We start from the raw sequence: 57,671 nt of genomic DNA, 5'->3' as shown, positions 1-57,671 counted from the left end.
CAGCCAACCTATGATATTGGTGCAGTAGCAATGCGGCTGCTTACAAAATATATGAATAAAGAAGAAGTGGAAGATAATAATGTTGTATTACCGCATCGACTTGAATTAAGAAACTCAACATTAGAAAAATAATGCCGATATAATTAGTAAATTAGATAGTGTTCAAAAAGTTACCAACCAATTTGAAGAGGGTAACCTTTTGAACTCTTCTTGTTTTAGTAAAGTGACATAGGGAGCTAAATAATATGAGAAAACGTGATTTCCTAACTCCAATTGGTATTACTTTAGGTTTTATTATGCTGATGTTGGCAATTATGACAAATAGTGGAACGGAAGGGGTTGCATCGTTTGCAGACATACCTTCCTTATTTATTGTAATCGGAGGCTTAGTTGCTTCCATGTTAGTCACATTCAAAATAGATCAAATTAAGTTAACAGGTAAAATGATGAAAGAAGCATTCCATAAAAATGATATGCAGTTGCCTGAACTAACTCGGTTGTTTGTACGTCTTTCGGAGCGTGCAAGAAGGGAAGGCATTCTTGCATTGGAAAGTGAGCTCGAAGATATTGAAGATCCATTTATTAAAAAGGGTGTATTGCTTGCAGTGGATGGGATAGATCCGGAGGTCATTACAGATATTATGAATGCTGAAATTACAGCTATGGAGGATCGGCATTATAAGGGGAGAGTACTCTTTGAAAAGGCCGGAGATTATGCTCCAGCATGGGGAATGATTGGAACATTAATCGGTCTTGTTTTAATGCTGAACACGTTGGAAGACCCTGGTACATTAGGGCCGAGCATGGCTGTAGCGCTTCTAACTACACTTTATGGAACTGTACTCGCCAATCTGTTTTTCCATCCCATGGCAAGCAAGCTAGGGACGAAGACAGAGGAAGAGGTATTTACGAAGCAGATTATTATTGAGGGTATTATCGGTGTTCAATCTGGGCAAAACCCACGCATTTTAGAAGAAAAGCTTAGCGCTTTCCTTTCAAATGATGCAAAAGAGCGAAAAGATGTAGAAAATAACAGCAGTTTTGCTGGGAAAAGTGTAAATGAAGCATAAAAAATTAAAATGGGAAAGCAATTCTAGAGTGTGATAATTTATCACATAATTATTTTAAGATGCTGTTGAAAGAAGCTGTCTAAGATGGACAGCTTCTTTCTTTTTGGAAAAAATCTAACATGTAACTTTTAGCGAATTGGTTTTGTATACTTTAATAGACTTTTTAACAATTGTTCATTTTTCTCTGTGATTTCCGCTTTTCTAGGAATCTTTGGAAATGCTTCTTTACCATCATGCCAGCTGGCAGGCAGCTTATCAGGAGATTCGTCTTGCCACTTTTGTAACCATTGAACAGGGAGCGCTCCTTCTGCAGATTTTCCCAGCTTCATCACATGCCATATTTGTGCCCAGGCACGAGGAACAACTCGCCACATATCATAGCCCCCGCCACCGATTGCAATCCATTTTCCATTACAGTACTTATGGGCCAAATCATGTGCCACGAATGGAATTTGTTCATAAATCGCCATTGTGCCGCAAAGATGTGTTAAGGGATCAAAGCAATGTGCATCAGCACCATTTTGTGTCACAATTACATCTGGCTTGAAGAATGCTGCGATTTCTCTTGCCGCAGTTTCATAGACGTACAAAAAGGATTCATCTTGTGTAAAGGCATCAATTGGAAGATTAAAGGAATATCCATGGCCTTCTTTAATGCCACGTTCATTCACATTTCCTGTACCAGGGAAAAGGTATCTACCAGTTTCGTGAATAGAGAAAGTGCATACATTTGGATCATCATAGAACGCCCATTGTACGCCGTCACCATGGTGTGCATCGGTATCAATATATAACACTCTCAAATTATATTTTTCCCGAATATATTTGATTGCAACAGCACTATCGTTATATATGCAAAAACCAGAAGCCTTTCGTTCAAAACCATGATGTAAACCGCCTCCAAGATTAAGTGCATGATCTTTATTCCCACTGAGCACTTCATCGACAGCAGTTAATGTACCGCCAACTAAAAAACTCGCAGCTTCGTGCATATTTGTGAAAATAGGAGTATCTTCCGTTCCTAAACCATATTCTTGTCCAGCTTTTTCGTCTAATCCACCTCGTCCAGCTCGTTTTACCGCATCGATATAATCGTAGTCATGAAATAGTGAAAGCTCCTCATCCGTTGCCATCCTTGCAGGGATAATTTCTTGATTTGTTAAAGTTCCAGTCATTTCCAATAATTCCTTTGCTAATTGTACTCGTTTGTGATTGAAAGGGTGCTCACTATGAAAATGGTAGGCTAGGTAATCATTGGAAAAGACAAAGGCAGAATTGTTATGCATTATATGAGCCCCGGCCCGTTGTTTGGCCACAGCAATTCGTAGCCAGCATTACGCAAATCCTGAATGATTGGCAATGGATTCATTGTTTGGATGCGGAAGACAAGCACTTTATAATTTAAATCATTTTTATACGGATAAACTAAGACAGAGGCAATGTTCGTTTTTCTTTTTCCAAAAATAGCTGTAACCTCAGGCAAAATACCAGGTCTGTCAGGAACTTTTACTTCGATTAATGAGCTTTGAACATGTGTGCCAGTTAGCTGTATTAAGGTATAAAGCATGTCTTTTTCTGTAACAACACCAACTAAACGATTATTAGAGACAACGGGAAGACAGGCAATTTCTTTATCATAAAAAATTGATGCAATCTCTTCTACAAAATCCATTGGGTGAATTGTAATCACAGGCAGACTCATTATAGTTTGAATTTCATTTTGCAATTCACTGTTGTCCGCATCTTTAATAAACTTCGATGGACTAGCATCACGTACATCTCGGTCAGAAACAATTCCGATTACCTCGTACGATTTATCTACAATCGTAATATGACGGATACGATGCTTTTCCAACAATTCCAATGCGTTTGCAATTGTTGCTCCGGGCTTAAGGGTTATGACATCTTTTTTCATAATCTCTTCAACATGCATATTATAGACCTTCTCTCATGTCTCGATATTTGTTCCGTGCCAAAAAGCGAAGTTTATCGAACTGTTGAATTGATTCCTCGTGGACATTTTTTCCGATTCGAACCATTAAGCAGTTTGCAGGGTGGGAAATAATTTCGGGATCGTCTGTTGGGGCAGGCAATAAACCTCCTGCTGCCATCATTTTTTCCATGATCTTACGATAATTCCAAATGCTTAATTTTGTCCCTTCAAGATCCCAGTGCCAATAATATTCTGTAGAAATAATGATATAATTTTCCATGTACCCGTCCATCATGGAAACCTTTAAAAGGTTTGAGGCAATTCTTTCTCCGCGGTACGCTGAGATCATTTCAATTGCTCCCAATTCTAATAAATCTTCCATATTAAACGTCGACCACCTTTCCAGAGGGTCTGGGTGTAAATATGTGACATAGCCAACAATTGTATCTGCTGTTCTAGCAACGAGAATTCTTCCCTCTGGGAATTCAGCAATCTCAAGCAGTGCTTCGAATTGTTTTGCTGCAGGACGAAAAGCGGTCAGCTGTTCATGGAAATCATACTGGCTTAACTCCAATGCAGATAATGGTCCTTCAATAATGATGGGGCCTTGAACGGTCTCGTAGGACATACTGTGAAAAGTCTTTATATGCTCCATTTATTCACCACCTGTATTTAATCCGCTTTCATCTTTCTATTATACAGCATTTTAATTACTATTTTTATTATTTTGTGAAATCTTATTGAAAAGCATCAGGCAGAGGCTCATTATTAATGGAGAGAAGGGGACTATATGCAAAAATAAAAGGGGGGGCTAAAAAGCCCCCCTTGAAAAATATTAAATGTTATTCGTCGTCTTTATCATCTGATTTATTTTTATCACTGCTGTCTTTCTTTTCATCAGACTTTTCGTCCTTTTTATCTTTGTTGTCTTTTGCTTTTTCAACCTTTTTATCATCGTTCTTGTTCCCTTTGGATGAATCTTTATTCTTTGGTTTGTCACCAACAGTAACTTCATTTGATGCTTTGGATTCATTTCCAAAGTAGTCAACAGCTTTTACTATATAAACTGCATTTTCATTACCGATATTATATTCGGTTTGACTGGAATTGCCGATTAGCTTAAAGTCGCCTCCAGATGAACCGGCACGATATATTCGGTAACCAACAACATCGTTATCTCCAGGCTTACTCCATGTCAGCTTATGCCCTGACTTTTTGACAGATGGTGCCCCAGGAGCTTTTCCATCATCTTCAAGGGAGCTTCCAGCAGATCCGCTGGGAATACCAATCTTTTTCCACTTCTCAGCATCCTCACCTCTTGTAGGATAGATAACAGAAAGGTCACTGAGTTTATCAAAACCGTTTCTTTTTAGCCATTCAGGATTAAAGGTGATCCCATTGCCGTCCGCAAATTCACTAGGTGTATTGGAACCAGCTTTTACTGCTTTACCATCGACAAGAACCTGGTTTCCAGAAATGAGACTGTCGTCCGTTTTAGTTGGTACATATTTTTCATTAAATAAATCGGTTTTAACTAAACCAGCTTTTTCACATAATTCCGATGGCAGCATGCCAGAAATGGAACAATAGCTGCGCTCCACTATTCCACCAGGGCGTTCGAATTTTTCTTTCGGCGCAACAAGCTCAGGTTTGATATCGGATGCTGCGTTCATAAATTCAGACCAAAGTTTTATATTGCGCTGGCTATAGCTAAGTGGATAGCTTGGATCATAAATGGAAGCGGGCGTTTTATACCCAATCCACGTACCAAAGGTGACATTAGGATTAATTGCAACAAACCAGGCATCCTTATAATCGTTTGATGTACCGGTTTTACCTGCCCAATCGACACCGCCATGTTTTAATTGTGAGTTTAGATACGACCCGGTACCAGATGAAATGACATCACGCATCATATCAAGTGTTAAATAATTCGTTTGAGGTGAAAATACTTCAACCGGCTTTGATTCATGTTCATACAGGACGTCTCCATCTTTTGAAACAATCTTTTCAATCATATAACCATCAGAAAACTTACCATTGTTACCGAACGTGCTGAATGCATTGATATTCTCTTCCACAGTTACACCACGATCCATTGCACCTAGGGAAAGGGATGGCTGTGTATGATCGCCAGCTGTTAAGGTTGTAATTCCCATTTTATCTAAATATTCTTTAGCAGGGTTATCCTGAATAATTTTCATGTAGGTATCAACCGCTGGGATGTTATAAGAATTAGCCAATGCTGTTCTAGCAGAGACCATACCGTAATTTCCGCCGCCATAATTGCCCACTTTATAAGGTGATCCTCCCGGGTTTGGGAAGGTTCTTGGATAATCTGCAATAGGTGTTCCTGGCTGTACAACGCCTTTTTCTAGTGCTGGTGCATAGTCCAGCAGTGGCTTAATTGTACTTCCGTTAGAACGAACGGCTCGAGTCGCATAATTATAATGATTATCAATGCTTGCCTCCCGATTTCCAAAGAAGCTTATAATTCTTCCTGTTTTGTTTTCAATTAGCATACCGGCAGCTTGTATTTCTTCTGTCCAGCTCGTTGTTTCACCTGTTTCATCATCTTTTACAGTAAATGTATGGTCACGGCCATAGTGTTGATAATCTTTACCAATTTCCTGGAAAGCATCATAAATTTCTTTATCAATCGTTGAATGAATTTCATATCCATTGTTTCTTAAAGCTCGTGATGCAAGTTCTTCGTATTCCTTGTTTAAAGCTTCATTTTTATTAAGATCCTCTGATGTATATCCGTCCTCTTCAGCGAGAACTTTTTTGATGATTTTCGTCGCTCTTTCCTCGATTTCAAAGGTTAATACCGGATAAGTTTCCCTTGAAGATGGTTGTTTCTTAGTGAAATCGGCTGCAATATCATACTTTAATGCTTCCTCATATTCTTCTTTTGTAATGTATTCCATATCATACATGCGATAGAGTACGGTTTTCATTCTGTTTATCCCTGGTTGAATACCTGATTCATCCTTTAGACCACCACTATTGACAAATGGGGTATACGCAGAAGGACTTTGAGGCAGTCCAGCGAGATATGCTGCTTGAGGAAGATTAACTTCATTTGCATCAATGCCAAAAATCCCCTTTGCAGCCGTTTGAACTCCTGCGATATTCCTGCCAGAAGCGTCTCGGCCATAAGGAACAATATTTAAATAGGCTTCTAGAATCTCATCCTTTTCAAAAAACCTTTCTAAACGAAGTGCAAGCAGCATTTCAACTGCCTTTCTTTCAAAAGAAACTTCATCGGTAAGTATTTGGTTTTTAATCAATTGCTGCGTTAATGTACTACCGCCAGTTTGAACAGAGGAATTGGTAACTTCCTGAACCATTGCACGAAAAATTGCTTTTGGCACAATTCCTTTATGCTCATTAAAATATTCATCTTCTGTAGCAATAACTGCTTGTGTTAAAATTGGTGAGATATTTTCCAGTGTTGTTTCTTCCCGATGAATCTCGGAGTTGATATCACCAAAGTAAACCTCATCAGCAAAGTAAAGCTTCGATGTTTCTGAATAGTCATAAATATCCTGAGCCATCGTCTCATAGCTTCGAATAGGTTCGTCCTTTACAAGCGATGCGAAATACCCTGCTCCAACAGCTCCTGCAAATATAAATCCAATAAAACCTATTACAAGAATGAACAGGATAACATTCCATACCACATCATATGTAACCCGTGAGGAATGCTGGATCTTCCCAGTTTTCCATAGGGTCGACAGCTTTTTCCTGTATTCGAGCATTTTTTCTTTAAATTCCATTTGTGAACCCCCTAAATTTCATATATATTATAGCATATGAGCGATTTTTGTTGTATGATATTTAGAAATTTAATATTGCAATTGGATTACAAATATGTTATGAATGTATATAATAACTTTTATGTGTTCAATAATGTGGTTATAATGGATATTTATTGTCCTATTAAGCAAATAAATTGATAAGATGTGATGAAAGATCGCAGTAGCTTAGCAAATCCCTATCAAAGCGAGCTGGCGGAAGGTGCAAGCCAGTATACATTTGCAGGTGAATTACAATCTGGAGCATTTCTTTCTGTCGATATGGAAAGAACGGTGGCGACATCGTTAACAATCCCAAGTGGCTAATTATTTAGCAACAAGGGTGGTACCGCGTGTTTAACTCGTCCCTTTTTTTGAGGGGGCGAGTTTTTTGATTTGCAGATAAGAAAGTGTAATACTTCCTTATTTGCATAAATGCAAATAAGGCATTTGCCAAAAGACTTACAAATGCCAAGTTTTCTAATAAAAAAGTAATGGAGTGTAGAAAATGGATATTTTACAAGATCTTGAAAACCGAGGGCTGGTCCACCAAGTAACGGATCGGGAAGGGCTAGAAAAGCATTTGAAAGAAAATCAAATTACATTATACTGTGGCTTTGACCCAACAGCAGATAGTCTGCATATTGGACATTTAGTGCCATTAACAATGTTAAAAAGATTCCAGCAAGCCGGGCATAAACCAATTGCACTTGTAGGCGGTGGAACGGGAATGATTGGCGACCCAAGTGGAAGATCCAGTGAACGTTCTCTAAATACAAGTGAGGTTGTTCACGGATTTACAGAGAAAATCAGAGAACAAATTAGCAAACTGGTTGATATTGATCAAGGTGATAATCCAGTGCAATCAAGAAATAATCATGATTGGCTTGGCAATATGACAATAATTGATTTTCTGCGAGATGCTGGAAAACATTTTGGGATTAACTACATGCTTGCAAAGGAATCTGTTTCAGCTCGGATTGAACAAGGGATTACTTTTACCGAATTTAGCTATATGATTTTGCAGTCGCTTGATTACCTTAAATTGTACGAGCAAGAAAATTGTACCTTGCAAATTGGCGGAAGTGACCAGTGGGGAAATATCACTGCAGGAATGGAGCTTATTCGCCGTTCCAGAGAAGATGAGGACGAGCAAATCAAAGTATTCGGACTTACAGTACCACTTATTACGAAAGCAGATGGTACGAAATTCGGGAAAACAGCTGGAAATGCAGTATGGTTAGATCCGGAAAAAACAACCCCATATGAATTTTACCAGTTCTGGATTAATACAGATGACCGTGATGTGGCTAAATTCCTGCGTTACTTCACATTCTTATCGGAAGAAGAAATTGCAAAGCTTGAACAAGAAGTAGAACAACACCCAGAAAATCGCGTTGCCCAAAAACGTCTAGCAGAAGAAATGACGAGATCCATTCATGGGGAAGCGGCACTAGAACAAGCAACTAAGATTTCTGCAGCATTATTTAGCGGTGATTTGAAAGAGCTCTCTGCACATGATATTGAGCAAGGCTTTAAGGATGTGCCAACATACACATCAGAAAAAGAAAACATTGGCTTGGTAGACTTATTAGTGCAAGCTTCTATTTCTTCATCTAAACGCCAAGCAAGAGAAGATATTGGTAATGGTGCGGTATATATTAATGGCGAAAGAAAACAAGATGTGAATTATATTGTATCAGCAGATGATCGAATTGAAGACCAGTTTATAATCATCCGCCGCGGGAAGAAAAAATATTTTCTTGTACAATTTTAAAGCGAAACACCTGGCATGAATGGTTTGACATTCGTGCCTTGCTTTCATTATAGTTCTTTATTTTTCGAAAAATTCCTTTATAATGAGTAAAACGAATGGAGGGATTTGATGAACAGGGAAGGCACTTGCAATGCTTTACCAACAATTGAAACAGAACGCCTCATACTTAGAAAAGTAACAAAGCAAGATGCAAAAGATATGTATGCATACTGTTCAGATCCAGCAGTAACAAAATTTGTTACATGGGACACACATCGATCACTTTCTGATACAGAAGCATTTGTCGAATTTATATTAACGAATTATAAAAAGAAAGACATAGCACCATGGGGGATGGAGCATAAAAAAACAGGCAAGGTAATTGGAACAATCGATCTTGCTTCGTGGAAACCACAGCATCAAAGTGCGGAGATTGCATATTGTATCCATCAGGATTTTTGGGGGGAAGGGCTGACAACGGAAGCAGCTAAGGCTATTTTAGCGTTTGGATTCACTAACATGGATTTAGTACGTATTCAAGCAAGGTGTTTAGTAGCTAACATCGGTTCTGAACGGGTGATGGAGAAGATCGGAATGAGCTTTGAGGGAATTATTCGTAAAGGCATGCTCGTAAAAGGCAGACATGAGGATTTGAAGTTATATTCGATTTTGAAAGAAGAATTTACAGCGATAAAATGCGGTAGATTAGTTTGAAACGATTTATAAGGAGGGAATTCATTTGAGTATTCGATTTCAAGTTCAGCGAACCATTCATGCCCCGAAGGAAAGAGTATATGAAAGTTTAATTGATTTAGATGCGGCAAGAGAATGGATGCAGGGCTTTGAAGGGCTTGAGCGCCAAGATGATGGACCGGTAAAAGAAGGTTCGCAGTGGCTGGAGACAAGAAAAATGTTCGGACAAAAAGCAACGGAGCATTTTGAAGTTGTCAGTCTTTCTCATCCAGAGCGAATCGTTCTGCGCTGTGATGGAACGAAAGGAACAACGGGAAAGGGAGAGTTCATTTTTACGTACATTCTCTCTTCAAAAAACGATCAGTTAACAGCTGTTACATTAGATGGAGAAATTAATAAATTAACTGGTATGGCGAAATTTTTCGGGAAGATAATGGCAGGTACGTTTAAAAAGGCCTGCGCAAAAGATTTGGACGCATTAAAGCAACATATCGAAAATAAAGCAGATGCATGAAAAAATTTTATAGAATAAAGAACGGTAATAGAATAACCTCAAATTCCTGATACGAATTTGAGGTTTTTTACTGTGCGAAAATATAAATTGAATGTTTAATACTCTGTAAAATTAATATAACTACTTAATTATTTTTAAAGTAATACGATATAGATTATGAAGGCTATATATTGAATTTGTTGATTTTGGAAATGTAAGGGGAGTTTATTAATGACAATACGCAAAACGTGATTTGCGGATATTGCAGTTTATTTCATCATGTATTGATTACAGCATTGAATTTTAAAGGAATACCAGATCAACAGAGGAAAAGCTATAGACTACTATTTATATAGAATGGAGTATCAGCATGAAGAAGTTTTCAAATGTATTACACTTTAAAAGTTTACGAGCTAAGATCTTATTTTGCTTTTTTATTGTTATTATATTAACGATTGTTTTAAGTGGCTTTACAATTTATTCAATTAATAATATGAATAGTGATATAGAAGAAATGATTGATACTGAGCTTGAGCTGCTAATTGTAGACGAAGAGCTGGCATATGATATGGTCGAACGAGAGAGCTTGATTCGTGGTTATCTATTATTTGAAAGCCAGTTATATAAAGATGATTTTCAAAATGGAATTGAAGCAAGCATTGCTTTAGAGAATCGTGCGTTGCAGCTAAGTGATTCAGATGAATTACAAGCGTTAATTGAAAAAAAAATAGAGTGGGGCACTTTTACTGATGAGGTTTTTTCTGAATTCGAAAATGGAAACGAACAAAGCGCGATAGGCATCATGGAAAATTCTGTACAACCACTCGGTAATGAATTAATTGCTGGTTTTAGTGAGTTGGCGACTGAAAGAGAAGCTCTTATACAAGAATTAGGAGATACTGTAAAAGCAAATGGAGATTTCATCATGATTCTAGGGATGGTTATTTCCGCGTTAGTTATTGTCATAGGTATTATTATTGCTATCGCTACAGCGGCTTCCATTACCAGGCCTATTCGGATGGTTATGGATCACATGCAATTAGTTGCTGATGGTAATTTGAATCAAGAACCGCTTCAGGCAAAAACGAATGATGAGATTGGTCAGCTTGTCACAGTTGCTAATGATATGAATGAAAGTATGCGAAACATTATGGTTAAGATCAACGACGTATCTGCTACAGTGACTGCTCATAGCGAGGAGCTCACACAATCAGCGAATGAGGTCCGCTCAGGTACAGAGCAAATTTCCACAACAATGGAAGAGTTGTCATCCGGTGCTGAGACACAAGCAAACCAGTCAGGTGAATTATCTGGTATGATGGCAACCTATACAAAGCAGCTGGATGAGGTTAATGAGAATGCGGAGCACGTACAAGAGGAATCCAATCATGTATTTGAAATGACGAGTGAAGGATCTGCATTAATGGACTCTTCTATGAATCAAATGGAAAATATTGATTTCATTGTACAAGATGCAGTAAGAAAAGTACAAGGTTTGGATGTTCAATCACAGGGCATTTCGAAGCTAGTAGTTGTAATTCGGGATATTGCCGATCAAACAAATTTATTAGCTTTAAATGCTGCTATCGAAGCGGCAAGAGCTGGTGAACGAGGGCGGGGCTTCGCTGTTGTTGCGGATGAGGTCAGAAAGCTTGCAGAACAGGTTGCACATTCCGTAACAGATATCTCCGGTATCGTGGATACGATTCAAAATGAATTTAGTATCGTTACGAATTCGCTGAATAGTGGGTATGAAGAGGTTAAACATGGAACACAGCAGATTCGATTAACGGGGGAAAAATTTACTGGTATTAAAAATTCGGTAAGCGAAATGGTGGATAACATAACTAACATTACTGCGAATGTTTCTGAAATAACAACAAGCAGTCAGAAAATGAATCATGCTATTCAAGAAATCGCCGCTGTTTCTGAAGAATCCGCAGCAGGTATTGAACAAATATCAGCATCTTCACAGCAAACTAGCAGTTCAATGGAAGAAGTTGCAGGAAGTGCAGATGAATTAGCAAGGTTAGCTGAGGAATTAAATGGATTGGTAGCGCAGTTTAAACTATAAATGTTTGGTTGTGAGCAGGGTAGTTTGGTTATAGCTACCCTGTTTAATCGACTATATTTATAAATGAAAAATGATTACAATGATCATTCGCCTTTGTCATTATAGTTTATTTCGAAGTGAAGAAAGCCATGGGAAATAATCTAATATTTACATGTTGCAATAGGCGCTGTCTTAATTACATTAGGTAAGATTGTAAGACTGCTTGAAAATATAAGGGATAACAGCAGAAAATCATCATAAGCATCTAAAGTAGTCTGCAATTTTAATGGATTCAGCAAGAGAAAAAAATATTGGGCACCTTGAAGTAAATTTAAATCAATTAGATTTATGGACTTTTATCATTAAATTGAAGCGAGAACGTACTTTTTTGCCGAATATATAAAGGAGGGAATGTTATGAATTCCGGATGGACAAATAAAGATTGGAAATGGCTAACAAGTATTCTTGTTGGAGTTATTATACTATCTTTTTCTTTTTGGCTAAGTGATTACAGTCTTAATTTTAATATAATCTCCAGTTCTGTGTCTATAGCTTTAGCTATAATTGCTATATCAATGTCTATGCAACAGAGTAAAGATAATCAGCGCACCTTAACATCCGTAACTAATATGAGAAATGAAGTTATAAATCATATAAAAGATGTAGGTATAAAAGTAGATAAAATATCGATGACCGATATAACAGATTTGGTACAAATTCTGGACGAGAAAAAGCAAGATGAAAGTGGTAAGGAAAAACAAGACGAACAAGGTAAAGAAAAAAACGCAGCACAAGGAGAAAAAGTAAAAACATCAAAAGAGGAAGAGGAGAAAATAAAATTATATAATAAGTTTCTAGAATTTAGTACATTAGGGGAAAGTAACCGCAAGTATAAATATCAATTTACAGTTCGAGTAGAAAATAGCGAAGAAACAATGGAGTTTATAAGTAAAATTATTGCTAAACATTTCAAAGGGGAAAACATCTTGTACAACAAACTGGGAAAATATGAATATGAATTTGTTTTTGTTTCAGATATTCCAGAATTATATTTGCAAGGCGACTGGATAAATACAGTATTACAATATCAAAGTGCTGAAGTATTAGGCATTTTTCAAATAGGATAGTTTAAGAAACCTTATATTTATCTGTGGCTCCTTGATAATCTTTTCCGTTCTCCAAACAGTAAACAGCTATCTCGATTCTTTCTTCCCAAGTGGTTTTTCTCCGTTTAGTCATAGAACGTGTTCTCCCTTTTCCCGTATCTTTAAATTCTCTATGACCATTATGATTTATCCATCTATTGAGTACAGAATCACTTGAAATATGATGCCTTCGGACAACTTCTTTATAAGAATAGTCTCCTGACAAATAATCAGATATAGCTGCTTCTTTTACTTCCTTAGAATATTTTTTCCAGGTTCTTGATTCCTTTAATCCACTTATTCCTTCCTTTTCAAATGTCTCAATCCATCTAGAAAGAGTTGTATTATTTATTTGATATTTTGAACATAATTCCTTCCACTCTTTCCCCTTGCTTTCTGAAATTTTGGCGGTCAAGGCATGTCCCAAAACCGATCATACCTGAAAACGAGAATTTAATAAATCGGCTTGCTTTTGCTATTTTCCCCCAAAAAAACACCAGAGCAATGGTTTATAATAATGCCTTTTATAATATTTAATTACGCATTGCGGAGGGTGCCAACAAATCATTATTTTAATTAATCTGTTATCATAGGAGAGTTTTACACAGTTGCTCACGATAGGTGGTTTCCACTTAATAAAAGAGTTAGCAATGGATAGAGGAAAATTTGGTTACATAGCGAATAGGTATCTTAGAAGAATTACTCGATAAGAGCATATACAAACTACTTCCTGGAGTAGAAGATTCAATTTTTACTAAAGTAGATTATTAAAGGTTTAAGGCATTTATAAAAATTTTTGATAAAGGGTGTGTAATTATTAAAGCGATTATTTTTGATTTTGATGGTACTCTTGCTGATACTTTGCCAATTTGTTTTTATGCGTTTCAAGCTGTATTTAAGGAATTTGACAACATTGAGGTTACTTCAGATGAGATTAAGTTGATGTTCGGTCCATCTGAGACTGGTATCATCAGAGAAAACCTTATCGATTCAAACCATGATCAAGCAATCGAATTATATTATGACAAATATAGTGAAAAGCACAGAGAACTTGTTTTGGATAATGAGAAAATTAACGGCTTACTTCTGCAATTAAAAAGGGAAGGTTATAAATTAGGAATTGTAACAGGGAAAGCAAGGAGAAGTTTGCTTATTTCTTTAGAATGTCTAAATATGAGGGACATATTTGATGTAATCATTACTGGTGATGATGTAGATACACCAAAGCCTCATCCAGAGGGAGTAAATAAGGCATTGGAACATCTTAACATAAAAAACACCGAGGCTGTTTTCCTTGGAGATAGTGAAGCCGATATTCTAGCTGGTAAACAAGCCAAAGTACATACAATCGGGGTCCAATGGCTGACAAATTACCAGACACTAGAGTTCAGTGTTCAACCAGACCAAATGTTTAGTAGTGTAGACGAATTTATACAACATTTAAAACTATAGGTATGAACAGCTGTGAAAGCATGTAACATTATCACCATCTTCTCACAGTAACTGGTGCGTTAATTCAAGGAGGATTAACGCTATTTCACGTAGAAGTTATTGTACGAAAGGAGCAGTTTAGTTAAATCAATTCTCTATGTTATACTTTGTCTATATAATTAGGGAGGGAAAAGAAATGGGAATAAGATTAGCAACTAAAAATGAACTCCAATGGGTAAATGAACAATATCAGAAAATAGGCTTTGTGCCGAGTAATTTAGAAAGTGAAACAATTGCAATAGTTACATTTGAGGATAAATTTGCAGGCGTTGGAAGGATTGCTTATCTTAATGAAGAAGTGGCTGAAATTGGCGGTATATATATTGGATGAGTTCAGAGGACTATCGCTTGCAAATGAGTTAGTTGATTACTTGGTAAAGGAAACTAAAAAAGGTAATTTAAAAGAAGTGTACTGTCTACCATTTGAAGAGTTAAAGCATTTTTATGGAAAATTTGGTTTTGAAGAATTTGAATATGAGGGCAAACAAATTAACAATCATATATTAAAGAAGTTTCAATGGTGTTTAGATAACTATGAAAAAAATGTTTTATTACTTAAATTATAATACTTCTTCTTCAAGTAACGGATGCTTTAGCTAATTAAACCATAGTATTTTGAATAATCTCATTTAGGGGTTATTTTTTCCCATATTGTTGAGATTGATAATAAACAGGCCCTGCGAATCAATATAATAAATAAAGAAATATAAAGAGTTATCATCTGTTATATTTAATCAGTTTAACCATAAACCTACACTAATATTGTACTCATTATCAGAAATACGTAGAAATAAATTACAAGAAGCTTGAAAAAGTCAATATGCAATTGATAAAAAGAGAGGTTAAAAAACCTCTCTAAAACATCTACCCGCAATTTTTATTTTATTCCCAATTTAGCCCCAAATAGAATTGTTTTCTTGCATTACCCTGCAAATTTGAATAAAAATAAAAAGCCCCGAATCCTTGATTTAGCAAGGTTTCTAAGGCTTTGAATACTACAATATACAATTCAGTCCTATTAACGAGAGTAGAACTCAACGATAAGTTGTTCGTTAATTTCAGCTGGAAGTTCAGAACGCTCAGGTAAACGAGAGAAAGTTCCTTCCATTTTCTCAGCGTCAAATGTAGTGTACTCAGGTACGAAGTTATTCACTTCAATCGCTTCTTTAACGATATCAAGCTTTTGTGATTTCTCACGTAAGCTGATTGCTTGACCTGGTTTTACAGCGTATGACGGAATGTCTACGCGGCTACCATCAACTAACACGTGACCGTGGTTAACTAGCTGACGTGCTTGTCTGCGTGTACGAGCAAGTCCAAGACGGTAAACTAAGTTATCTAGGCGAGACTCAAGTAAGATCATGAAGTTTTCACCATGGATACCTTTCATTTTACCAGCTTTGTTGAATAGGTTACGGAATTGACGTTCGTTTAATCCGTACATGAAGCGAAGTTTTTGCTTCTCTTGCATTTGCATACCATATTCAGAGATTTTTTTGCGTTGAGTTGGTCCGTGTTGACCAGGTGCGTAAGGGCGTTTATCTAATTCCTTACCAGTTCCAGTTAATGAAATGCCAAGACGACGTGATTTTTTCCAGAGTGATCCAGTATAACGTGACATAGGACATTTCCTCCTTTATGTTTTATTTGCATAAAATAAAACGAGCGTGTCCGGTTCGTTGTTCATTTTGTTTTCATGTACCATCGCTCCAGCAGCAGAGAGTTACACGATACACCTTAGGGCTATTGCCACGCGAAGGAACAAAATGAGTGCAAGCGTCGGTTCACTTAGGCTACCTAATTATTTTACACAAACGATAGTATATAATTTTTGAAGATGAAAGTCAAGAGAAATTACGGTTTATTTCATAGTGTATAAAAAAGGTGGGGGCAGATCTGATTTTACAAGAGATAAATTTCTTGAAGAAGAATGCTGGATTATGAATGCTCTAAGTATACAATTAATGATATATTGACTTCATGAAGTAACAAAACTAGCGGCTTTGATTCGCTGCTAGTTTTGTTATACTAGAGTTACTGTAAATGCTTTTCTAAAGTTGCTGCAAATTTCTCTAGGTATGTTTGATCGGTTTCATCAAAGCGGTTTTTAATCGGACTATCAATATCAAGCACTCCGTATACATGATTATTGATAATGATTGGGACAACAATTTCCGATTGGCTCGCACTGTCACATGCGATATGTCCTGGGAATTGATGAACATCGGCAATGCGCTGTGTTTGTTTTTCTTTTACAGCAGTACCGCAGACGCCTTTACCATAGCCGATACGAATACATGCTGGAAGACCTTGAAATGGACCAAGTACAAGCTCATCTTCCTTCCAAACGTAAAAACCAACCCAATTTATTTCTTTTAGGAATTGATTTAATAATGCTGATGCATTGGATAAAATAGCGACCTCATCTTTTTCGCCATCTGTTAAAGCATCTAATTGTTTAATTAATAGTTCGTAACTTTTTACTCTGTCATCTGAATAAGCTGTTGTCTGAAACAAAGTAAATTCCCCCTTTCCTAATTCAAAAAAGCAAGTTGTTTAATTCGACATTAACACAGTATTTGTCGAGCGAAAATTGCAGGAAAGACCAGGTTCTTTGTCGTATTACTGATGTAAGGAGATGAGAAACAATGAAAAAGAACCCAACCAAGCAAAAAGTAATTAATGCAGCGTCTTCCCTGTTTTTCCAAAAAGGTTTTCATGGAACTTCGGTACGTGATATAGCAGAAAAAGCAAGTGTTAATGTGTCATTGATCAGCTATTATTTCAAAAGCAAGCAAGGGCTTTTGGAATATGCCGTAACGAATTATTATGAAGAATACTTGAAAACAATTGAAGAAGAATTGGAAAATGCCGCAAGTTTATCTCCGTTAGAAAAGCTAAATGGACTAATTTTTACTATTATACAGTATAAGCAAACAAATCATCAATTGACATGCTTTATTCAGCGTGAGCTTTCTTTGGACTCGGTGTTTGTTCGTGAAATGGCTGTTACGTATTTGGCAAAAGAAAATTATTATATAAAGCAAACGTTTTTTGAAGCGCTGAATGGTCGAGCAAAAGGGGACACAAGGGAGTATATGCTGTTGCAATTAAAGGGTCTGTTAATAACACCCTACATTTTGCATAGTGATTGGAAGGAACAGGTTGTCGGAGCATATTCACATCAGGTCTTTGTTCGAAAATATGTTAAAACGATACAAAATTGGCTTGATTTTATTATGGAAGGATCTCCAAAAGGATGGAATCAATTTATAAAATAAAAAAACTTCATGCTCCAGTTTTCTCATTATAATGTGATAAAATGAAAAAACGTGGCGAATCTGCAATTAATTTGTATTTTTTTAGCCAAAAATGCTCATTCCATGGTATCATATGTATTATATTTACAAAATGAATATTCCTATAAAAAAATAAGACCATTTATAAGTGATTTTTATAAAAATAGAACTATTGACAGGGAAACCTCTTATTGAAACTGGTTGGGAGGCATAGTATGGGGTACATCATCGGAGCGATTTTAGCAATCATTGTATTAATTATTATTGGACTTATTTACCGGAAACGAATTTATGACAAGGTGGATCAATTAGAGAGCTGGAAGATGGATATTATGGACAGAAATGTTGCAGCCCAGCTAAGTAAAATTAAGAAGCTTAATTTATCGGGAGAAACACAAGAGAAATTTGAATCGTGGAAAGAACGTTGGGAATACATTATTACAAAAGAACTTCCAAACATAGAAGAACTGCTGTTTGATGCAGAGGAAGCGGCTGATCGCTTCCTTGTCAAGAAGGCTGGTGCAGTCTTGTATAAAGTAGAAGAGACACTTCAAGGAATAGAAAAAAGCATTGAACATATCTTGGGAGAGCTGGATGAGTGGCTTGAAACGGAAGAATCAAGCAGGCAAGAGGCTGCTGACTTAGCGCCGGCCTTGAAGGCATTACGGAAAAAACTTTCACAAAGTCGTTATCTTTATGGGAAAGCAGAACTGCAATTTGACAATAAGCTTGATGAGCTGGATGACAAGTTAGCCAGTTACAGTGAATTGGTTGAGGCTGGAAATTATATGGAAGCAAGCCAGATTGTTCAGGAAGTTAAGGTGGAATTAACGGAGCTAGAAGATATTTTGCATGATTTCCCGGCAATTTATAAAAAATGTAAGCATGATCTTCCATCTCAATTCGATAATTTGCTTTCAGGTATCAAGGAAATGAAAGAAGACGGTTATCGAGTCGAGCATCTTTCATTGGAAAAAGAAATTTATACATATCAGGTAAGACTTTCAGAAGTATTGGAACAGCTGGAAGCAGGGGATATGTCTGAAGCAGTGGATATTATCCCGGAAAGTGAAGAGAGAATAAAAGAAATGTATGAGCTATTGGAAATTGAAGCCCATGCAAAAAATTATCTCGAAGCTCATATTCCTGAATATGAAAATTCCCTTGTCGAACTTGGCGAAACATTCGACGCGACGAAGCTCGAAGTGGATGAAATAAAGAAAGCTTATTATGTTGAAAACAATGATTTAGAACGATTTTTATCAGTTGGCAAAACAATCTCAAGACTAAGCGAACAACTGCAGGAGTTATCTGATAATATGGAAGAAGAGGGGAAATCCCATACAGAGTTGCGCGAGCAGGTAGAGGATGGTTTTAAGAAAATAGCTGAGCTGCAGGAAAAGCACAAAGAGTTCAAGAAAAGCATCCACAATTTACGCAAGGATGAAATGGAAGCAAGAGAAAAGCTTGCTGAAATGCGAAGTCAAATTACCCATCTTAACCGTCGTTTGAAGAAAAGCAATATCCCTGGTGTACCAAACTTTATTTGGTCCAGCATAGAAACGACTGTTGCTAAGAACGGTAAAGTTATTCAGGCGTTAGAGAAGCAGCCATTGGATATGGTGGCTGTACAGCAGGCGTTAACAGAGGCGCAAAGCTCTTTGGAGCAGTCTGCGGAACAAGTTGAAATGATGTTGGATCAAGCATATTTAACTGAGCAAGTCATTCAATATGCAAATAGATATCGAAGCAAAGATCCAAAACTTAATGGAAAGCTGAAAGAAGCGGAACGTCTTTTCCGTGCATGTGAATACGAGTTATCGCTTGAGCATGCAGCAAAAGCTATTGAAGAAATAGAGCCAGGTGCCTTGAAACGAATTGAAGAAAACCAAACGGCTGTTAATAGCTAATAAATGGGGGCTGTCTTTAAGAAACGCTAATTGTTTCTAAGGTCAGCCTTCCCTTTTTTGTTTATTTATAAGTGCCTATATAATTAAGGAGTTTAATAAAATGATTTATTTAGACAACAGCGCAACAACAAAACCGCATCCATCTGTGCTGGAAAGCTTTCAGCAAGTATCCAGTACTTACTTTGCCAACCCTTCTTCGATCCATCAATTGGGTGGAACAACGGAGACGCTGCTTTTGGCTGCAAAGAAACAAGCAGCGGACATACTTGGGATCGGTGTAGATGAGGTCATCTTTACTTCCGGTGGAACGGAAGGGAATAATACAGCTATAAAAGGTATTGCCCTCGAGCATCAAGGAAGAGGAAAACATATTATTACGTCATCTATTGAACACCCATCCATTTACGAGGCATGTCAAAGCTTGGAAACATTAGGTTTTGAGGTTACCTATTTACCAGTGGATGGAAATGGAGTGGTATCTGCTGCAGAATTAGAGAAGGCGATTCGTAATGATACGATATTAATAAGTATTATGCATGTTAATAATGAAACAGGTTCCATTCAACCAATCGAAAAAATCGGTAGCATTGCAAAAAGATATCCAAAGCTTTTCTTTCATGTGGATGCCGTGCAAAGTATTGGAAAGGTTCTAGTTCAGCTAAAAGATAGCGGGATCGATATCTGTACATTTTCCGGGCATAAAATTCATGGTTTGAAGGGTACTGGAATGCTTTATGTTAACAATCGTACGAAGCTATTCCCGCTGTTACATGGGGGGAATCAAGAGTATTCCTTACGTTCAGGTACGGAAAACCTTGCAGGCTCTGTTTCATTTGTAAAAGCATTACGGATGATTAAAGAACGTGAAAAGCATGACATAAATCATTTATTAAGTATGAAAAGCTATTTGTATGATGCATTAAAAGCTATGGATGGGGTAGAAGTAAATACACCAGAACATGGAGCAGCACATATTATCAATATGTCTGTCCCTGGCATCAAACCAGAGGTAATTATTCATATGCTTGGAGAGCAGGAGATTTATATCTCGACGAAATCGGCTTGTTCCTCTAAACTAAAGGATGAAAGTAAAGTGCTGGCTGCTTGCGGTTTTGGACGTAACCGTACGACAACAGCATTACGTGTAAGTCTTTCCTATGACAATACAATGGAAGAAATGAAGATTTTCGTTCAAGCATTAAGCAAGGCAATTAAACAATTTAAAGAAGCAATGGAGTAGATTATTATGCAATACGATCATATATTGATACGCTATGGTGAAATGGCGCTAAAAGGAAAAAACATTAAGCAATTTATTATTCGTCTGCAGGAAAATATTCAAGCAAAGCTGAAAGATTTCCCGAATGCTAAAATTAAACGAACTCAAGGAAGAATGTTCGTGCTTTTAAATGGTGAAGATCCAAAACCAATTATGGACAAGCTCGGGAAGATATTTGGTATTCATAGCTTGAGCTTGGCCATTAAAGTGGATAATGATTTAGAAAAAATTAAAGAAGCTGCGCTATATGCTTTACAAAAGAATACAGATGTAAAAAAATTCAAAGTGTCCGTGAAACGGATTAATAAAGATTTTCCCGTACGTTCACAAGAGTTGAATCAAATACTTGGAGGGCATTTATTAAAAAATACGGAAGGTATTCATGTTGATGTTCACCATCCAGACATGGAAATTAAGGTTGAGGTTAGACTAGAAGCTGCGTATATTACATCTAGTGTTATTTCTGGTCTTGGCGGTCTTCCGGTTGGAACATCAGGGAAGTCGCTATTGCTTCTTTCGGGTGGAATCGATAGCCCAGTTGCAGGTTATTTAGCTATGAAACGGGGTGTTCAGCTAGAAGCGATTCATTTTCATTCACCACCATTTACAAGTGAACGTGCCAAACAAAAGGTATTGGATCTTGCCAAACAGCTGACGAAATACGGGAAAGCAATCAAAATTCATATTGTACCGTTTACAAAGCTGCAGCAGGAGATTTTCCGTGAGATGCCTGATGAGTACGCAATGACGATTATGAGAAGGATGATGTTCCGTATTAGTGAACGTGTTTGCGAACAGGAATCGATTTTGTCGTTAACAACTGGTGAAAACCTCGGTCAAGTAGCAAGTCAGACGATGGAAAGCATGCATGCGATTAACGAAGTGACGAATTATCCAATTATCCGCCCATTAGTCGCAATGGATAAACAGGATGTTATTTCAATTTCACAGGAAATCGGAACATATGAAACATCAATTTTGCCATATGAGGATTGCTGTACAATATTTGTTCCAAAATCTCCAAAGACAAAACCAAAGCGGTTAAAAATCAATTACTATGAAGCAACCCATGATTTCAGTGCATCAATTGAAGAAGCGATAGAAAATATTGAAACAGTAACAGTTTATGATAAAAAGGATATTGAAGAGTCCTTTGGCGACCTATTTTAAGGTATAGCAAATATAATACAAAACTAACAGGAACTACCAATTTTATTTCTGCATGTTTTCCCTCAAGGTGACACATTCTATAAGTACCAAGGAGGTGAACTAACATGGCGAACAATAACAATTCAAACCAATTAGTAGTTCCTGGTGCTCAACAAGCATTGGATCAAATGAAGTATGAAATTGCTCAAGAATTCGGTGTACAACTTGGTGGAGACACGACTTCTCGTGCTAACGGTTCTGTTGGTGGAGAAATTACAAAACGTCTAGTTTCAATGGCTGAACAACAGTTTGGCGGTATGCAATAACAATAACTAAATAAAATTGGTTAGAGCTACTCTTCTATACAAGGGTAGCTCTTTAGTTTTATGTACGTTAACATGCATCCATACATATCAGAGAAAAAAGCGAAAATGTTGCTTGCATTTTATGCTGAGGATGCGTAAAGTTTTAGATAATCGAATATTTTAACAGTTTGAGGAGGGTGAATATGGGGGTCTTATGGTTTGGCGGACAAATCTATACGTTGGAAAATGAAGGTGAGGCTGTTGATGCAGTTTATACAGAAAAAGATAGAATAAAGGCTATTGGTACATATGAGTCCATCCACAAGCAATTTGATAAACAAATCGAACATGAAGTAAATCTTCAAGGTAAAACGATGCTGCCTGGATTTGTTGATAGTCATCTTCATATTATCGGTCATGGTGAGAAGCTATTACGATTGGATTTATCCCAAATGAAGTCAGCAGATGATGTTAAGGCAGCATTAAAAGGCAGGGTTGCACATTTGGAAAAAGATGAATGGTTAATTGGCGAAGGCTGGAATGAAAATCATTGGGATGAGCCAATGATTATTCATAAGTCAGAGCTTGATGCAATCTGCCCTGATAACCCAATGATGTTAACACGAGTCTGCAGACATGCATTGCTCGCTAATTCCAAGGCTATGGAGCTTGCGGAAGTCGATAATGCAACACCAGATCCGGAGAGTGGCATTATTGTACGCGATGAACAAGGTGAGCCAACTGGTTATTTTCATGATGCGGCACAAGACTTCATAAAAGGAATCATGCCAGAGGTTACCGGAAGCTATTTAGAAAATGTTATTAAAATAGCGATAAATGATCTGGTTTCAAAGGGATTGGTTGGTGGTCATACGGAAGATCTTTTTTATTATGGAGGATTCCAAAAAACATTGGATGCATATTATCGTGCCGTGCATACTTCCAATAAATTTAAAGCGCATTTGCTTGTTCATCATGAAGTAATGGATGATTTGATTGCAGCAAACCTTGGCTTTAGAAGCGGGACAGATTATGTTGAACTCGGAGCGATTAAGATTTTTTCTGATGGTGCACTTGGTGGAAGGACGGCATGGCTTACACAAAGCTATAGTGATGAACCTGGAAATACAGGTGTTCCGATGCATTCGAAAGAAAGTCTTGAAGCTCTTGTAGTCAAAGCAAGAACACATCATTTACCAGTTGCAATCCATGCGATTGGTGACAAGGCGCTAGAAGAAGTCATAACTGCAATTGAAAAATATCCAATCCAAGGAGAACAAAGAGATCGGATTATCCATGGGCAGCTTTTAAATGAATCCATTCTACAAAGGCTCAAACGTCTTCCAGCAGTTGTTGATATCCAGCCGACATTTGTTGCTTCTGACTTTCCATGGGTTATCGACCGTATTGGGCAGAAGCGGCTTCCACTGGCATATGCATGGAATACATTACTCAACAATCAGATCAGGTGTGCAGGCGGTTCTGATGCACCTGTTGAGCAGGTTGACCCTTTACTTGGTATTGAAGCGGCAGTGCTGCGACAGTCTGCATTTGATGGTGAAATATATAACAAAGCTGAGCAATTAACTGTATTTGAAGCAGTGCAACTTTATACAACAGGCAGTGCTTATGCTATTGGCAGAGAATGTTCGAGAGGTCTTATTAAAGAAAATTATAAAGCCGATTTCACCATTTTAGATGAGGATATTTTTCAAGCAGAAACAGATCAGATTCATGCAATTCCAGTTGCCATGACAGTTATTGATGGTGATATTGTTTACAATCGCATGTAGTTTATTAAAAATCCTTCTCAGGGAAAACGAGAAGGATTTTTGCTTTTTATAAAAATGTTCGTTTTACGCGATCCCAGTAAGAGTTATTTTTTAATTTTACGGTCTTGATTACGCTATCGTCCATTGTAACCTGAATATTATCGATTTGACGAATCGGGTGTGCTTCATTATCGAGACTTATAATTGGATAATCATTTCCTTCTTGTAGCACTTTTAATTTTAAATGGCGATTCTTATTTAAAATGAATGATGAACCAAGTGTGCGATATTGATTATTATTCAATGATGCAACTTCAGAAATTTGAAAACATGCAGTTAAGGGGTCAATAACGGCACCATTTGCGGATTTCGTGTAACCGGTACTTCCTGTAGGGGTAGCAACGATTAGGCCATCCCCACGGAACGTTTCAAAATGGGTGCCATCAATTTCGACATCTATAACAATTGTTTTTACGATGGTTGAACGAATGGTTACTTCGTTTAGGCAATTGAATGAGTTGCCATCATTTACCTGTACCTTAATAATTGGGAAACGCCGAACTTCTAATTCATCATGCTGAAGGGAATGGAGCATTTGGTCAAAGTTATCAATATTGAAATCACAATATAATCCGGATTGGCCTTCACGGGTGATTCCTGTATAAAGACAGTCCTGTCTGAAGCCTGTTTTTCTGACAGCTTGTAAGAACGCGCCATCACCACCTATGCTCACGATGATATTTGCGTCCTTGTGGTTCTCGACGATATTAAATCCGTTTTCAATAGCTAACTTTAGTAAGGTTTCAACTTTATTATCCGTTTCTCCATCTTTATGATAATAAAAAAACATGTTTCTGCGATTATCCATTATTTAACCCTCCAATTGCTGCCTTTTTCTTTATCATAGCATTCCTTTTTTTAATATCCTAATAATCTGGCATCAAAACGTTTAAAAACATTGTAAATGCTACAGACTAGTGACAAAAGATTGTGTAAGAGAGTTGGCACGATATGCTGATTACCGTTTTCCTAGTAATTATCCTGCTTATATGGATTTTACTATTTTCCCATGTTTACATTTCCATTCAATACATTTATGACCAGACGAAACAGCATGTAGCTGTTTCAATATTTATTTTGCGAATTAGATTGTATAAAAAAAGCTACGATTTATCGAAAGTCAATAATGAATCAAATGCGAGCAGTGAAAATAGTTTGGCATTTTTTTCTGGAAAAATAAACTCGTATCATGAAAAGCTTCAAAAAGTAAATTTGCTGTTAAATAGAGTTTTAAAGCCAATTTGCTTACGTCATTTTACATGGAATACAGCTGGCGGGACCGGGAATGCTGCGCTAACTGGTATTATGGGCGGGGGGATATGGGCGATAAAAAATACTCTAAGCTTTTATTTGATCAATAAATTACAACTGAAATGTAAGCCACTCGTTCATTTTGAACCAAATTTCGTGCACCGTTTTTTATATACGAATTTAGATTGTATGTTATCGATACGTTTAGGGAAAGCTATATACGTTTTTACAAAGCGGAAGAAGTATCTTCAAATGATGAAGGAAGCTTTACAAGCTGATAAAGGAGGAAATGACTAATGGAAGAGCATCCAATACAAGGTTTAATGACAACTGCAATGGAGAATCTGCAGAAAATGGTGGAAGTAAATACAATTATCGGTGATCCGGTGAAGTCATTGGATGGAAGTCTAATTATCCCTGTGTCAAAGGTAGGTTTTGGTTTTGCAGCAGGTGGCAGTGAATTTAGCCCAAGCCAGTCTGATGGAGGAGATTCCGAAGCCACCTTGCCATTTGGGGGAGGAAGTGGGGGAGGCGTTTCGATTACTCCGGTTGCCTTTCTGATTGTTAATGAAAATGGAATCAAAATGGTTCATATGGATCAGCACATTCAGCTATACGAAAAGATGATAGACTTTGCACCACAAGTTGTTGATAAAGTGCAGCAGTTTATGAAAGAATCCGCTAGTTCAAAAAAAGATAAAAGTAAAGAAGAGAAAGCAAAACAAAAAGACGGACATGGGGACGGCCCGCTTCAATTTGATATCTAGACAAGTTTTGTCTTAAGCTTTTTTGGGTATTGAATGGTAAATGTCCTGTTCACACAAATTTAACAGATATTTCAGCTCGAATTATTGGACAGGCAGAGGGGTTATCTTCATAATAAATGATAGGATTCAAATAAAGGGAGGAATACAAAAGATGGTAAATGTTACTTTTAAGCAGGAGCCTGTTACACTAATTGGAACTGAGGTTAAAGTAGGAGATAAAGCTCCTGATTTTAAAGTGTTATCCAATGATTTGAAAGAGGTTACGTTAAAGGATTATAGTGGCAAAGTAAAGTTAATCAGTGTTGTTCCTTCTATTGATACTGGCGTTTGTTCTGAGCAAACCAGACGCTTTAATGAAGAGGCAGATAAGTTGGATAATGTTGTTGTGTTAACAATCAGCATGGATCTGCCATTTGCTCAAAGTCGCTGGTGCGCGGCTAACGGAATTAAAAAAGTTGACACACTATCTGATCATCGTGACGCAGATTTTGGCAAAAATTACGGTGTGTTAATGGAAGAACTGCGACTGCTTGCCAGAGCAATCTTTGTTGTGGACTCCAATGATGATGTTAGACATGCGGAATATGTTGAGGAAGTATCTACGCACCCTGACTATGAGGCAGCATTAAAAGCTGCAGGTGAAGCAGAATAAGGAAAAGAAAATCTCTCCCGTCCTACGAGGAGAGATTTTCCTGGTAAAGGCTTGCTCAATCGTTCACCAAATCAAAATAATTACATAAAAGCAATGTGGAATCAACTCAGGTATTATAGCAAATCTCGAAGTTTTCAAACAGATTGCTATTTAGTTTACATATCCTTACTTAATTTGTTACACTGGAAAAGTTGTGAAAGTATAGAATGGGGGATAGTTCATGGAAAAATCAAGTGTCGAAACATTATTCGGCTGGTTGGATGAAACAACGATGATTATTCAGCAGCACCTGAATGAGCCGTATCTCGATAGCTTAACAATCGCGATGGAATGCTTATTTTATGAAAGTGCACCTGAAGACATGGACGATATTTTAAATCGAAAATTACATAGTGCTTTAGTTAATATAGATTTTCGTTCCTTTGGAGTTGAAGATGTTCGCAAGGCAGTTCAACTAGCAATTTTAAAAGGTATGAAAGATGCTACACAAGAGCAGCATGTGATGACGCCAGAATCAGTAGGGTTAATTGTCGGTTATCTTGCCGAAAAGCTGACAAAAGATAAAGAAGACCTGCGAATTTTTGATCCGGCTAGTGGAACAGCGAATTTATTGACTACTGTCCTTGGCCAGCTGAAGCAGAATGTAACAGCCTATGCTAGTGAGGTCGATCCAAGTTTAATTCAGTTAGCTGTTATTAATGCTAATCTGCAGAAAAAAGAAATTGAGTTTTTTCATCAGGACAGCTTACGGCCATTTCTAATTGATCCGGTCGATTTAATTGTTGCTGATTTGCCGGTTGGGTACTATCCAGACGATGTTGCAGCGAATGATTATCAGTTAAAAGCAGACACTGGCCATTCTTACGCACACCACTTGTTTATTGAGCAAAGTCTGCGTTACACAAAGGATGAAGGTTATTTAATTTTAGTCATACCAGAATTTCTTTTTGACAGTGATCAATCAGATAAGATGCATGCGTATCTTCAAGAACACGCTCATATCATTGGGGTTATTCGTTTACCTGAAACAGCATTTAAATCTAAAAAGAATGCAAAAAGCATTCTCGTTCTGCAGAAAAAGTCTGCAGCAACAAGTGCACCAAAACAGCCGTTGCTTGTACAAATGCCGTCCTTTAAAAATGCGAATGCCATCGCAGACATTCTTGGACAGATGAACAGCTGGTTTGAAAGTTATCATGCTTAACTGTCTGTAATGACCCAACATCTAAACATAAGGGAATATAGCAAATTGATAAATATGTGGTAGGAAGAATGTTAAATCCCTGCTCTCGTTTTATTTGTTAGCTATCACGCAGTCACCGCGAAGGGTCTCAATGTATCAAGATTTAATTTATCAACATAAATTTTAGGAGTTGACAGCAATGAGTAATGTATTAGCAATTAATGCAGGTAGTTCTTCGTTGAAATTTCAATTGATTAAAATGCCAGAAGAAATCGTTGCCGCTATTGGATTAGTTGAACGAATTGGCATGAATGATTCCATTTTTACGATTGAAGTAGATGGAAATAAAGATAAGACAGTAACTGACATTCCAGATCATGGTGTTGCTGTTAAGATGCTTTTAGATTCCTTGATTTCTACTGGAGTTATTCAATCATTTGAAGAGATTAACGCTGTTGGACATCGTGTTGTTCATGGAGGAGAGTATTTCAGTGATTCTGTATTAATTACAGATGATGTAATTGCTAAAATTGAGGAAACATCAGAGCTAGCACCATTGCATAACCCTGCAAACTTGACAGGAATCCATTCATTCAAAGAAATTTTACCGAATGTACCGATGGTCGCAGTATTTGATACTGCTTTCCATCAAACAATGCCGAAATCATCTTATTTATACAGTTTGCCAAAAGAATATTATGAGGACTTTGGCATTCGTAAATATGGCTTTCACGGAACATCACATAAATATGTTTCGGAACGAGCAGCTGAGTTAATGGATGTACCACTCGATAATTTACGTTTAATTTCCTGCCATATTGGTAATGGGGCAAGTATTACAGCAATTAAAGATGGTAAGTCATTGGATACATCAATGGGCTTCACTCCACTTGCTGGTGTAACGATGGGAACTCGTTCTGGTAACATTGATCCTGCGCTCATTCCTTATATTATGGATAAAACCGGTAAAACAGCGGATGAAGTCATTAATGTGCTAAACAAAAAAAGCGGAATGCTTGCATTGTCTGGATTCTCTAGTGATTTGCGTGATATAGAAGAAAAATCAGATACTGATCCACGTGCAGAGTTGGCATTGAGAGTATTCGCAGATCGCATTCATAAATATATTGGTTCCTATGCAGCTAAAATGAACGGTGTAGATGCAATTATCTTTACTGCTGGTGTTGGTGAAAATAGTACAACCATCCGTGAGAAAATTCTCACAGGATTGGAATTCATGGGCATTTATTGGGATCCTAAACTAAATGATGTTCGTGGGAAAGAACAATTTATCAATTACCCGCATTCACCAGTTAAGGTCATTATCATCCCGACGAATGAGGAAGTAATGATTGCTAGAGATACAGTACGTTTAAGCAGTCATTAATCGAGAGGCTTTGTCATAAATTATGGCAAAGCCTTTTTAAATAATCTGCAGATAAAGTGAAAAATAAGGTTTTCGAAAATAATACAAATATATAGCGCCTTGGTTTATCCCAGGCGCTTTTACTTTTACGTTGTAAATTATAAATATGAATAATCTGGAAAATATATATGCCAAACCAGCAAGGCCCAGCCTCCACGACTAGCTATACTTCATTCACTACTTGACAATTTAAGAAGACTTGCCGAATGGCTAAGACATAAAAACAAGTTCACTTATGCTTTTGTCGTGAAAGCGGGTATCATCTCTAGATAAAGAAGAGCCGGCTAAAAGAAGGCTAAAGCCTGACATCGGTTACTCCTAAAGTACATGATTCTTTTAGAGGAACTTCACTTTTCGTCATAACGGCGAAAATCATAGATCATCCTAGACCTTGGAGTGAATATCCTGTGTAAAAATGTTCAAAAAGCCGAACCACCCCACAGTATGGGGTGCTTGCCTTTTGTTATTATCTAACTACTAGTACGTCACATGATGCATACCTTGTAATGCTCTCCGAAACACTTCCAATTAGGAAACGTTCTACAGCATTCATACCAGTTGCACCACAAATAATTAAATCAGCATTAAAATTATCAGCAATGTCTTTCGCAATTTTTACTTTAGGAGAACCGTATTCCACACATCTAATTAAGTCGTTTAGTCCAGCAGCATTTGCATTCTCGGCGTATTTGCCAAGTAAATCCTTGGCATACTCCTCTGCTCGCTCTGATAAAGTTCGATCATAAGCTTCTGCTGTTGCGAAGCTACGGGAATCAACTACATGTGCCAGAATCAAACGGGCATTATTGCGTTTTGCGATATCTAATGATTTCCGAAACGCCTTTTCAGCAGCTTCTGACCCATCTACAGCAACAAGTATATTATGATATTCCATGGTTATCTCTCCCTTCTATATTTATTATATACCCTGAATTGACTGAATGTAAGCGTATTATTGGTAATTTGGTAATAAAAGTTATGCGATTGTTACAGATTTTAGAACATACTAGAACTATGGAGGTGAAATGCAATGTCTAAAAAAGCAGGGAAATACCAAAAGCTTTTTGAAGATAACGAAGGAGTTGCCGCTGTTCAGAACCAATTGAACGAAAGTTACCAGAGCGGTGTAATTGAAGATCAGCTGCATAATAATAAAGGGATCTATACGTTTAATAATCAAAAGAAATAATATAGCTAACAATTCAGGAAGTGAAAATTTCCTTTTTAAATTGATTAGGGAGAATGAGGATTCCTCGATTCTCCCTTTAAAATGATGCTTTTTAGAAATGCATTTGGTACAATTAACTTAGTATTTGTTTATATTATTCAGATTACATAAAACGAATAGGGGGCGTAAGCATGAAAATTGGAATACCAAAAGAACTAATGAATAATGAAAATAGGGTAGCAATGGCGCCGTCTGGAGTTCATACACTAAAAAATGCTGGTCATGAAGTCTATGTAGAAACGTCAGCTGGTATTGGATCCGGCTTTACAGATGAGGACTACGCTACAGCTGGTGCAGTTATTGTTGAAAGTGCTAAGGAAGCTTGGTCACAAGAACTGGTAATGAAAGTAAAGGAGCCACTTCAGGAAGAATTTGGATATTTCTATGAAGGCCAGATATTATTTACCTATCTTCATTTGGCGAATGAGCCTGAGGTAACGAAGGCGTTAATTGATAAGAAAGTTGTCGGAATTGCCTATGAAACGGTCCAGCTGCCAAACAGAACTTTGCCGCTATTAACCCCGATGAGCGAAGTAGCAGGTAGAATGGCGACGCAAATTGGTGCGCAGTTTTTGGAAAAGTCTAAAGGTGGTAAAGGAATTATTTTATCCGGCATACCTGGAGTCAGCCGCGGAAAAGTGACTATTATTGGTGGTGGTGTTGTTGGAACAAACGCGGCGAAAATTGCAATTGGACTAGGTGCTGAGGTTACAATTATTGATTTAAATCCAGATCGTTTGCGGCAACTCGATGATATTTTTGGTTCATCTATCAATACATTGATTTCCAATTCATTGAATGTACAAGAAGCGGTAAAAAAATCAGATCTTGTAATTGGTTCCGTATTAATTCCAGGAGCAAGAGCACCGAAGCTGGTAACAGAAGAAACAATAAGTGAGATGGATGATGGATCCGTGCTTGTTGATGTTGCTATCGATCAAGGCGGTAACTTTGAAACAAGTGATCGAATTACAACACATGATAATCCAACATTTACTAAGCATGGCGTTCTGCATTATACCGTTGCCAATATGCCAGGAGCGGTACCGAGAACATCGACAATCGGTTTAACAAATGTTACCGTTCCGTATGCACTGCAGTTAGCAAATAAAGGGCTTAAACGCGCAAGCCTGGAAAATGAAGCATTATTAAAAGGTGTAAACACATTAGATGGATTTGTAACATATCAAGCAGTTGCTGATGCACATGGGCTAGCATATGAAGATGCCCGAGTGCTTATACAAAAGAAATAGTCTCTTGAGCGTAATTATGAAATTCAACTTTGCAAAGAAGAAAAAAACGACCTTTCTGAACAGAAAGGTCGTTTTCTTTATTCGATAATTTGCAGCTCTTTTGGATAAGTGGTTAAGATATCTGGTCCTTTTTCTGTCATGAAGATCATATCTTCAATGCGTACACCGCCAGAATTTGGGACGTAAATTCCAGGTTCAATTGTATAACACATTCCCGGCTTTAATGTAAGCTGGTTATTACTGTGCATGGATGGATGTTCATGTGTTTCAATTCCAAGTCCATGGCCAATTCGATGTGTAAAATAATCACCATAGCCGGCTTTTGTAATTGTTTCCCTTGCAGCTTGATCAACTTTACCGACTTGCGTATTTATTTTAGAAGCAGAGATGGCATCCAGTTCCGCAGCAAGCACAGTTTCATAAATTTTCCGTTGCTCATCACGAATTGATTTGTAGGCAACCGTTCTTGTAATATCGGAGCAATAGCCCTCAAAAATAACACCAAGGTCAAACAGTATGAGATCTCCTGGTGTAACCTTTGCAGATGCGGGTGTACCGTGTGGAGAGGCTGTTTTTGCTCCAGCAAGTGCCATCGTTGTAAACGACATTTCTCGAACACCTTGTTTTTTCAGCTCATACTCTATTTTAGCAACAAGTTCAAGCTCAGTCACGCCTTCAGCAATTGCCTTTACACCAGTTTCAATCCCGAAGTCAGCGAGTGCTGCAGCTTGTTTTAGTAAGGTATATTCCTTTTTATTTTTAATAACACGTAAGTTAGCCATGATTTCTTTAGCATCTGTAATTGTGGTGTTCGGTAAAATTTTGCTAATTGCCTGTGACCGTTCCAATGTGATGTGATCATGCTCGATTGCCATTGATTTTGGAATCTTGTTGTTTTTATTCAAGTAATCGGAAAATAGCTGCCATGGATCTTCGTGATCATAATAGCTGATCACTATACTAGACCATCCAGCAGCCTTAGCATCTTCCTCTTCCATTTTAGGCACAATCAGCACAGGATCTAGCTCAGCACTAACATATACACCAATTAAACGTTCATGTGGATCGGTATAATAATTGCTTAAATAATAGAAATTTGCTTTTGAAGTAATCAGGGCACTATCAATTCCCGCACTATTCAACTCCGCTAATAAATTACTTAATCGTTCATTCATTTTTGTTTCACCTCGAAAAATAGACTACTCTTAGTATAGCAATGTGTTCATGTGTCTTCAAATAAAGGAAAATTATAAATTAATTCTTTTGATGGTGAAACTTTTTACCGTTTTACCCGTAATACAAAGAGAAGGGGAAATAGAACGCATTGTTGGTAATGGCTCCAGGTGCGAAAGCATTGCTTTTGTTGACCTAGTGAATGCAAATTTCTTAGAAGAAATGATAAGATTGTTGTAACAAGTATAAATTTAAAAGGAGGAATCCGCATGTTTAAATTCTTTAATCGAATCAAGACAGTAGTAAGCTCAGAATTAAATGCCATGCTAGACAAAGCTGAGGATCCGGTAAAAATGCTTGATCAATTTATGCGTGACATGGCAGCAGATATTCAGGAAGTTGAGGCCGCAGTTGCTAAACAAATTGCAAGTGAAAAAATGCTAAAACGCAAAGCCAATGATGCGGAAGCGATGATTGAAAAGCGGATGCAACAAGCAGAACAAGCGATTGAAGCAGATAATGATGATTTGGCGCGTCGTGCTATTGAGGATAAAAAAGCACATGAAGCAACATTTAAAACATTAAATGAATCCTGGGAACGTACAAGTAAAGATGTTGAAGTATTAAAAGAAAAATTAACCGAAATGAAAAAAGAATATCAAGAAATGAAACTGAAAAAGGATACATTAAAAGCACGTGCAGAATCCGCAAAAACAAGAACAAAAATGAACCGTACAATGTCTTCAATTGGAAACGACGAATCCAAGCGTGGGTTTGAACGGATGGAAGAGAAGGTTATGCAGTATGAAGCAGAAGCTGAGACGTCAGAGGATTTAGCTCAATCTGCTCGTACGTTAGACGATGAATTCAAGGAATTAGCAAACAATGAAGTGGATGATGAGCTTGCTGCCTTGAAGGCGAAGTTAGGGAAATAGCATCAAGGGAGAGCAGAGGATTCTGCTCTTTTCTAATGGTGTAAAATATGTACCAAAGGGGTAAAGGGAAAATAGATGCTCTTGTCGAATACATAGAGTAAATGAATAAACAAAGGAGAGGTATATGTGAAAGTATCGTATCATGGACATTCTGTAGTACAAGTGGTTACAGATAGTCATACTATTTTAATTGATCCATTTATTTCAGGGAATGAGGCATGTGACCTTGATGCGAGCACGGTAAAAGCAGATGTGATTTTGCTTACGCATGGGCATAATGATCATGTAGGAGATACGTTTGAAATTGCCAAAAGAAATGATGCATTGGTGGTTGCTCCAAATGAGCTTGCAGTTTACCTAGGTACGAAAGGGCTGGTTACACACCCAATGCATATCGGAGGAGCACGCGAATTTGATTTCGGCAAAGTGAAATTCACACAGGCTTTTCATGGTTCTTCTTATACTGAAGAAGACGGAACTGTAATTTACGGTGGAATGCCAGCTGGAATATTATTGACGATTGAAGGAAAAACAATTTATCATGTTGGTGATACTGCATTATTCACAGATTTAAAAATGTATGGAGAAATGAACTCTATAGATGTTGCATTTATACCAATAGGTGATAATTTCACAATGGGTCCGGAAGACGCACTTGTTGCTGCGGACTGGATTAATGCAAAAGTTTCAGTGCCTGTTCACTATAATACTTTTCCAGTAATTGAACAGGATCCAAAAGCTTGGGCTTCGCAAGTGAAAACTGGTGAGGGACGAGCACTTAATGTAGGAGATATAATCGAATTATAGAAAAAAATGCGCTTCGTTGACAACAGTGTATTCTTGAAAAAGCGCTAGCTAGAATCATATTGAGGGGTTAATTATAATCCGAAGATTTCGGTTTATTTGGAGTACTCATTACTGCTAAATAAACCGAAATCAATATTTTATAAAACAAAAATTTACTCGTATAATGTTTGACATAGCATTAATGTTGAAGAGTAGACAAACCAAAAAACTAACTATGTATTTACGATCAAATAATCCTTTAAAGCATGTTGTAAAGATCCTTTTATTTCTGAGTTTTTCTCGATGCCGATTCCTAACTGAACCATTTTATTAGCAAGTTGAGGACTTACTCCTGTGAGAATCGATTTACCTCCCATCAACATTACTCCGTTTAGCACCTTTTGGAAATCAGAAATCGTATATTCATTCATTTCAGGTATTCCAGAAAGATCTATAATTAATACTGCAATCCGTAACCTTGATATTTCGCTTAATATTTTTTCTTTAATAATATCCATACGATAGGAATCAAAGCTGCCGATCATCGGCAATATCGCTACAGAAGAGCTGACTGGTATGATCGGAACGGATAGATGCTCAACTATTTTTTTCTGTTCCGTAAGTAACTCATCTTTGTACTTAGAGTAGCTAATAAAAAAGTTATTTAGAAATTCATCAATTCCATCATTAATTTTCTGTTCGAGTTCATAAAAGTCGGTAATGAATTTAGAATTATTATTTAATGGATTGTTTTCACGAAAAAGAATCCATAGAGTCCGTCTAAGTGCATGAATCCATTCAAGTTTAAATGACAATGTTAAGGAATGTTTTGCCCAGGAAACTCCTTCTTCTTTGGCAAAAGCAATGAGTTCCTCTCTTTTGTTTCCCACAACAAAGTGGGCAATCGACTCTGCATTCTTTAATAAATCAATATTTCCAGCTTGCAAAATAGCATTAATTTTTTTAGCAACATTACCTGCCTCAGATAACAGCAAAGAATGAAATTCTTTTCTGTTATTCAGAATATAGTTTTCAATACCACAGTTTGCTGTCACTTTCAGCTCCCCCTTTTTTTGAATTTTTCACCCAATTTGTTCAGGATTAAGTTTAGATAATTGCCATTCGACATAAAAATATAAAATACCTCCTTTTCAAGACAAACTTAATGTTCTGACTATAGAACTCACTTCATTTTACAATGAATGGACAGATAGTTTAAATGATTAGTTTGATGAAAAATTTGGAAATAAATAATTATTATAACATTTTCCCTGTAATTATTCTCGTTCTACTATATTAAAAATAGGAGCTGCACTATGATTTTACTACTACTCATACTTTTATTTTTACTTGGTGTCCTATTTGGCTCTTTTTACAATGTGGCTGGCCTCCGGTTACCAATTAAACAATCTTTCAGCAAAATAAATGATCGTTCGTATTGCCCTAATTGCAGGAAACAGCTTGCTTGGTACGAACTCATTCCTGTTATATCTTACTTGCTGCAAAGCGGAAAATGCCGTGGCTGTAACAGTAAAATTTCCCTAATCTATCCGATGGGGGAAATAATGACAGGTTTATTATTTGCGCTTAGTTTTATCCGATTTGGTATGCATGCAGAACTAATTATGGCAATTCTATTAGTTTCCATGCTGATGATTATTTTTGTCGCTGATCTTAGCTATATGCTGATACCTAATAAAATTCTGCTTTTTTTCTTGCCTGTATTTATTGTCATGCGAATCATTCTGCCAATTGAGCCTTGGTGGTCTTCCATTACAGGTGCGGCAACTGGATTAGGGCTAATTTTTATTATTATTCTTCTATCCCGGGGTGGGATGGGGGCAGGGGATATGAAGCTATTCGGTGTGTTAGGGATTGTGTTAGGTTTTGAAAAAATAATCCTTACATTCTTTCTTGCTTCTCTTCTAGGTGCAGTTGTCGGAATGGTGCTTATGTTGTTTAAGGTTGTGAAAAGAAGGCAACCTATTCCGTTTGGCCCATTTATTGTTGTTGGTGCACTAATAGCCTACTATTTCGGAGACGCAATGCTTCGGGTGTATATTAGCTTTTTGATCTAATTATAAAAAATAATAACGAATCATAGATAATTAAAGCTTTTCACCCCATTAGGGGAAATGATAAAATAGCAAATAGTATGAATTCTGGAAAGTAAGGGGTGAAACCTCTGTTTACTTTTATATTGATATTCCTGTCTTATTTATTCGGTTGTGTGAATGGAGCGTACTATGTGGGTAAGCTAGCTTCTAGTCAGGATATTAGAAAACTTGGCAGCAAAAATGCCGGAGCTAGAAATGCAGGAAGGGTATTGGGGCGGAGTGCTTTTATTTATACGGTAATTATAGATGCTTTAAAAACAATTATCCCACTACTCATAGCCGGTTATGTGTTTACTGTCAGCGGTTTCTTATTGGGTTGTGTAGCTTTAGCTGTTTTAATTGGACATATCTGGCCAGTACAGCTACAATTTCGTGGTGGTAAGGGCGTCGTTGTCTATTTAGCGGCAGCTCTCGTGCTTACACCTTTGACATTGATTGCAGCCGGAGTAATCTTATTAATAGGCTTGTTTCTAAAAAGAAGCTTTACAATAGCCGGTCTAGCTGCCCTTGCCATTATTCCAATCACATTGTTAATCATTTCAGAATATATACTTGCTGGAATATTTTTTATGATGCTGATTATCGTTTTACTTCTACACAGAAAAGGGGATCCGAGATGAGACAACCAACACCGACTTTATATAAAATTGCAGAGCATGCTGATGAAATAGAGCAAATTCATCAGCTGAATTATGAAACGTTTGTGGAGGAAATTCCACAGCATAATGCAAATAATGAAAAGAAATTAGTCGACCGTTTTAATGACGAGAATACATATATTATTGCCAAAAAAAATAATGAGATCATTGGGATGATTGCTGTTAGAGGAAATCGACCTTTTTCACTTGATCAAAAGCTTGACCACCTTGACACCTATTTGCCTGAAAAAGCGATACCCTGTGAGATTAGACTGCTTTCGATAAAACCGGCTTTTCGTGGTGGACGTATTTTTTATGGGTTATGTGAAAAGCTTGTATCCTATTGTCTTGAAAAAGGATATAACATGGCTTTAATCTCCGGAACAACAAGGCAAACAAAACTGTACAGGCATATCGGCTTTGAAGCATTTGGTCCACTTGTCGGTACAGAAAAAGCTCCCTATCAGCCCATGTATTTAACAAAAAAGAACTTTGAATTAGCATCCAGGCTTTTCGAAAGACTTATTCATAGGGAAGAGAAAAACTTCTATCACAATTTTCTCCCTGGCCCTGTAGGAATTTCTGAAAATGTGAAAAAAGCGTGGGGTAAGCCAGCAATTTCTCATCGTTCTGCTAGTTTTAAAAAGGTTATGAATGACGTGCAACAAGGACTTTGTCAGCTCACTAATGCTAAGCATGTCGAGATAGCAGTGGGTACAGGAACACTAGCAAATGAAATGATTGCAGCACATTTGTCCAACACCCGCTCAAGGGGGCTGATATTGGCCAATGGGGAATTCGGGGAAAGGTTAATTGATCATGGAGTCAGATGGGGACTTTCTTTTGAGCGAATAACAAAGGAATGGAATACTGCTATTAAACTGGAGGAAATTGAAAATGTATTAGAGCGAAGCCCTGATATTCATTGGCTTTGGACAGTTCATTGTGATACGTCTACTGGATATGTATATCCCCTCAAAGACTTGCAGGAAATCTGTAAAAAACATCATGTAAAACTTTGTCTGGATGCATGCAGTACAGTTGGCATTTTTCCCGTTGACTTCAGTGAGGTTTATATGGCGAGCACTGTCAGTGGGAAGGGGCTGGGGTCTTACCCTGGACTTGCTATTCTTTTTCACCAGGAGGAAATCTTTCCGAATAAACAGATCCCGGCTATTTTGGATATTGGCACTTATCAGGCTTCAGCAAGTGTACCTTTCACGCATTCATCCAATGGACTTGCTGCGTTACAGGCAGCATTACGTAATCTCGAGCCAGTAAGCGAGGAATTGGCTATGGAGATTTGCCGTGTTTTCAAAGCTTCAGGTATGACAGTACTTCGAGGGAGGGAATATTCACCTGGAATCATAACAGTAAGCTTGCCAGAGAATATGGCATCAAAGGATTTTGGCGATCAGTTAAAAACACTTGGTGTACACGTAAGCTATGAAAGCAGTTATCTAGTAAAAAGAAATTGGTTCCAGATAGCTTTAATGGGAAAACAAGAACCCGCAAAAGTTTGGAAAGCTATTGAAATTATTAAGCAGCAATTTGGTTATTTTTCTAAAGAAAAGGGCTATCGTCATGCACAAAATAAAAATATTATTGTCTAATCATATAATAGCATCAACAATCATTTTTCTGTGGCTGAAAACAGTCCTTGTCATGGTGTTTGGTTTTAGTCTGTCGTTCATGTCCTGGCTGGATATCATTCTACTGTTCGTCAGTCCTGTTGGAACACTCATGCTGTTCATCGGATTCAGTTTTCTATTCAGCAAAAGAGTTCACCCGTTAGGTTTAATGGTTATTTATATTCTGATCACAGGACTTTTGTATGCAAATTTACTTTATTATCGTTTTTACATTGATTTTGTAACGGTTTCTGTTTTGTTGCAATTAAATAATGTTGGCGGACTTGGTGCTAGTACGTTGGAACTGTTTTCTCCGTTTGATATTTTATTGTTTATTGACATTTTCGTGGTTGCGTTTGTATTATTTTCGAAAAGAAAAAGACAAATTAACATGCCAAACAAAAGAAAATACGGACTTGCCAGCATTGGAATAATTGTTCTTACCATTATTATTGGCATGATGCAAAATCAATATTTATTCAAAACGGCGTATGATAGGGAAGGTCTTGTTCAATCGCTTGGATTATATAATTATCAGGTAGTCAATATGATCTTTGGAGCAATGGCACCGATTGAAAAGGCTTTTTCTGATGAGGCTGATGCGGATGCGGTAAACAGTTATCTCAAGAAGGAAGAAAATAAGGAAAATGAACTTTTTGGAATAGCAGAAGGAAAAAATGTCATCATGATTAGTATGGAATCCACACAGAATTTTGTTGTAAATGAAAAAGTAAATGGGGAAGAAATTACACCATTTTTGAACAATCTTATCCAGGACAGCTTTTATTTCTCCAATATTTATGACCAGACTGCTCAAGGGAAGACGTCTGATGCAGAGTTTATGATTGATACTGGATTATATCCGCTTCCAAGTGGGTCCGTTTTTGTGCGCCGTCCGGAAAATGAATTTGAATCACTGCCTAATATTCTGAAGGATCATTCTGGTTATAAAGCATACACCTTTCATGGGAACGATGCCGACTTTTGGAATCGGAAACAAATTTATGATAATTTTGGCTATGAGCATTTTTTTGCCAAAGAAAACTATGACGTAACTAAGGAAAACTCGATAAATTATGGGATAAAGGATATTGCTTTTTTTGAACAGTCGATGGAAGATTTCATCTCATTACCTAAGCCATATTTGGCGAAATTCATCACATTAACGAATCATTTCCCTTTTCTTTTGGAGGAGGAGGATCAGTTGATTGAGACACCTGAAACAGAAGTTGATGTTGTGAATCGGTATGTTGCTACAGTCAGGTACCAGGACAGTGCATTGGAGCGCTTTTTTGAGATGATTAAAGAAGAAGGTTTATATGAAGATGCAATTTTCGTGATCTACGGCGATCATTATGGTATTTCGAAAAAATATGAAGCTGGTGTCCATGAATTGCTTGGGCAGGATAATACACCACTTAATCATTTGGAACTGCAGCAGATACCAGTCGTCATTCATGTACCGGGTCAACAGGGGGAAATAATTGAGGTAAATGGTGGTGAAATTGATATTCGAGCAACACTACTTCACCTGCTTGGTGTTCCTGCTGAAAATCGGATATCCTTCAGCCGCAATTTGTTTACAAGGGCTGCAGACATGCCAGTTACTTTCAGGAATGGGGATATGATCACAGAAAGTTATGCATATACAAATAATGTTTGTTATGAGAGAGTTTCTGAAAAGAAAGTAAGCAATAAAAACTGCTCGTTCTATTTGAAAACAGCGCGTGAAGAACTGGAGCAGTCAGATAATATTATATTTGGGGATTTATTTCGGTTTATTCCGCATGCCGGGGAGGAAAGTTAGGGATATATTGTGAAAAATACAATTTAGCTTCGTTAAATGCGGATTGTTCTGATAGGATTAGCCCATATATTAATGCTGAGTCATTATAAGATATTTGGTGAAGCTGTTGTTATCATGAAATCGTGCTGAAACCAAAATCCATCATTGCTATCCCCGGTTCTTAATCTCCCCCTTTTCACATAAACTAATACAAAATAAAAGGGGGAGATACCATGCGACACTATGCAATACTCAGACTGCTGTTAGCGGCTTTCTTTCTATACATTGCTTGGCCGGTAATTCCGTCTGCTTCCAGTAATACAGAGTTAATTTTCTGGGGAGGGTGGTTGTCATTTCTGCTCTTAGTTATTGGTGCAAATTTAGCTACACTTTTACAAATGACAACCCCTCCAGTTATGGAACAGGAACAATATAACGACCGTATACGTGATAATTATTGAGTTTCTTTTCTTTCAACTGTATAATAAATTATTATAAGTGATATAGTACAGTTGAAAGCTGGTGAAATAAAATGACAACTAAACATGAGCAGATTATTCAACATATTATTTCGTTGTCGGTGGGTAGCAAAATCTCAGTACGCCAAATAGCGAAAGATTTAAATGTAAGTGATGGAACTGCATATCGTGCGATTAAAGAAGCGGAAAACCAAGGGCTTGTAAGTACGATTGAACGTGTAGGAACAATTAGAATTGAACGGAAGAAAAAAGAAAACTTTGATCGTCTTACCTTCGCTGAAGTTGTTAATATCATTGATGGACAAGTCCTGGGTGGTCATGATGGATTATATAAAACATTAAGTAAATTTGTAATCGGTGCCATGGAACTGGAAGCGATGATGCGCTATACGCAAGCAGATTCACTGTTGATTGTAGGAAATCGTATTAAAGCACATGAACTAGCTTTAAACGCTGGGGCAGCTGTATTAATTACAGGTGGATTTGATACAGAAGACTATATTAAGAAACTAGCAGATGATAAAGAAATGCCGATTATTTCAACAAGTTATGATACCTTTACGGTTGCAGCTATGATTAATCGAGCAATTTATGACCAATTGATCAAGAAGGAAATTATTTTCGTAGGGGATATCGCCACACCATTTGAAGAATCTCATTATTTACGTTCAAAAGATACAATTGAATCCTGGTACAAGCTGAATAGTTTATCCTCACACACAAGATTTCCAGTTGTAGATGATAAAATGCAAGTTATTGGGATGGTCTCTTCAAAGGATATAGTCGGAAAGGACAGAAGCATTGTTATTGATCGTGTAATGAGCAAGAAACCACAAGTAGTTCTGAGTAAAACTTCGCTCGCCTCTGTAGCACATACGATGGTATGGGAGGGGATTGAGCTCATACCTGTTGTGAATCAGTCGTACCAGCTTCAGGGTGTTGTGTCGCGGCAGGATGTACTAAAAGCAATGCAGCAAATACAGCGCCAGCCACAGGTTGGTGAGACTATCGATGATATCGTTTCTAGAAATCTAGAAACAACTGAGGATGATGATAATGTCTTCGAATCGATGGTTATCCCGCAAATGACAAATCAGTTAGGTACACTATCTAATGGCGTATTTACAACATTAATTACGGAAGCAAGCAGCCGCCTGCTAAAGAAAGTGAAGAAAGCAGATGTAACGATTGAAAATATTACGGTTTACTTCAGCAAGCCCGTTCAAATTGATAGTAAACTAGTGATCAAACCACAATTATTAGATGTTGGACGCCTTTATGCCAAAATTGATGTTGAAGTATATAATGAGCGGAACTTAGTGGGAAAAGGATTAATTATGGCACAGCTCATTAATCGTTAATGAAAAAAGAAATCGGCCAAAATAGCCGATTTTTTCATTTTTATATAATATAGTTATTTTATTCGCTGGGATTCAAACGACGCCATTCACTGCGGTAATGTTTTGCCTCCATGGAGCCTCTGTAAAACTGAAGTCCACCAAGGATCACAAAAACAATTCCTATAAATAAGGATAGCTGTGTTTTATAGAAAATATATTGATTAATTCCAAACACTAAAACAAATGTACCAAGACATATACGTGCTTTTGCGTTAAAATAACGTTGAACGAGTTCATCTTTGCTTTTAAGAATAGCAACTTTATAATAGATAAAAAGAACTGCTGCTACCACAATGATGGCAGGGAAAATAAACATGGTATCTCTCCTAATGGGTTTTTAAAGTATATGTATGTCTTAAATTGTAACTTGTTTTTATAAATAAATCTAGAGAAATCAAACAACACTAACAGGAATAGGAGCAATAATATGAATTGGAAACAGATTATTAAGGCAATTAAAGAAAATGATACGATTATTATTCATCGACACGTCAGACCAGACCCAGATGCGCTAGGATCTCAGGCTGGTTTGAAAGAAATCATCAAACACTCCTTTCCCAACAAGCGTGTTTATGTGGTAGGTGAAGAAGAACCTACATTAACATTTTTAGCTAGAATGGATAATATTCGCGATAGTGACTATGAAAACGCGCTCGTCATCGTATGTGATACAGCTAACAGACCACGGATTGATGATCAGCGTTATATGATGGGTAAGCAGCTTATTAAAATAGATCATCATCCAAATGTTGATGAGTATGGTGATCTAAGTATGGTTAATACAACTGCCAGCTCTGTAAGTGAAATGATTTTTGATCTTTATGAACAGGGCAAGGAAGAAGGGTTTAGAATAAATAATGAAGCTGCACGATTATTGTATGCAGGCATTGTTGGTGATACGGGAAGGTTTATGTTCCCAAACACAACGAAAAAAACATTTCAATATGTTGCTGAATTGGTAACCTATGATTTTGACAGATCAGCATTATATGCGGAATTGTATAGTGTGGAGGATAATATTTCAAGACTGCAGGGATATGTACTGCAAGAGTTTGAGCTTTTGATATCGGGACTTTGTACAATCAGGCTGACGAAAGAAATTTTAAAAAAATTTCATGTTTCCCCCGAGGAATCGGGACAGCTTGTGAATATATTAAGTAACATTCAAGGAATAAAGGCTTGGGTGTTTTTCATTGAAGAGGAGGATCAAATTCGTGTCAGATTGCGCTCGAAGGGTCCGGTAATTAACGAAATTGCTGCGAAATATAACGGTGGAGGCCATCCATTAGCATCTGGTGCAACAATTTATTCATGGGAAGAAGCAGACAAGCTGGTAAATGAACTGGAGTCCGCTTGTATTGCATATGTTTGATAAGTTTGCATGGAGGCTGACATTGCTGACAGCCTCCAGTTTAGCTCGTTTTACTCGAAGATAATGGGATGAACCAATAGCCAGAGCTCGTTGCGTCACATTGGACAGGTAGTTTTTCTTTTTCAATTGCTCGTTTCATTAAACGAACAAGTTCTTCCGATTCTGCATATGCATTTTGTCCTTTTCGCAATTGATTCATTTTTTCATCACGTATTCGTCTGAGATCTATAGGCGACATGGATATCTACTCCCTTCAATATGTGGAGTGTAACTGCTTTCATTACTATTCTATGATAAATGCCCAACGAAATCTATTCCATTTATTGATGTGTCACGAAAAATACAAACTAATTTGATAATTGAGGAATTACATCGATTTTTAAGTCTGAAGTAATTGTTAACTTTTTCACTTCGAAATAGTATGTGAAATCATCAACTGTAAACTCTTTATTTTCAATGGTTGACTGAAGCAATCGATCGCTTTTATTAATAATCTCAATTTCTTGTCCGATTATATGACTAATTTGTTCTTTAACCATCTCTTCCAGCTGGTGTTCAATGAGACGGTCCAGCTTTAGTCTTTCTCCTTCAACAATCGTAACAGTGATGGATTTCACGGTTAATGGTTCATCGGATTTTTCGCTTAAGTCTTCCTTATCTTTTAACAGTGCTTGATTTTGTTCCGTCAGATCATTTACTTGTGATGTGAGTTCAAGGTTTTCCCCTAATAACTCCTCGTACATTGTACCGTACATATAAATAAGAATGAAGTATGCAATAATCCCGCCAACAAATGCCCCTGTAAAAAAAAGCTGCCAAGAAGGCTTTTTATGATATGGTGGAATATGCATTAAGGAGTCTCCTTTTGCAGAAACCAATCAATAATGATGATTCCTGTTTTCACGCCGCCCATAGCAGATAGAATAAGTAAAACCTGCTTAACGAAATCGATTGTGGACCCATCGGTTAATCCCTTTTCAAAATTTGCAATCGCATCAAAGGTGCCTCCAATAGCAGCAACAATAGCCCAAATTCGCAAACGATCAGCAATTCGGCCCATCGACGTCAGAGGGGCATCCCCTGTTGCGAAATCACCGATACTTCCGATAAATGAACCGCCAATAATTACACCGAGAGCAATAAAAAAACACGAAATAAATGCAGCAAAAAACCGTTCTTCCATATTATGCACTCCTTCCTGAGGCATAGTTTATACATTTTATGAATGCCTTGTACGAGTTATGCAAAGAAAAAATGCAAAAGCGTATGCACGTTCGAATTAGGTTGTTATAATGAAATTAGAATGAAAAGGCGGGATAGTATGTCATACACACATTTACAAGTTAAAAGCGGCTTTAGTTTGATGGATAGTACAATCACGATTCCTAAATTGGTCGAACGGGCACATAAATTGAATTTTAATGCGCTTGCATTAACAGATAACGAGGTGCTGTATGGAGCCATTCCATTCTATCGCGCATGTAAGAGCTATGGAATAAAACCGATTATTGGAATGACTGTACGTCTATTGGACAATAATGAAGAAGTCATTACATGCATCTTATTAGCGAAAAATAATGCTGGATATCGGCAATTAATCAAACTTAGTACAGCAATACAGAAAGAGTCCATTATCGGATTAGATGTTTTAAAACAAGCAGCTGGATTATTGGTCTGTATTGTGCCAGTCTGTAATGAGAAAATCACACAAATGTTTCAGCATCAAACACATACAGATATTGCAGGCTATTTAACTCAATGGCAAGCAATATTTGCTAAAGGTGACTTTTATCTTGGCTTGCAGGAGAAGGACACAGAGATTTTTGCATTTGTAAAAGCATTTCATCAAGAACATAATATTCCGGTTACGGCGATTAACGATGTTATTTATCTTGAAGAAAAGGATGCTATTGCTTTTGATTGTCTCCAAGCAATGAAACATGGGAATCAGTGGGGAATGAAAATTACGGATCCATCAATTAAAAATAGACATCTTTGTTCTGAGACCGAGATGGAGGCTTCGTTCGGTTCGATATGGCCAGAACTGCTTGCTGAGACAACGTCCATTGCAAGTACATGTAATGTTACGATTGACTTTGAACAACGTCTTTTGCCATCTTTTCCTGTGCCAGAAGAAACAAGTGCAGATAACTACTTAGAAAAATTATGCTGGGAAAAAGTGGGGGAAAGATACCCTGCTGTAACTGATGCAATTAAAGAGCGGCTATCCTATGAGCTCCATGTGATTCAGTCAATGAAGTTCAGTGATTATTTTCTGATTGTAGCCGACTTTATTAGCTATGCAAAAGCAAATCAGATTGTTGTAGGGCCGGGGAGAGGATCCTCTGCAGGTTCGATTGTTGCTTACATACTAAGTATTACAGATGTTGATCCAATAGAGTACGGTCTTTTATTTGAACGTTTCCTTAATCCGGAAAGACGAACAATGCCGGATATTGATGTCGATTTTTCAGATGCAAGGCGCGACGAGGTTATCGCATATGTTCGGGAAAAATACGGTTCCGAGCATGTTGCGCAAATCATTACATTTGGTACGTTTGCTGCTAGGTCGTTAATCCGGGAATTAATAAAAACGATGGATGTTGACACGCAGGATGCTAGCTTTATATTAAGAGAAATCCCGATGCAGTCAACGAAGCGAATTCCAGAGCTTATCAAGGGATCAGAAGAATTGTATCGTTATGTTAAAACATCTCCTAAATTAAAACTTTTATTTGCAGTAGCTGTTAAGCTTGAAGGGCTGCCGCGCCATATATCTACTCATGCAGCAGGTGTGGTTATTAGTGAGAAACCGCTAATAGAACACGTACCATTAACAATAGGTGCTAACGATACACATCTTACGCAATTTCCGATGAATGATTTAGAAGCAATTGGTTTATTAAAAATGGATTTCCTAGGTCTGCGGAATTTAACTTTAATAGAGAAGGTTATCCAATCAGTAAGCTATACTGGTGAGAGAGCAATTGCATTGGATGCAATCCCGGAAAACGATCCCAGTACCTATGCATTATTACGAAAAGGGCAAACGAATGGAGTGTTTCAGCTGGAATCACAAGGAATGAAACAGGTTCTTACTGAACTTATTCCTAGCAATTTTGAAGATATTGTAGCTGTCAATGCCCTATACCGTCCAGGTCCAATGGATTTTATTCCGGTATATATAGCACGAAAACATGGAAAAGAAGAAGTGAGCTACCCGCATCCTGATTTAAAGCCCATTCTTGCCCACACATTTGGTGTGCTTGTTTATCAAGAGCAAATTATGCAGATAGCCAATCAAATTGCAGGGTTTACATTTGGTGAAGCAGATATGCTGCGTCGCGCGGTAAGTAAAAAGAAGCAGGATGTCATGGATGCTCAAAAAGAAGCTTTTATACAAGGTTGTCTAACCAATGGCTATAATCAAGATGTTGCAGAAGAAATTTTTGGCTGGATCGTTAAATTTTCAAATTATGGATTTCCGAGGAGTCATGCAGTCGCATATAGTAAAATTTCCTATCAGCTCGCCTTTTTAAAAGCACATTATCCTGCCAGCTTCTTTGCAGAATTATTAAGTGCTTCGCGGAGTCAATACGATAAGCTGAATCAATACATGCAGGAATTAAAAGCGCTTGGACTTGAAATACTACCGCCTAATATTAATCGTAGCTTTGGCAAATACAGCGTGGAGAAAAAAAGTGTTCGTATGGGACTTACTTCGATTAAATCTTTAGGCAATCAAGCAATTGGCGAAATTATTCGTGCTCGAAAAGCAGGTCCATTTAAAAATTTATTTGATTTTTGCCTTCGTACCTCACCAAAGCTTGTAAATCGAAAAACAATCGAAAATCTGATCATGGTCGGCGCCTTTGATGAAACGTATTCGAATCGTGCAAGCTTGCTTGCCTCAATTGAACAGGCGATGGAGCAAGGGGAGCTTTTTAAAGAATTTTTAAGCGGATCGAGCTTATTTCAGGATCAAATCGAGCTTGATGCAACATATGTGGAAATCGATGATTTTAGTCAAGTTAAGAAATTAGCAGATGAAAAAGAGCTTCTTGGAATGTATATCTCAAGTCACCCTTTAAAAGAATATCGGAAGCAGCTTCGGACCAATGGTCATGTATCACTTGGACAAGCTGCTAATATGATTGGGAAGCGAAAATTAAGTGTTACGGTAATCATTCAAGCGATTCGAGTCATTCGCACAAGGCGGGGAGATAAAATGGCATTTCTGACGATTGATGATGAACAGACAGAAATGGAAGCTGTTATTTTTCCCGATGTATTTCGAGAGACAGCTTCTTTTCTGCAGGAGGAGATGATGGTTAGTCTGGAAGGAAAGGTAGAGTCTAGAAATAAGAAGCTGCAATTCGTAATCGATTCTGCCAGGCCCTTTCAAAAAGAAGTATTCAAGCACCAGGAACAACGCCTATTTATTAAAGTGGAGAGCATGACTAATCAACAAGCATTGGAAATCATAGAAAAGACAGTGGAACGTTATCCTGGTGGTGCATCGGTCATACTATACGATAATCGAAATAAACAATCTTACAGGCTAGCAGAATCCTATTGCCTTTATCCAAGCAAAAACTGCTTAAATACGCTAAACCGATATTTTGGTAATGAAAATGTTGTTTTGCAAAATTGGGAAGGGTGAAGCTGAACTGTGTTTTGTAATAAGATGTGTGCTGGATATCGGGATCTGTACAGTCCCTTTCCATTGCTTAGTGGTTTCAGGTGTATCAAGAGATGCGGGGGTCTGTGTGATAAGCTATCACTTTACAGGTGAAATGCATCTGTTATAATAGAGGAGTTATTGGTGGTCTGACCACTATAACTCAAACAAAATCCAGCAAGCTTATTGACAGCAATTATACTAATATATTTTAAGCTGGTCCCCATTGTTTGATATATCATACAACAAGACATACAGAGGATATAATACAATTTCTACATCAAAAGGAGAGAGTAATTAAAAATGGCAAGCTTGAGAGATGAAGCGTTACATATGCATAGGGTAAAGCAAGGGAAATTGGAGATTCAATCGAAGGTTTCTGTTAATAATGCAGCAGATTTAAGTTTAGCATATTCTCCTGGCGTGGCAGAGCCATGTAAAGAAATTTACGAAAGTAAAGAGCAAGTATATGATTATACGATGAAAGGCAATATGGTTGCCGTTGTAAGTGATGGATCAGCGGTGTTAGGCTTAGGTAATATTGGAGCTGAAGCTGCGATGCCAGTGATGGAAGGAAAAGCTGTATTATTTAAAGGATTTGCAGGAGTTGATGCATTTCCAATATGTCTCGCAACAAATGATGTAGATCAAATTGTCCAAACTGTAAAGTTGTTAGAGCCAACTTTTGGTGGTGTTAATTTAGAAGATATTGCAGCGCCAAATTGCTTTATTATTGAGGAACGCTTAAAAGACGAAACAAATATCCCGATTTTCCATGACGACCAGCATGGAACAGCTATCGTAACAGTTGCTGGCCTAATCAACGCATTGAAGCTTGTTGGGAAGGAATTCTCTGAAATTAAAGTAGTTGCGAATGGCGCAGGTGCTGCAGGAATTGCAATTATACGTCTGTTAGAGAGCTTTGGTGTAAGGGACATGATTATGTGTGACTCAAAAGGTGCTATTTTTGAAGGTAGAACTTATGGCATGAATAGTGTTAAAGATAGGGTTGCCAAATTTACAAATATAAATAAAGTAGAAGGGTCTCTGGAAGAAGTTCTAGAGGGTGCTGACGTCTTTATTGGTGTATCTGTTGGCGGCGCATTGACGAAGGAAATGGTTTCGAAAATGAATAGAGATGCCATCATTTTTGCGATGGCTAATCCTGATCCGGAAATTTTGCCTGAGGATGCAAAAGAAGCGGGTGCTCGTGTTGTTGGTACTGGCAGATCGGATTTCCCAAACCAGGTTAATAATGTGCTTGCATTCCCTGGTATTTTTCGGGGTGCTTTAGATGTGCGGGCAACACGAATTAATGAACGAATGAAGGTTGCTGCTGCAAATGCAATTGCATCCCTGATTGAAGAGAATGAAATCACTGAGGATTATGTGATTCCGTCACCATTCGATACGCGCGTTGCACCATTAGTTGCAGCAGATGTTGCAAAGGCTGCAATGGATTCAGGTGTTGCTCGAATTAAAGTGGACCCAAAAGAAGTAGCTGAGAAAACGCGAAGATTAACCGGAGCTGAAAAGTAAATAGGTTCCTAGGAGTGGAGTGTTATTTTTGTCCTTTTCAATCAAACAAAAGGTATATCAGGAAGTAATTAGGGAATTACAACGATATATTGAAAAAAATAATCTAAATCCTGGGGATAAGCTTCCATCTGAACGAGAGCTTTCTGAAAGACTGAAAGCTGGCAGGTCATCTGTCAGGGAAGCGTTACGAGCATTGGAACTAATTGGTCTTGTTGAAACGAGACATGGCGAAGGCACCTACTTAAGAGAATACCGCTCCTTTCAAACGGTAGAGTTACTATCTTCTTTTATTTTAAGACAAAATAATATAAAAGATGATTTGACCTATACCAAACAAATTATGGAGAAGGAAGCAGCAAAGTTGGCCTTCAGCCGAATCAGTGAATTCGACATCGAAGAACTGAAAGCAATACTTGAAGCAAATTGTAGTGATCCACTTACAAAACATCGTGCTTTTTTTAAATATTTATTTGAAAAAACGGAGAATCTATTGTTAATGAAAATATGGTCGTTAATGGATGAATTTTCATATGCTGTGAGTGTATACCATTTTGAGGAGGCTTTTTATGATGCTTTACTCAAAACGTACACTGAAGGGGATTATCAATCCATTGATCCATTATTTCAAGCCAGGTTCAGTTGAACAGTTGAGGGGAATTTTTTCTCTCGACTGTTTTTGACACTTTTTTTAACTGGAAACCGTTATGATAAATAAAATGCATTTAAGAAGGTACATACGTTTATGTTGATGTGAGTTGTGAAGGGGGAATAACCTTGCTTAAAGATTTTTTTGGCAAGAGAAGAAAATATGCAACCATTCCAAGTGAACAATCAAAAATTGATGTTCCAGAGGGACTTATGCAAAAATGTCATGGTTGTAATAAAATATATTATCGAAAAGAAATGAAAAAGTCCTTGAATGTTTGTCCGAATTGCGGCTATCATCACCCAATGACTGCCTGGGAACGGATTGACAGTTTATTTGATGAAGGCACTTTCCATGAATGGGACAAGGGTTTAACTTCAGGGAACCCACTCGATTTTCCAGGTTATGAAGTAAAGATAGCAAAGGACCGAGAAAAAACGGCTCTAAATGAAGGAGTAGTCACTGGTAAAGGTATGATTGCTGATAATGCTGTTGCTTTCGCTGTGATGGATTCCAGTTTCCGTATGGGGAGTCTCGGGTCTGCAATGGGCGAAAAAATTGCACGTGCTATTGAAAATGCAAAAGAGGAATCGATACCTTTTATCATTTTCACTGCTTCTGGTGGTGCCCGGATGCAAGAAGGCATGCTTAGTTTAATGCAAATGGCTAAAACGTCGATTGCTATTAAACGGTTCAGTGATGCAGGCGGATTAATGATTTCTGTAATGACACACCCTACTACTGGTGGCGTATCTGCAAGCTTTGCTTCCATTGGAGATTATAATTTCGCTGAACCTGGCGCATTAATTGGCTTTGCTGGGAGAAGAATCATTGAACAGACAATCCGTGAAAAACTGCCGGATGATTTCCAAACTGCAGAGTTTCAATTAAAGCATGGTCAATTGGATAAAGTAATCCACCGTCATGAGATGAAAGAATTGCTTTCCAAGCTGGTTGCAATGCACAAAAGGGAAGTGAAATAAAGTGAATCAAATACTTGAATTTGAAAAACCAATTGTCAATTTAAGAGAAAAAATAAATGAATTGAAAAAATTCACAGCGAATAGCGATATTGATTTAACAGCGGAAATTGAGACGCTGGAAAAAAGGCTTGCTATTTTAGAGAATGATATTTATGGCAATTTGAAGCCATGGGATCGTGTGCAAATGGCTCGTCATCCGATGCGGCCAACCACATTGGACTACATTGATAAACTATTCACTGATTTTATCGAATTTCATGGCGATCGCTTTTTTGGAGATGATGAGGCGATTGTAGCTGGAATTGCCTATTATAATGAAACACCAGTAACCGTTATTGGACATCAGCGCGGCAAAGATACGAAGGAAAATATCCGCAGAAATTTTGGAATGCCGCATCCAGAAGGATATAGAAAAGCATTACGACATATGAAGCAAGCGGAGAAATTTAATCGTCCAATTATTTGCTTTATTGATACGAAAGGTGCTTATCCAGGCAAAGCTGCTGAAGAACGCGGGCAAAGTGAAGCTATTGCGAAAAACCTAATGGAAATGGCTGGTATAACAGTACCAATCGTTTGTATCGTTATCGGTGAAGGCGGAAGCGGGGGAGCGCTTGCACTTGGTGTTGGCGACCGTATTTTAATGCTTGAGAACTCAACATATTCAGTTATTTCACCTGAAGGAGCTGCTGCACTATTATGGAAGGATGCAACTCTTGCTCAGCGTGCTGCCGAAACAATGAAAATAACATCCTATGACTTGAAAAAACTAGGCATTGTTGAACATGTAATACCAGAGCCAAAAGGCGGTGCACATCGTAACTTGGATCAGCAAGCAGCTTATATGGATGAGGTATTAAAGCAATCCTTAGAAAATCTTTCTGCATTATCTGGAGATGAATTAACCGAGAAAAGATGGGAAAAATATAAGCAAATGGGTGAATTTGAAGAGCTTTAGAATGTGCTGGATCATTCACTTATAAACTGTATTAGTTGAGGCTGATATTTTATAGTATCAGTCTCTTATTGTGGTTATAAAAATATAAATTCTCTTTAATAAACAAGATATTAATTGCTATTTGTGCTGTTTTTATTTATCTTTAAAGGGTATAGTACAGTTATATAGTAAATATCGTTTCGACTTGAGGTGAACTAAACATGAAGAAAATAGGAGTGTTGACAAGTGGCGGGGATGCTCCAGGCATGAACGCTGCAATCCGTGCTGTAGTCAGAAAAGCGATTTATCATGATTTAGAAGTATATGGGATTAAAAATGGATATCAAGGTCTCATGGAAGGTAATATAGAGCAAATGACATTAGGTTCGGTCGGAGATATTATTCAACGTGGTGGTACTATTTTATTCTCCGCTCGCAGTGAAGAATTTAAGACTGAAGAAGGACAGATGCGAGGGATTGAACAATTAAAGAAGTTTGGTATTGAAGGTCTAATCGTTATCGGTGGCGATGGAAGCTTCCGTGGTGCTCAAAAATTAACGGAGAAAGGTTTTCCGTGCATAGGTGTACCTGGAACGATTGATAATGATATTTCTGGTACAGACTTTACTATTGGTTTTGATACATCGCTGAATACAATCATCGAAGCAGTTGATAAAGTGCGTGATACTGCAACATCACATGAGCGTACGTATATCATTGAAGTAATGGGAAGAGATGCTGGTGATTTAGCATTGTGGGCTGGTCTAGCTGGTGGTGCAGAAAGCATTTTGATTCCAGAGAAGAAAGAAGACTTCGAAGAGATTGTCGATCGATTAAAACGAGGACATGACCGCGGTAAGAAGCATAGCATTATACTTATGGCTGAAGGTGTTGGCAGTGGTATTGAATTTGGAGAGCGTATCCAGGAAACAACTCAACTTGAAACCCGTGTTACCGTGCTGGGATATATTCAGCGTGGAGGTACTCCGACGGCAACAGACCGTGTACTTGCAAGCAGGTTAGGTGCTAAAGCAGTTGAATTACTTATGGATAACCAAGGTGGCAAGATGGTCGGGATCCAAAATAATAATTTGGTGAGCTACCCGTTCGATGAAATCTTTTCAAAAAACCATACAATTAATGAAGAAATGTACAACCTTTCGAAAGAGCTATCCATTTAACTAGGAAGTCCTAAGTTAAAATCATTGTTTTTTATAAACTATGTATAACGATCAGGGAGGAAGAAGATTAATGAGAAATACGAAAATCGTTTGTACGATTGGACCTGCTTCTGAGTCAGTAGAAACATTGGAAAGGTTAATCGATGCAGGAATGAACGTAGCTAGACTTAACTTTTCCCACGGTGATTTCGAAGAGCATGGGGCTCGAATTCGAAACATAAGAGAAGCTGCCGAAAATAAAAATAGAACTGTTGCAATTTTGCTGGATACTAAAGGCCCAGAGATAAGAACAGGAAATTTTAAAGAAGGCTATGCAGATCTTGAACAAGGAAATACAGTCGTTATTTCGATGCATGAGGTGGAAGGTACTGCTGAAAAGTTTTCAGTTACGTATGATGGGTTAGTAAATGATGTACATCCGGGTTCGAAAATTTTGCTTGATGACGGTTTAATCGAGCTGGAAGTTATCGAAGTGAATACAAATGCTGGTGAGATTGTAACAAAAGCATTGAATTCGGGTATTATTAAAAATAAAAAAGGTGTGAACGTACCAAATGTTTCGGTTAATCTGCCTGGAATCACGGATAAGGATACGGCTGATATTCTATTCGGGATTGAGCAAGGTATTGATTTCATCGCTGCTTCATTTGTACGTCGTGCATCAGATGTCCTCGAAATTAAAGAAGTTTTAGAAAAAAACAATGGTTCCCATATTCAAATTATCCCTAAAATCGAGAATCAAGAAGGTGTTGACAATATCAACAGCATTTTAGAGGTTAGTGAAGGGCTGATGGTTGCTCGTGGAGACCTTGGAGTAGAAATTCCCGCAGAGGACGTACCGCTTGTACAAAAAGAGCTTATTAAAAAATGTAATAATGCAGGGAAGCCGGTTATAACAGCAACACAAATGCTTGATTCGATGCAAAGAAACCCACGCCCGACACGCGCAGAAGCATCCGACGTAGCGAATGCGATTTTTGATGGCACGGATGCAATCATGCTTTCAGGAGAAACGGCTGCGGGAGCCTATCCTGTTGAATCCGTGCAAACAATGAGTAATATTGCATTAAAGGCAGAATCGGCATTAGAGCATAAATCTATTTTAAATGAACGTTCTAAAAATGTAGATATGACAATTACAGAAGCAATTAGTCAATCAGTAACACATACGGCGATGAATTTGGATGTTGATACAATCATTACACCAACTGAAAGTGGACATACAGCTAGAATGATATCCAAATATCGTCCAAAGGCTTCTATTTTAGCTGTAACATTTGCTGCACACGTTACACGTCAGCTTTCACTTGTTTGGGGTGTACATCCAGTGATTGCTAATCAAACAAACACGACAGATGAAATGCTGGATGTTGCAATTGATAAAGCGCTAAGCACAAACATGTGTAAACGTGGTGGTAGGGTTATTATAACAGCTGGCGTTCCAGTAGGTGAAAGTGGCACTACAAACCTCTTAAAAGTTCATGTCATTGGTGATGTAATTGCTAAAGGACAAGGTATCGGCAAACGTTCAGCGTATGGCAGAGTTGTATTTGCAAAGTCAAATGAGGAAGCTCTATCAAAAGTAGAAGAAGGAGATATACTTGTTACGTATGGTACGGAGCGGGAAATGATGCCAGCAATTGAAAAAGCTGCTGCCATTATTACAGAAGAAGGCGGCTTAACCTCACATGCTGCAGTTGTTGGTTTAAGTCTTGGTATTCCAGTGATTGTTGGCGTGAAAGACGTCTTTACCGTTCTTGAGGAAGGCACTGATATAACAGTAGATGGTGCAAAAGGTGATATTTATAGAGGTCATGCAAGTGTACTTTAAAGTATAAATATCCTTATTTTTAATATTTGAAACAGAAGCTGGCATAAATGTCAGCTTCTGTTTTTCTAAGTTCTACACATCGTTTATAAATTCATGATAAAATAAGCTTGAAGGGAGAGTTCTATATGCGTTGGTTATTCCTCCTATTACTATTTGTACCTGCGATGGAAATCGGCGTGTTTATCTGGATCGGCGGCATGGTTGGTCCATGGTGGGTCGTAAGCATTATAATCCTGACCGGTGCTTTAGGGATCCTCCTTGCTAAACGCCAAGGAATGGATACATGGAAGCGAGCTCAGCTGCGAATAAGCAAGGGGCAGGCACCAACTGAAGAACTGATGGATGGTCTTTGCATTTTGATTGGATCAGTATTTTTATTAGCCCCAGGGTTCATTACTGATACAGTCGGGCTTATTTTAGTGCTTCCGTTCACAAGAAAGCTATTTAAAAATGGGTTTCGAAAGCTTATGTTAAAAATGGCAAGCAATGGAACCGTTATTTATCGGAAATGATAAAAATTTATCCTCTAATAAAGTTCCATAATGTTTTAAAAATACCTGCTTGGTAGATCGCGTTTCCTAAAACCGTGATCATTGGTGCGACAAAAAGTCCTGCAATTCCCCATAGCTGAATTCCGAAAAACATCGTTGTTAAGACGATTAGTGGGTGAATTCCAATACTTGAAGAAAGGATTTTCGGTTCAAGAATTTGCCTTGAAATAATAACGATCATATAAAGCACGGCGATCCCAATTGTTAAGGAATAGTCAGATACAGCGTATAAGTAAATGATCCATGGAATGAAAATGATACCTGTTCCTAGATAAGGAATTAAATCAACAGCAGCAGCTATAAGTGCAATGGTTAAAGCATGTTCTACACGAAGAACCATGAGCCCACTAAGAATTATACAGGCAGAAATTAAGATAAGTAATAGCTGCGCCCGTAAATAACCAGTAATCGCAAGCTTAACATGATGAAAAAAATCTTGAGTGGACTGTCTGGCTGTGCCTGGCAACAAGTTTGAAGAGATTCGTTTAATGTTTTCTAAATCATTAGTCATCATAAATGTAGCTAACAGAATAAACGCCATCGTCGTTAATGAACCAGGAACAACCGCCAGGAATTCAGGTATTTTAGTTAAACTATTTTGCAGCATGTTCGTACCTGTTGAAGTAATTAAGGCTGTTATGGAACGTATATAATCTTGTATCGTTGTTTGCTGTTCTGCATCAAGAGAATGAAAAAAAGAAATGATTTTTTCATAGAGTGGAAGAATATTCGTATTGAAAAAGGATTCAAAAAACGAAACAAATGTCTGGATATGATTTGGGATCTGCACAGCTAAATAAGCCGTTCCTTGATAGACCTCTGTAATAATTAGTAATACGACCCCGATAAATAACAGCAATAAACCGAGCATAACAACAAGAATGGCAAGTGGTCTTGGAAGCTTTAGCGTCGACTCAATAGAAACGACAATTGGATGAATGAATAAAGACAGAATACAAGTAATCATTATTGGATAGATAAATTTGAAACCATGCATCAAAATAAGGTAGACTGTAAATAGAGCACCGAGTACAATC

At 37.6% G+C, this 57,671-nt stretch carries 54 protein-coding genes, 1 pseudogene and 1 other annotated feature (2 of these 56 running past the window's edge); of the genes and pseudogenes, 39 read left to right on the top strand and 16 right to left on the bottom strand.

The genetic code is table 11. The features are described from left to right. On the top strand, nt 1–132 hold the end of the coding sequence (gene ccpA, locus NSQ77_RS01390) for a catabolite control protein A (protein WP_339228422.1). 870 nt of this gene lie to the left of the window's left edge; the window shows 132 of its 1,002 coding nt (coding positions 871–1,002); the start codon falls outside the window, past its left edge; the stop codon is at nt 130–132. 113 nt (nt 133–245) lie between these two features. Then, on the top strand, nt 246–1,070 hold the full coding sequence (gene motP, locus NSQ77_RS01385) for a flagellar motor protein MotP (RefSeq protein WP_339228420.1): 825 nt from the start codon (nt 246–248) through the stop codon (nt 1,068–1,070). 128 nt (nt 1,071–1,198) lie between these two features. On the opposite strand, the gene NSQ77_RS01380 is transcribed toward motP, so the two are convergent. From NSQ77_RS01380 to NSQ77_RS01365, 4 genes are all read right to left on the bottom strand, one after another. Then, nucleotides 1,199–2,356, bottom strand: a complete 1,158-nt coding sequence (locus tag NSQ77_RS01380; RefSeq protein WP_339228419.1) for an acetoin utilization protein AcuC — start codon at nt 2,354–2,356, stop codon at nt 1,199–1,201. Next, the gene (locus tag NSQ77_RS01375) at nt 2,356–3,003 is read right to left on the bottom strand and encodes an acetoin utilization AcuB family protein (RefSeq protein ID WP_339228418.1); all 648 of its coding nucleotides are present in this window, start codon (nt 3,001–3,003) and stop codon (nt 2,356–2,358) included. The genes NSQ77_RS01380 and NSQ77_RS01375 overlap by 1 nt, the downstream gene beginning before the upstream one ends. Nucleotide 3,004: 1 nt before the next feature. Next, a complete protein-coding gene (locus tag NSQ77_RS01370) occupies nt 3,005–3,658 on the bottom strand; it encodes a GNAT family N-acetyltransferase (protein WP_339228417.1) in 654 nt (217 codons plus the stop codon). A gap of 187 nt (nt 3,659–3,845) precedes the next feature. Next, complete coding sequence (locus tag NSQ77_RS01365) at nt 3,846–6,785, bottom strand: transglycosylase domain-containing protein (protein WP_339228416.1); 2,940 nt, start codon at nt 6,783–6,785, stop codon at nt 3,846–3,848. A gap of 180 nt (nt 6,786–6,965) precedes the next feature. Further along, nucleotides 6,966–7,176: a binding site (T-box leader), on the top strand. 135 nt (nt 7,177–7,311) lie between these two features. Here NSQ77_RS01365 and tyrS point away from each other — a divergent pair. From tyrS to NSQ77_RS01340, 5 genes are all read left to right on the top strand, one after another. Next, on the top strand, nt 7,312–8,580 hold the full coding sequence (gene tyrS, locus NSQ77_RS01360) for a tyrosine--tRNA ligase (protein ID WP_339228414.1): 1,269 nt from the start codon (nt 7,312–7,314) through the stop codon (nt 8,578–8,580). A gap of 108 nt (nt 8,581–8,688) precedes the next feature. Further along, on the top strand, nt 8,689–9,273 hold the full coding sequence (locus NSQ77_RS01355) for a GNAT family protein (RefSeq protein ID WP_339228413.1): 585 nt from the start codon (nt 8,689–8,691) through the stop codon (nt 9,271–9,273). A gap of 25 nt (nt 9,274–9,298) precedes the next feature. Then, a complete protein-coding gene (locus NSQ77_RS01350) occupies nt 9,299–9,766 on the top strand; it encodes an SRPBCC family protein (protein ID WP_339228412.1) in 468 nt (155 codons plus the stop codon). Nucleotides 9,767–10,115: 349 nt separating this feature from the next. Continuing rightward, nucleotides 10,116–11,819, top strand: a complete 1,704-nt coding sequence (locus tag NSQ77_RS01345) for a methyl-accepting chemotaxis protein (protein WP_339228410.1) — start codon at nt 10,116–10,118, stop codon at nt 11,817–11,819. A 395-nt stretch (nt 11,820–12,214) separates the two neighbouring features. Then, nucleotides 12,215–12,925 (top strand): hypothetical protein, encoded by a 711-nt coding sequence (locus NSQ77_RS01340; RefSeq protein ID WP_339228409.1) that lies wholly within the window; start codon nt 12,215–12,217, stop codon nt 12,923–12,925. Nucleotide 12,926: 1 nt separating this feature from the next. Here NSQ77_RS01340 and NSQ77_RS01335 read toward each other — a convergent pair whose 3' ends face one another. Continuing rightward, nucleotides 12,927–13,358, bottom strand: a complete 432-nt coding sequence (locus NSQ77_RS01335) for a helix-turn-helix domain-containing protein (protein WP_339228408.1) — start codon at nt 13,356–13,358, stop codon at nt 12,927–12,929. Nucleotides 13,359–13,756: 398 nt separating this feature from the next. On the opposite strand from NSQ77_RS01335, the gene NSQ77_RS01330 reads away from it, so the two are divergent. Further along, nucleotides 13,757–14,395, top strand: coding sequence for an HAD family hydrolase (locus tag NSQ77_RS01330; protein ID WP_339230916.1), 639 nt, complete (start codon nt 13,757–13,759; stop codon nt 14,393–14,395). 175 nt (nt 14,396–14,570) lie between these two features. Continuing rightward, a pseudogene (locus NSQ77_RS01325) lies at nt 14,571–15,000 on the top strand (GNAT family N-acetyltransferase). A gap of 452 nt (nt 15,001–15,452) precedes the next feature. Here NSQ77_RS01325 and rpsD read toward each other — a convergent pair. Further along, nucleotides 15,453–16,055, bottom strand: a complete 603-nt coding sequence (gene rpsD, locus NSQ77_RS01320) for a 30S ribosomal protein S4 (RefSeq protein ID WP_339228407.1) — start codon at nt 16,053–16,055, stop codon at nt 15,453–15,455. Between the two features lie 413 nt (nt 16,056–16,468). After that, the gene (locus NSQ77_RS01315; protein ID WP_339228406.1) at nt 16,469–16,951 is read right to left on the bottom strand and encodes a GAF domain-containing protein; all 483 of its coding nucleotides are present in this window, start codon (nt 16,949–16,951) and stop codon (nt 16,469–16,471) included. Nucleotides 16,952–17,082: 131 nt separating this feature from the next. On the opposite strand from NSQ77_RS01315, the gene refZ reads away from it, so the two are divergent. The 6 genes from refZ to NSQ77_RS01285 all read left to right on the top strand — a co-directional run bounded on the left by refZ (nt 17,083) and on the right by NSQ77_RS01285 (nt 24,169). After that, complete coding sequence (refZ, locus tag NSQ77_RS01310; RefSeq protein ID WP_339228405.1) at nt 17,083–17,715, top strand: forespore capture DNA-binding protein RefZ; 633 nt, start codon at nt 17,083–17,085, stop codon at nt 17,713–17,715. A 233-nt stretch (nt 17,716–17,948) separates the two neighbouring features. Beyond that, entirely contained in the window at nt 17,949–19,643 is a 1,695-nt protein-coding gene (gene ezrA / locus NSQ77_RS01305) for a septation ring formation regulator EzrA (RefSeq protein WP_339228404.1), read from the top strand. Nucleotides 19,644–19,743: 100 nt separating this feature from the next. Next, on the top strand, nt 19,744–20,883 hold the full coding sequence (locus NSQ77_RS01300) for a cysteine desulfurase family protein (protein WP_339228403.1): 1,140 nt from the start codon (nt 19,744–19,746) through the stop codon (nt 20,881–20,883). Between the two features lie 6 nt (nt 20,884–20,889). Then, on the top strand, nt 20,890–22,092 hold the full coding sequence (thiI, locus tag NSQ77_RS01295; protein WP_339228402.1) for a tRNA uracil 4-sulfurtransferase ThiI: 1,203 nt from the start codon (nt 20,890–20,892) through the stop codon (nt 22,090–22,092). 104 nt (nt 22,093–22,196) lie between these two features. Beyond that, complete coding sequence (locus tag NSQ77_RS01290; RefSeq protein ID WP_339228401.1) at nt 22,197–22,397, top strand: alpha/beta-type small acid-soluble spore protein; 201 nt, start codon at nt 22,197–22,199, stop codon at nt 22,395–22,397. 182 nt (nt 22,398–22,579) lie between these two features. Next, nucleotides 22,580–24,169, top strand: coding sequence for an amidohydrolase (locus tag NSQ77_RS01285; protein WP_339228400.1), 1,590 nt, complete (start codon nt 22,580–22,582; stop codon nt 24,167–24,169). 46 nt (nt 24,170–24,215) lie between these two features. On the opposite strand, the gene NSQ77_RS01280 is transcribed toward NSQ77_RS01285, so the two are convergent. Beyond that, nucleotides 24,216–25,016, bottom strand: coding sequence for an NAD kinase (locus NSQ77_RS01280; RefSeq protein WP_339228399.1), 801 nt, complete (start codon nt 25,014–25,016; stop codon nt 24,216–24,218). A 143-nt stretch (nt 25,017–25,159) separates the two neighbouring features. Between NSQ77_RS01280 and NSQ77_RS01275 the strand changes: the two genes are divergently transcribed. The 5 genes from NSQ77_RS01275 (at nt 25,160) to NSQ77_RS01255 (ending at nt 29,448) form a co-directional block, all read left to right on the top strand. Beyond that, on the top strand, nt 25,160–25,756 hold the full coding sequence (locus NSQ77_RS01275; RefSeq protein WP_339228398.1) for a DUF2953 domain-containing protein: 597 nt from the start codon (nt 25,160–25,162) through the stop codon (nt 25,754–25,756). After that, nucleotides 25,756–26,226, top strand: coding sequence for a GerW family sporulation protein (gene ytfJ, locus NSQ77_RS01270; protein ID WP_339228397.1), 471 nt, complete (start codon nt 25,756–25,758; stop codon nt 26,224–26,226). Before NSQ77_RS01275 ends, ytfJ begins: the two co-directional genes overlap by 1 nt. A 151-nt stretch (nt 26,227–26,377) precedes the next feature. Further along, on the top strand, nt 26,378–26,878 hold the full coding sequence (gene tpx, locus NSQ77_RS01265) for a thiol peroxidase (RefSeq protein WP_339228396.1): 501 nt from the start codon (nt 26,378–26,380) through the stop codon (nt 26,876–26,878). 220 nt (nt 26,879–27,098) lie between these two features. Beyond that, nucleotides 27,099–28,082, top strand: a complete 984-nt coding sequence (locus tag NSQ77_RS01260; protein WP_339228395.1) for a class I SAM-dependent methyltransferase — start codon at nt 27,099–27,101, stop codon at nt 28,080–28,082. Between the two features lie 178 nt (nt 28,083–28,260). Further along, a complete protein-coding gene (locus NSQ77_RS01255) occupies nt 28,261–29,448 on the top strand; it encodes an acetate kinase (protein WP_339228394.1) in 1,188 nt (395 codons plus the stop codon). A 505-nt stretch (nt 29,449–29,953) separates the two neighbouring features. Here NSQ77_RS01255 and NSQ77_RS01250 read toward each other — a convergent pair. Continuing rightward, nucleotides 29,954–30,382 carry a universal stress protein gene (locus NSQ77_RS01250; RefSeq protein ID WP_339228393.1) on the bottom strand — a complete coding sequence of 143 codons (429 nt, stop codon included), beginning with the start codon at nt 30,380–30,382 and terminating at the stop codon, nt 29,954–29,956. A 135-nt stretch (nt 30,383–30,517) separates the two neighbouring features. Here NSQ77_RS01250 and NSQ77_RS01245 point away from each other — a divergent pair, with 135 nt between their 5' ends. After that, nucleotides 30,518–30,676, top strand: a complete 159-nt coding sequence (locus tag NSQ77_RS01245) for a hypothetical protein (protein WP_339228391.1) — start codon at nt 30,518–30,520, stop codon at nt 30,674–30,676. A 170-nt stretch (nt 30,677–30,846) separates the two neighbouring features. Further along, nucleotides 30,847–31,968, top strand: coding sequence for an alanine dehydrogenase (gene ald, locus NSQ77_RS01240; protein ID WP_339228390.1), 1,122 nt, complete (start codon nt 30,847–30,849; stop codon nt 31,966–31,968). A 77-nt stretch (nt 31,969–32,045) separates the two neighbouring features. Here ald and NSQ77_RS01235 read toward each other — a convergent pair whose 3' ends face one another. Beyond that, nucleotides 32,046–33,143 (bottom strand): Xaa-Pro peptidase family protein, encoded by a 1,098-nt coding sequence (locus tag NSQ77_RS01235; protein ID WP_339228389.1) that lies wholly within the window; start codon nt 33,141–33,143, stop codon nt 32,046–32,048. Between the two features lie 267 nt (nt 33,144–33,410). On the opposite strand from NSQ77_RS01235, the gene NSQ77_RS01230 reads away from it, so the two are divergent. Then, nucleotides 33,411–34,076 carry a PspA/IM30 family protein gene (locus tag NSQ77_RS01230; protein WP_149475595.1) on the top strand — a complete coding sequence of 222 codons (666 nt, stop codon included), beginning with the start codon at nt 33,411–33,413 and terminating at the stop codon, nt 34,074–34,076. A gap of 126 nt (nt 34,077–34,202) precedes the next feature. Further along, nucleotides 34,203–34,883, top strand: coding sequence for a metal-dependent hydrolase (locus NSQ77_RS01225; protein WP_339228388.1), 681 nt, complete (start codon nt 34,203–34,205; stop codon nt 34,881–34,883). A gap of 212 nt (nt 34,884–35,095) precedes the next feature. Here NSQ77_RS01225 and NSQ77_RS01220 read toward each other — a convergent pair whose 3' ends face one another. Further along, nucleotides 35,096–35,917, bottom strand: a complete 822-nt coding sequence (locus NSQ77_RS01220; RefSeq protein ID WP_339228387.1) for an STAS domain-containing protein — start codon at nt 35,915–35,917, stop codon at nt 35,096–35,098. Nucleotides 35,918–36,178: 261 nt separating this feature from the next. Between NSQ77_RS01220 and NSQ77_RS01215 the strand changes: the two genes are divergently transcribed. The 6 genes from NSQ77_RS01215 to NSQ77_RS01190 all read left to right on the top strand — a co-directional run bounded on the left by NSQ77_RS01215 (nt 36,179) and on the right by NSQ77_RS01190 (nt 42,874). After that, nucleotides 36,179–36,940: a prepilin peptidase gene (locus NSQ77_RS01215; RefSeq protein WP_339228386.1), complete on the top strand. Its 762-nt coding sequence runs from the start codon at nt 36,179–36,181 to the stop codon at nt 36,938–36,940. 98 nt (nt 36,941–37,038) lie between these two features. Next, a complete protein-coding gene (locus NSQ77_RS01210; RefSeq protein ID WP_339228385.1) occupies nt 37,039–37,599 on the top strand; it encodes a glycerol-3-phosphate acyltransferase in 561 nt (186 codons plus the stop codon). After that, entirely contained in the window at nt 37,596–39,230 is a 1,635-nt protein-coding gene (locus tag NSQ77_RS01205; RefSeq protein WP_339228384.1) for an aminotransferase class V-fold PLP-dependent enzyme, read from the top strand. The genes NSQ77_RS01210 and NSQ77_RS01205 overlap by 4 nt, the downstream gene beginning before the upstream one ends. Beyond that, the gene (locus NSQ77_RS01200) at nt 39,202–41,055 is read left to right on the top strand and encodes an LTA synthase family protein (RefSeq protein WP_339228383.1); all 1,854 of its coding nucleotides are present in this window, start codon (nt 39,202–39,204) and stop codon (nt 41,053–41,055) included. The genes NSQ77_RS01205 and NSQ77_RS01200 overlap by 29 nt, the downstream gene beginning before the upstream one ends. Nucleotides 41,056–41,267: 212 nt before the next feature. Further along, on the top strand, nt 41,268–41,495 hold the full coding sequence (locus NSQ77_RS01195) for a hypothetical protein (protein ID WP_339228382.1): 228 nt from the start codon (nt 41,268–41,270) through the stop codon (nt 41,493–41,495). A 71-nt stretch (nt 41,496–41,566) separates the two neighbouring features. Next, entirely contained in the window at nt 41,567–42,874 is a 1,308-nt protein-coding gene (locus tag NSQ77_RS01190; protein ID WP_339228381.1) for a DRTGG domain-containing protein, read from the top strand. Between the two features lie 58 nt (nt 42,875–42,932). Here the strand turns inward: NSQ77_RS01190 and NSQ77_RS01185 are convergent, their stop codons facing one another. Further along, on the bottom strand, nt 42,933–43,229 hold the full coding sequence (locus NSQ77_RS01185) for a YtpI family protein (RefSeq protein WP_339228380.1): 297 nt from the start codon (nt 43,227–43,229) through the stop codon (nt 42,933–42,935). Nucleotides 43,230–43,340: 111 nt separating this feature from the next. On the opposite strand from NSQ77_RS01185, the gene NSQ77_RS01180 reads away from it, so the two are divergent. Continuing rightward, complete coding sequence (locus tag NSQ77_RS01180) at nt 43,341–44,285, top strand: bifunctional oligoribonuclease/PAP phosphatase NrnA (protein ID WP_339228379.1); 945 nt, start codon at nt 43,341–43,343, stop codon at nt 44,283–44,285. 40 nt (nt 44,286–44,325) lie between these two features. Here the strand turns inward: NSQ77_RS01180 and NSQ77_RS01175 are convergent, their stop codons facing one another. The 3 genes from NSQ77_RS01175 to NSQ77_RS01165 all read right to left on the bottom strand — a co-directional run bounded on the left by NSQ77_RS01175 (nt 44,326) and on the right by NSQ77_RS01165 (nt 45,468). Continuing rightward, nucleotides 44,326–44,523, bottom strand: a complete 198-nt coding sequence (locus NSQ77_RS01175) for a hypothetical protein (RefSeq protein WP_339228378.1) — start codon at nt 44,521–44,523, stop codon at nt 44,326–44,328. Between the two features lie 109 nt (nt 44,524–44,632). Then, complete coding sequence (gene ytrI / locus NSQ77_RS01170) at nt 44,633–45,136, bottom strand: sporulation membrane protein YtrI (protein WP_339228377.1); 504 nt, start codon at nt 45,134–45,136, stop codon at nt 44,633–44,635. Beyond that, nucleotides 45,136–45,468 carry a YtrH family sporulation protein gene (locus tag NSQ77_RS01165; RefSeq protein WP_339228376.1) on the bottom strand — a complete coding sequence of 111 codons (333 nt, stop codon included), beginning with the start codon at nt 45,466–45,468 and terminating at the stop codon, nt 45,136–45,138. The genes ytrI and NSQ77_RS01165 overlap by 1 nt, the downstream gene beginning before the upstream one ends. A 138-nt stretch (nt 45,469–45,606) precedes the next feature. On the opposite strand from NSQ77_RS01165, the gene dnaE reads away from it, so the two are divergent. The 8 genes from dnaE (at nt 45,607) to NSQ77_RS01125 (ending at nt 56,595) form a co-directional block, all read left to right on the top strand. Further along, a complete protein-coding gene (dnaE, locus tag NSQ77_RS01160; RefSeq protein ID WP_339228375.1) occupies nt 45,607–48,948 on the top strand; it encodes a DNA polymerase III subunit alpha in 3,342 nt (1,113 codons plus the stop codon). Between the two features lie 321 nt (nt 48,949–49,269). Then, entirely contained in the window at nt 49,270–50,505 is a 1,236-nt protein-coding gene (locus NSQ77_RS01155; protein WP_339228374.1) for a malic enzyme-like NAD(P)-binding protein, read from the top strand. A gap of 28 nt (nt 50,506–50,533) precedes the next feature. After that, the gene (locus NSQ77_RS01150; protein WP_339228373.1) at nt 50,534–51,148 is read left to right on the top strand and encodes a GntR family transcriptional regulator; all 615 of its coding nucleotides are present in this window, start codon (nt 50,534–50,536) and stop codon (nt 51,146–51,148) included. Nucleotides 51,149–51,279: 131 nt separating this feature from the next. Then, complete coding sequence (gene accD, locus NSQ77_RS01145) at nt 51,280–52,134, top strand: acetyl-CoA carboxylase, carboxyltransferase subunit beta (protein WP_339228372.1); 855 nt, start codon at nt 51,280–51,282, stop codon at nt 52,132–52,134. A 1-nt stretch (nt 52,135) separates the two neighbouring features. Continuing rightward, nucleotides 52,136–53,092 carry an acetyl-CoA carboxylase carboxyl transferase subunit alpha gene (gene accA, locus NSQ77_RS01140; RefSeq protein WP_339228371.1) on the top strand — a complete coding sequence of 319 codons (957 nt, stop codon included), beginning with the start codon at nt 52,136–52,138 and terminating at the stop codon, nt 53,090–53,092. Nucleotides 53,093–53,292: 200 nt separating this feature from the next. Continuing rightward, nucleotides 53,293–54,252 carry a 6-phosphofructokinase gene (gene pfkA / locus NSQ77_RS01135; protein WP_339228370.1) on the top strand — a complete coding sequence of 320 codons (960 nt, stop codon included), beginning with the start codon at nt 53,293–53,295 and terminating at the stop codon, nt 54,250–54,252. A 70-nt stretch (nt 54,253–54,322) separates the two neighbouring features. Next, complete coding sequence (gene pyk, locus NSQ77_RS01130) at nt 54,323–56,083, top strand: pyruvate kinase (protein WP_339228369.1); 1,761 nt, start codon at nt 54,323–54,325, stop codon at nt 56,081–56,083. 125 nt (nt 56,084–56,208) lie between these two features. Then, complete coding sequence (locus NSQ77_RS01125) at nt 56,209–56,595, top strand: FxsA family protein (protein ID WP_339228368.1); 387 nt, start codon at nt 56,209–56,211, stop codon at nt 56,593–56,595. 7 nt (nt 56,596–56,602) lie between these two features. On the opposite strand, the gene ytvI is transcribed toward NSQ77_RS01125, so the two are convergent. Then, on the bottom strand, nt 56,603–57,671 hold the 3' portion of the coding sequence (gene ytvI / locus NSQ77_RS01120; RefSeq protein WP_339228367.1) for a sporulation integral membrane protein YtvI. Its footprint extends 38 nt past the window's final position; only the last 1,069 of its 1,107 coding nucleotides appear in the window; the start codon falls outside the window, past its right edge — the gene reads right to left on this strand; its stop codon occupies nt 56,603–56,605.

The organism is Oceanobacillus sp. FSL K6-2867 (assembly GCF_037963145.1).
In the GTDB taxonomy this organism is placed as follows: Bacteria; Bacillota; Bacilli; order Bacillales; family Amphibacillaceae; genus Oceanobacillus.
Note: the sequence above shows the minus strand (reverse complement) of the source record. Positions and strands in the feature narration are given on the sequence as shown.

Bases quoted from the DNA above. Each gene is read 5' to 3' on its own strand.
- motP (WP_339228420.1), top strand. From the start codon at position 246: ATGAGAAAACGTGATTTCCTAACTCCAATTGGTATTACTTTAGGTTTT.
- NSQ77_RS01380 (WP_339228419.1), bottom strand. From the start codon at position 2,356: ATGCATAACAATTCTGCCTTTGTCTTTTCCAATGATTACCTAGCCTAC.
- NSQ77_RS01375 (WP_339228418.1), bottom strand. From the start codon at position 3,003: ATGCATGTTGAAGAGATTATGAAAAAAGATGTCATAACCCTTAAGCCC.
- NSQ77_RS01370 (WP_339228417.1), bottom strand. From the start codon at position 3,658: ATGGAGCATATAAAGACTTTTCACAGTATGTCCTACGAGACCGTTCAA.
- NSQ77_RS01365 (WP_339228416.1), bottom strand. From the start codon at position 6,785: ATGGAATTTAAAGAAAAAATGCTCGAATACAGGAAAAAGCTGTCGACC.
- tyrS (WP_339228414.1), top strand. From the start codon at position 7,312: ATGGATATTTTACAAGATCTTGAAAACCGAGGGCTGGTCCACCAAGTA.
- NSQ77_RS01355 (WP_339228413.1), top strand. From the start codon at position 8,689: ATGAACAGGGAAGGCACTTGCAATGCTTTACCAACAATTGAAACAGAA.
- NSQ77_RS01345 (WP_339228410.1), top strand. From the start codon at position 10,116: ATGAAGAAGTTTTCAAATGTATTACACTTTAAAAGTTTACGAGCTAAG.
- NSQ77_RS01340 (WP_339228409.1), top strand. From the start codon at position 12,215: ATGAATTCCGGATGGACAAATAAAGATTGGAAATGGCTAACAAGTATT.
- rpsD (WP_339228407.1), bottom strand. From the start codon at position 16,055: ATGTCACGTTATACTGGATCACTCTGGAAAAAATCACGTCGTCTTGGC.
- refZ (WP_339228405.1), top strand. From the start codon at position 17,083: ATGAAAAAGAACCCAACCAAGCAAAAAGTAATTAATGCAGCGTCTTCC.
- ezrA (WP_339228404.1), top strand. From the start codon at position 17,949: ATGGGGTACATCATCGGAGCGATTTTAGCAATCATTGTATTAATTATT.
- NSQ77_RS01300 (WP_339228403.1), top strand. From the start codon at position 19,744: ATGATTTATTTAGACAACAGCGCAACAACAAAACCGCATCCATCTGTG.
- thiI (WP_339228402.1), top strand. From the start codon at position 20,890: ATGCAATACGATCATATATTGATACGCTATGGTGAAATGGCGCTAAAA.
- NSQ77_RS01290 (WP_339228401.1), top strand. From the start codon at position 22,197: ATGGCGAACAATAACAATTCAAACCAATTAGTAGTTCCTGGTGCTCAA.
- NSQ77_RS01285 (WP_339228400.1), top strand. From the start codon at position 22,580: ATGGGGGTCTTATGGTTTGGCGGACAAATCTATACGTTGGAAAATGAA.
- NSQ77_RS01280 (WP_339228399.1), bottom strand. From the start codon at position 25,016: ATGGATAATCGCAGAAACATGTTTTTTTATTATCATAAAGATGGAGAA.
- NSQ77_RS01275 (WP_339228398.1), top strand. From the start codon at position 25,160: ATGCTGATTACCGTTTTCCTAGTAATTATCCTGCTTATATGGATTTTA.
- ytfJ (WP_339228397.1), top strand. From the start codon at position 25,756: ATGGAAGAGCATCCAATACAAGGTTTAATGACAACTGCAATGGAGAAT.
- tpx (WP_339228396.1), top strand. From the start codon at position 26,378: ATGGTAAATGTTACTTTTAAGCAGGAGCCTGTTACACTAATTGGAACT.
- NSQ77_RS01260 (WP_339228395.1), top strand. From the start codon at position 27,099: ATGGAAAAATCAAGTGTCGAAACATTATTCGGCTGGTTGGATGAAACA.
- NSQ77_RS01255 (WP_339228394.1), top strand. From the start codon at position 28,261: ATGAGTAATGTATTAGCAATTAATGCAGGTAGTTCTTCGTTGAAATTT.
- NSQ77_RS01250 (WP_339228393.1), bottom strand. From the start codon at position 30,382: ATGGAATATCATAATATACTTGTTGCTGTAGATGGGTCAGAAGCTGCT.
- NSQ77_RS01245 (WP_339228391.1), top strand. From the start codon at position 30,518: ATGTCTAAAAAAGCAGGGAAATACCAAAAGCTTTTTGAAGATAACGAA.
- ald (WP_339228390.1), top strand. From the start codon at position 30,847: ATGAAAATTGGAATACCAAAAGAACTAATGAATAATGAAAATAGGGTA.
- NSQ77_RS01235 (WP_339228389.1), bottom strand. From the start codon at position 33,143: ATGAATGAACGATTAAGTAATTTATTAGCGGAGTTGAATAGTGCGGGA.
- NSQ77_RS01230 (WP_149475595.1), top strand. From the start codon at position 33,411: ATGTTTAAATTCTTTAATCGAATCAAGACAGTAGTAAGCTCAGAATTA.
- NSQ77_RS01215 (WP_339228386.1), top strand. From the start codon at position 36,179: ATGATTTTACTACTACTCATACTTTTATTTTTACTTGGTGTCCTATTT.
- NSQ77_RS01205 (WP_339228384.1), top strand. From the start codon at position 37,596: ATGAGACAACCAACACCGACTTTATATAAAATTGCAGAGCATGCTGAT.
- NSQ77_RS01200 (WP_339228383.1), top strand. From the start codon at position 39,202: ATGCACAAAATAAAAATATTATTGTCTAATCATATAATAGCATCAACA.
- NSQ77_RS01195 (WP_339228382.1), top strand. From the start codon at position 41,268: ATGCGACACTATGCAATACTCAGACTGCTGTTAGCGGCTTTCTTTCTA.
- NSQ77_RS01190 (WP_339228381.1), top strand. From the start codon at position 41,567: ATGACAACTAAACATGAGCAGATTATTCAACATATTATTTCGTTGTCG.
- NSQ77_RS01185 (WP_339228380.1), bottom strand. From the start codon at position 43,229: ATGTTTATTTTCCCTGCCATCATTGTGGTAGCAGCAGTTCTTTTTATC.
- NSQ77_RS01180 (WP_339228379.1), top strand. From the start codon at position 43,341: ATGAATTGGAAACAGATTATTAAGGCAATTAAAGAAAATGATACGATT.
- NSQ77_RS01175 (WP_339228378.1), bottom strand. From the start codon at position 44,523: ATGTCGCCTATAGATCTCAGACGAATACGTGATGAAAAAATGAATCAA.
- ytrI (WP_339228377.1), bottom strand. From the start codon at position 45,136: ATGCATATTCCACCATATCATAAAAAGCCTTCTTGGCAGCTTTTTTTT.
- NSQ77_RS01165 (WP_339228376.1), bottom strand. From the start codon at position 45,468: ATGGAAGAACGGTTTTTTGCTGCATTTATTTCGTGTTTTTTTATTGCT.
- dnaE (WP_339228375.1), top strand. From the start codon at position 45,607: ATGTCATACACACATTTACAAGTTAAAAGCGGCTTTAGTTTGATGGAT.
- NSQ77_RS01155 (WP_339228374.1), top strand. From the start codon at position 49,270: ATGGCAAGCTTGAGAGATGAAGCGTTACATATGCATAGGGTAAAGCAA.
- pfkA (WP_339228370.1), top strand. From the start codon at position 53,293: ATGAAGAAAATAGGAGTGTTGACAAGTGGCGGGGATGCTCCAGGCATG.
- pyk (WP_339228369.1), top strand. From the start codon at position 54,323: ATGAGAAATACGAAAATCGTTTGTACGATTGGACCTGCTTCTGAGTCA.
- NSQ77_RS01125 (WP_339228368.1), top strand. From the start codon at position 56,209: ATGCGTTGGTTATTCCTCCTATTACTATTTGTACCTGCGATGGAAATC.